Source organism: Marinobacter sp. F3R11, assembly GCF_003318275.1.
GTDB lineage: Bacteria > Pseudomonadota > Gammaproteobacteria > Pseudomonadales > Oleiphilaceae > Marinobacter.
The window spans coordinates 633,961-686,662 of the sequence record NZ_QOCH01000013.1; the positions used below are offsets into that span (position 1 = coordinate 633,961).

General features: G+C 54.1%; 40 protein-coding genes and 1 pseudogene (1 of these 41 cut by a window edge). 16 read left to right on the forward strand and 25 right to left on the reverse strand.

The features are described from left to right. The 5 genes from DS878_RS07815 to DS878_RS07835 all read right to left on the reverse strand — a co-directional run. Positions 1-1,077, reverse strand: partial view of an acetyl-CoA C-acyltransferase gene (locus DS878_RS07815; protein WP_113815381.1) — the 5' portion only. The gene continues 105 nt to the left of window position 1, outside the view; 1,077 of the gene's 1,182 nt are visible here — the first part of the coding sequence; its start codon is at positions 1,075-1,077; its stop codon lies off the left edge, out of view. Between the two features lie 18 nt (positions 1,078-1,095). Further along, on the reverse strand, positions 1,096-2,247 hold the full coding sequence (locus DS878_RS07820) for an acyl-CoA dehydrogenase family protein (RefSeq protein WP_113815382.1): 1,152 nt from the start codon (positions 2,245-2,247) through the stop codon (positions 1,096-1,098). Positions 2,248-2,272: 25 nt separating this feature from the next. Then, on the reverse strand, positions 2,273-3,034 hold the full coding sequence (locus tag DS878_RS07825) for an SDR family NAD(P)-dependent oxidoreductase (RefSeq protein WP_113815383.1): 762 nt from the start codon (positions 3,032-3,034) through the stop codon (positions 2,273-2,275). A gap of 108 nt (positions 3,035-3,142) precedes the next feature. Further along, complete coding sequence (gene bktB / locus DS878_RS07830; protein WP_113815384.1) at positions 3,143-4,330, reverse strand: beta-ketothiolase BktB; 1,188 nt, start codon at positions 4,328-4,330, stop codon at positions 3,143-3,145. 50 nt (positions 4,331-4,380) lie between these two features. Beyond that, on the reverse strand, positions 4,381-5,523 hold the full coding sequence (locus DS878_RS07835) for an acyl-CoA dehydrogenase family protein (RefSeq protein WP_113815385.1): 1,143 nt from the start codon (positions 5,521-5,523) through the stop codon (positions 4,381-4,383). 124 nt (positions 5,524-5,647) lie between these two features. Here DS878_RS07835 and DS878_RS07840 point away from each other — a divergent pair, with 124 nt between their 5' ends. The 12 genes and pseudogenes from DS878_RS07840 to DS878_RS07895 form a co-directional block, all read left to right on the forward strand. Next, positions 5,648-6,661: an AraC family transcriptional regulator gene (locus DS878_RS07840; RefSeq protein WP_113815386.1), complete on the forward strand. Its 1,014-nt coding sequence runs from the start codon at positions 5,648-5,650 to the stop codon at positions 6,659-6,661. A gap of 133 nt (positions 6,662-6,794) precedes the next feature. Further along, entirely contained in the window at positions 6,795-8,369 is a 1,575-nt protein-coding gene (locus DS878_RS07845) for a fatty acyl-CoA synthetase (RefSeq protein WP_113815387.1), read from the forward strand. A 237-nt stretch (positions 8,370-8,606) separates the two neighbouring features. Continuing rightward, complete coding sequence (locus DS878_RS07850) at positions 8,607-9,047, forward strand: MerR family transcriptional regulator (RefSeq protein WP_113815388.1); 441 nt, start codon at positions 8,607-8,609, stop codon at positions 9,045-9,047. A gap of 75 nt (positions 9,048-9,122) precedes the next feature. Next, complete coding sequence (locus tag DS878_RS07855; RefSeq protein WP_113815389.1) at positions 9,123-10,289, forward strand: isovaleryl-CoA dehydrogenase; 1,167 nt, start codon at positions 9,123-9,125, stop codon at positions 10,287-10,289. 206 nt (positions 10,290-10,495) lie between these two features. Further along, positions 10,496-12,103: a carboxyl transferase domain-containing protein gene (locus tag DS878_RS07860; RefSeq protein WP_113815390.1), complete on the forward strand. Its 1,608-nt coding sequence runs from the start codon at positions 10,496-10,498 to the stop codon at positions 12,101-12,103. 42 nt (positions 12,104-12,145) lie between these two features. Then, entirely contained in the window at positions 12,146-12,952 is an 807-nt protein-coding gene (locus DS878_RS07865; RefSeq protein ID WP_113815469.1) for an enoyl-CoA hydratase-related protein, read from the forward strand. A 1-nt stretch (position 12,953) separates the two neighbouring features. Further along, entirely contained in the window at positions 12,954-14,957 is a 2,004-nt protein-coding gene (locus DS878_RS07870; RefSeq protein ID WP_113815391.1) for an acetyl/propionyl/methylcrotonyl-CoA carboxylase subunit alpha, read from the forward strand. Further along, entirely contained in the window at positions 14,957-15,856 is a 900-nt protein-coding gene (locus DS878_RS07875; protein WP_113815392.1) for a hydroxymethylglutaryl-CoA lyase, read from the forward strand. The genes DS878_RS07870 and DS878_RS07875 overlap by 1 nt, the downstream gene beginning before the upstream one ends. Positions 15,857-15,865: 9 nt before the next feature. Next, positions 15,866-16,444 carry a peroxidase-related enzyme gene (locus DS878_RS07880; RefSeq protein WP_113815393.1) on the forward strand — a complete coding sequence of 193 codons (579 nt, stop codon included), beginning with the start codon at positions 15,866-15,868 and terminating at the stop codon, positions 16,442-16,444. 51 nt (positions 16,445-16,495) lie between these two features. Next, positions 16,496-18,181: an AMP-binding protein gene (locus DS878_RS07885; RefSeq protein WP_113815394.1), complete on the forward strand. Its 1,686-nt coding sequence runs from the start codon at positions 16,496-16,498 to the stop codon at positions 18,179-18,181. Positions 18,182-18,326: 145 nt separating this feature from the next. After that, positions 18,327-19,952 carry a phytoene desaturase family protein gene (locus DS878_RS07890; protein WP_113815395.1) on the forward strand — a complete coding sequence of 542 codons (1,626 nt, stop codon included), beginning with the start codon at positions 18,327-18,329 and terminating at the stop codon, positions 19,950-19,952. Positions 19,953-20,031: 79 nt separating this feature from the next. Then, positions 20,032-20,253, forward strand: a pseudogene (locus DS878_RS07895) (aspartate/glutamate racemase family protein); the annotation flags it as partial. Positions 20,254-20,322: 69 nt separating this feature from the next. Here DS878_RS07895 and DS878_RS07900 read toward each other — a convergent pair. The 14 genes from DS878_RS07900 to DS878_RS07965 form a co-directional block, all read right to left on the reverse strand. Continuing rightward, positions 20,323-21,939, reverse strand: a complete 1,617-nt coding sequence (locus DS878_RS07900; RefSeq protein ID WP_113815396.1) for a DUF4124 domain-containing protein — start codon at positions 21,937-21,939, stop codon at positions 20,323-20,325. A gap of 302 nt (positions 21,940-22,241) precedes the next feature. Then, a complete protein-coding gene (locus DS878_RS07905; RefSeq protein WP_113815397.1) occupies positions 22,242-23,237 on the reverse strand; it encodes a branched-chain amino acid ABC transporter permease in 996 nt (331 codons plus the stop codon). A 2-nt stretch (positions 23,238-23,239) separates the two neighbouring features. After that, entirely contained in the window at positions 23,240-24,127 is an 888-nt protein-coding gene (locus DS878_RS07910; RefSeq protein WP_113815398.1) for a branched-chain amino acid ABC transporter permease, read from the reverse strand. A gap of 113 nt (positions 24,128-24,240) precedes the next feature. Continuing rightward, on the reverse strand, positions 24,241-25,455 hold the full coding sequence (locus DS878_RS07915; protein WP_113815399.1) for an ABC transporter substrate-binding protein: 1,215 nt from the start codon (positions 25,453-25,455) through the stop codon (positions 24,241-24,243). Between the two features lie 80 nt (positions 25,456-25,535). Beyond that, on the reverse strand, positions 25,536-26,258 hold the full coding sequence (locus DS878_RS07920; protein ID WP_113815400.1) for an ABC transporter ATP-binding protein: 723 nt from the start codon (positions 26,256-26,258) through the stop codon (positions 25,536-25,538). Beyond that, positions 26,255-27,055 carry an ABC transporter ATP-binding protein gene (locus DS878_RS07925; protein ID WP_113815401.1) on the reverse strand — a complete coding sequence of 267 codons (801 nt, stop codon included), beginning with the start codon at positions 27,053-27,055 and terminating at the stop codon, positions 26,255-26,257. Before DS878_RS07925 ends, DS878_RS07920 begins: the two co-directional genes overlap by 4 nt. Before the next feature lie 77 nt (positions 27,056-27,132). Next, positions 27,133-27,561 carry a PaaI family thioesterase gene (locus DS878_RS07930; RefSeq protein ID WP_113815402.1) on the reverse strand — a complete coding sequence of 143 codons (429 nt, stop codon included), beginning with the start codon at positions 27,559-27,561 and terminating at the stop codon, positions 27,133-27,135. Continuing rightward, positions 27,558-29,207, reverse strand: a complete 1,650-nt coding sequence (locus DS878_RS07935) for an AMP-binding protein (RefSeq protein ID WP_113815403.1) — start codon at positions 29,205-29,207, stop codon at positions 27,558-27,560. The genes DS878_RS07930 and DS878_RS07935 overlap by 4 nt, the downstream gene beginning before the upstream one ends. Before the next feature lie 92 nt (positions 29,208-29,299). Continuing rightward, positions 29,300-30,343 carry a proline racemase family protein gene (locus tag DS878_RS07940; protein WP_113815404.1) on the reverse strand — a complete coding sequence of 348 codons (1,044 nt, stop codon included), beginning with the start codon at positions 30,341-30,343 and terminating at the stop codon, positions 29,300-29,302. Further along, a complete protein-coding gene (locus DS878_RS07945) occupies positions 30,340-31,485 on the reverse strand; it encodes a zinc-binding dehydrogenase (protein WP_113815405.1) in 1,146 nt (381 codons plus the stop codon). The genes DS878_RS07940 and DS878_RS07945 overlap by 4 nt, the downstream gene beginning before the upstream one ends. 115 nt (positions 31,486-31,600) lie before the next feature. Then, positions 31,601-32,713, reverse strand: coding sequence for an AI-2E family transporter (locus DS878_RS07950; protein ID WP_113815406.1), 1,113 nt, complete (start codon positions 32,711-32,713; stop codon positions 31,601-31,603). A 135-nt stretch (positions 32,714-32,848) separates the two neighbouring features. Next, positions 32,849-38,125, reverse strand: a complete 5,277-nt coding sequence (locus tag DS878_RS07955) for a DNA repair ATPase (protein WP_113815407.1) — start codon at positions 38,123-38,125, stop codon at positions 32,849-32,851. Between the two features lie 84 nt (positions 38,126-38,209). Beyond that, positions 38,210-40,213 (reverse strand): flotillin family protein, encoded by a 2,004-nt coding sequence (locus tag DS878_RS07960; RefSeq protein ID WP_113815408.1) that lies wholly within the window; start codon positions 40,211-40,213, stop codon positions 38,210-38,212. Positions 40,214-40,255: 42 nt separating this feature from the next. Continuing rightward, positions 40,256-40,882, reverse strand: a complete 627-nt coding sequence (locus DS878_RS07965) for a hypothetical protein (RefSeq protein WP_113815409.1) — start codon at positions 40,880-40,882, stop codon at positions 40,256-40,258. 203 nt (positions 40,883-41,085) lie between these two features. On the opposite strand from DS878_RS07965, the gene DS878_RS07970 reads away from it, so the two are divergent. The 4 genes from DS878_RS07970 to DS878_RS07985 all read left to right on the forward strand — a co-directional run bounded on the left by DS878_RS07970 (position 41,086) and on the right by DS878_RS07985 (position 43,734). Further along, positions 41,086-41,490 (forward strand): YjfI family protein, encoded by a 405-nt coding sequence (locus DS878_RS07970; protein ID WP_113815410.1) that lies wholly within the window; start codon positions 41,086-41,088, stop codon positions 41,488-41,490. A gap of 14 nt (positions 41,491-41,504) precedes the next feature. Continuing rightward, a complete protein-coding gene (locus DS878_RS07975; RefSeq protein ID WP_113815411.1) occupies positions 41,505-42,200 on the forward strand; it encodes a PspA/IM30 family protein in 696 nt (231 codons plus the stop codon). 45 nt (positions 42,201-42,245) lie between these two features. Continuing rightward, a complete protein-coding gene (locus DS878_RS07980; RefSeq protein ID WP_113815412.1) occupies positions 42,246-42,575 on the forward strand; it encodes a hypothetical protein in 330 nt (109 codons plus the stop codon). 64 nt (positions 42,576-42,639) lie between these two features. Beyond that, a complete protein-coding gene (locus tag DS878_RS07985; RefSeq protein ID WP_113815413.1) occupies positions 42,640-43,734 on the forward strand; it encodes a rhomboid family intramembrane serine protease in 1,095 nt (364 codons plus the stop codon). 27 nt (positions 43,735-43,761) lie between these two features. On the opposite strand, the gene DS878_RS07990 is transcribed toward DS878_RS07985, so the two are convergent. The 6 genes from DS878_RS07990 to DS878_RS08015 form a co-directional block, all read right to left on the reverse strand. Beyond that, positions 43,762-44,205 (reverse strand): DUF4124 domain-containing protein, encoded by a 444-nt coding sequence (locus tag DS878_RS07990; RefSeq protein WP_113815470.1) that lies wholly within the window; start codon positions 44,203-44,205, stop codon positions 43,762-43,764. A 149-nt stretch (positions 44,206-44,354) separates the two neighbouring features. Continuing rightward, the gene (locus DS878_RS07995) at positions 44,355-45,971 is read right to left on the reverse strand and encodes a hypothetical protein (RefSeq protein ID WP_113815414.1); all 1,617 of its coding nucleotides are present in this window, start codon (positions 45,969-45,971) and stop codon (positions 44,355-44,357) included. A gap of 355 nt (positions 45,972-46,326) precedes the next feature. Continuing rightward, positions 46,327-47,649, reverse strand: coding sequence for a hypothetical protein (locus DS878_RS08000; protein ID WP_113815415.1), 1,323 nt, complete (start codon positions 47,647-47,649; stop codon positions 46,327-46,329). 2 nt (positions 47,650-47,651) lie between these two features. Continuing rightward, complete coding sequence (locus DS878_RS08005) at positions 47,652-51,095, reverse strand: toxin VasX (RefSeq protein WP_113815416.1); 3,444 nt, start codon at positions 51,093-51,095, stop codon at positions 47,652-47,654. Further along, complete coding sequence (locus tag DS878_RS08010; RefSeq protein ID WP_187298756.1) at positions 51,088-52,017, reverse strand: DUF4123 domain-containing protein; 930 nt, start codon at positions 52,015-52,017, stop codon at positions 51,088-51,090. The genes DS878_RS08005 and DS878_RS08010 overlap by 8 nt, the downstream gene beginning before the upstream one ends. Next, the coding region (locus DS878_RS08015; protein WP_410003463.1) for a bacteriophage T4 gp5 trimerisation domain-containing protein at positions 52,010-52,702 on the reverse strand (693 nt) is incomplete at its 5' end. The genes DS878_RS08015 and DS878_RS08010, both read right to left, overlap by 8 nt.

The following is a 52,702-nucleotide window of genomic DNA, read 5'->3' on the forward strand; positions in this document are numbered from 1 at the left end:
CAGGATACGCGATCCGGAAGAACCGATAGGGTGGCCGAGCGCGCAGGCGCCACCGTATACATTAACCTTTTCAGCCGGAAGACTGAGCTCATTGATCGCCAGCAGGCTGACAACTGCAAAGGCCTCGTTGATCTCGAACAGATCCACATCGTCTTTGGTCCAGCCTGCCTTTTCCAGCACCTTTTCTATCGCGCCGATGGGAGCCAGTGTAAACTCCGCCGGCAAGCGGGCGTGTGTCGCATGCGCCACAATACGGGCCTGAGGCGTCAGGCCTCGGGCTTTGGCTTCGGCCGCAGAAGCCAGTACCAGAGCTGAGGCTCCGTCACTGATGGAGCTTGAGTTGGCTGCGGTTACCGTTCCTTCTTTAGCAAAAGCAGGTTTGAGCGTAGGGATTTTTTCCGGCCTTGCCTTACCCGGCTGTTCATCGGTATCGACCAAAGTTTCACCACCACGCCCAGCCACGGAGACTGGTGAAATTTCGGGCTTGAACCAGCCATTTTCTATCGCTGCCAGAGCTTTGTTCAGGGAGCCAATGGCAAACTCGTCCATCGCTTCCCGGGTGATTTTGTAGTCATCAGCCGAACGTTGTGCGAACACGCCCATCAAGCCGCCTTCGTAGGCATCTTCAAGGCCATCAAGGAACATACTGTCCATCACCTGACCATGGCCCATACGCATGCCGCCACGAGCCTTTGGCAACAGGTAAGGCGCCTGGCTCATATTTTCCATACCTCCGGCAACCATGATGCTATTGGTGCCCGCCTTGATCTGGTCATGAGCCAGCATCACTGCCTGCATACCTGAGCCACACATCTTGTTCACCGTAGTACATCCGGAGCTGTCGGGAATGCCTGCAGCGCGGGATGCCTGGCGGGCAGGAGCCTGCCCCAGTCCACCCGGCAACACACAACCCATAATCACTTCCTGAATGTCCGCAGGCTTAAGCCCACTGCGCTCTATCGCAGCCTTGATGGAAGATGCAGCCAGTTCAGGAGAACGCACAGAACTCAGGGCACCCATCATGGCACCCATGGGTGTCCGGGCAGATCCAGCAATTACAACGCTGTTGTCACTCATACTCAAACCTCAATAATGTCAGGCTCTGCCCAGAACAGAGCGGGCAATAATTTCTTTCATGACCTCGGATGTACCGCCATAGATTCGCTGAACCCGGGCATCGGTAAATGCACGGGATATGGGGTACTCAGTGGTGTAACCATAACCACCAAACAGTTGCAGGCATCCATCTGCCACACGGCACTGCATTTCAGTAGCGCTGTACTTCGCCATCGACGCTGTCGCTGCATCCAGTTCACCAGCTTCATACTGGTTGATACACTGGCTGACAAAGGCCTTGTTGACCTGGTAGTCGGTTTCCATACGGGCAATTTCAAACCGGGTGTTCTGTATCTGAGCCAGCTTCTGGCCGAACAGGACCCGCTCCTGGCTGTACGCTATGGTCAGATCCAGTGCGCCCCTGGCTGCTGCGACACCCAGGGCCCCGATAACCAGGCGCTCACGCGGCAATTCCTGCATAAGGTAGGCGAAGCCTTTGCCTTCCTCACCAACAAGTGCCGATGCAGGTACACGCATGTCCGAAAAGAACAGCTCAGAGGTATCGCCACTGTGCTGCCCTATTTTGTCCAGGTTCCGCCCTTTGCTGTAACCCGGCAGACTGGTGTCCACCAGAAACAGGCTGATGCCTTTTGCTCCGGCTGAAGGGTCGGTTTTGGCGGCAACAATCACCATATCGGCATGCTGGCCATTGGTGATAAAGGTTTTAGAACCGTTCAGGATATAGTCGTCGCCATCACGCACGGCGCTGGTGCGCATTGCCTGCAAATCACTACCGGCACCCGGCTCGGTCATCGCGATGGCACCGACCACCTCGCCAGATACCATTTTCGGCAGCCATTGCTGCTTCTGGGCTTCGTTACCCAGATGGCTGATATAGGGAGCAACAATGTCCGAATGCACCATCACATTGGTTGAAAGCGCACCAAACCCCATACGAGCCAGCTCCTCTCCGACAACCACAGAGTACTGGAAGGGTGCGCCACACCCACCGCAATCTTCCGGTATGTCCACGCACAACATGCCGGCATCACCGAGTGTGTTCCAGAGCTCACGCGGTACGAGACCAAACTTCTCCCAGGTCTCATAATGCGGTGCAACTTCCGTTTCCAGAGCCTTGATGACAGACTCCCGGAACAGCGAAAGTTCTTCCTGATCTATAGTGCTGGTCATTGCGCTCTCCTGCATGTCCCCGGGTTCATTTAGGCGCCATACGCAGGGCGCAGTCCAGCCGGATAGTTTCTCCGTTCAGGACGGGGTTTCGCACCATCTGATCCACCATCATGCCAAACTCTTCTGGCTTGCCCAGGCGTTTGGGGAATGGCAGTGTGGCGGCGAGGCTGTCCTGCACTTCCTGAGGCATACCGGACATCATTGGTGTCATGAACAGGCCAGGCGCAATGGTGTTTACCCGAATACCTTCGCGAGCCAGTTCCCGGGCCGACTGTATGGTAAGAGCAACCACACCGCCCTTGGACGAGCTGTATGCCGCCTGCCCGATTTGTCCTTCATATGCCGCTACCGAAGCCGTGTTGATTACAACTCCGCGTTCACCGTCCGCATTGGGTTCACGCTGTGCCATCTCGGCAGCTGCAAGCCTCAGAATATTGAAGGTTCCGATCAGGTTGACCTGAATTACCTTGCTAAAGCTCTCCAGCGGCATAACACCATCACGGCCGAGAATTTTGGCTGCCGGACCAATGCCCGCGCAGTTAACAGCAATGCCGCAAAGGCCATGGGCATTACTGGCCGCTGCCAGTGCGGCTTCCGCACTTTCAGACGAGCTCACATCACAGTGTACGAAGATGCCACCAATATCCGCTGCCACCTTCTCGCCCTGCTCTTTTTGCAGATCAAGGATGGCAACTTTGCAACCAGCTGCAGCCAGTGCCCGGGCTGCGCCTTCACCAAGCCCGGATGCACCACCCGTTACAATGGCCGGTACGTTTTTGAACTCCATCGTCTTTACCTCACATGATCCAGATCGACTGGATGGGAAAACAGATTAATCTTTACGTTAACGTAAACTTTACCCAATCCAGCCTGAAAAAGAAATCAGTCTGTCAGCTCAGCTGATGCGCTCAACAATCAACGCAATTCCCTGACCACCGCCAATACACATAGTGATCAGACCGTAGCGCCCGGACGTACGCTCAAGCTCCGCCAGCGTTTTGATGATAAGAATGGAACCGGTAGCACCCACCGGGTGGCCCATCGCAACCGCGCCGCCGTTCGGATTTACCTTGTCCGCAGGCAGGCCCAGCTCTCTGCTGACCGCCAGTGCCTGAGCCGCAAACGCTTCATTGGATTCGATCACATCCAGATCTGCCACACTGAGACCCGTTTTCTCAAGCACATTGCGCACTGCCGGGATCGGGCCCAGCCCCATTACATCGGGATCCACGCCTGCGAAGGCATACCCGACAATACGTCCACGAGCTTTAAGGCCCCGCTTTTCAGCTTCTGCCGCGCTGGTAAGAACCATGGCAGCAGCACCGTCGTTAATACCGGAAGCATTGCCCGGCGTGACAATGCCGTCTTTGGTAAAGGCAGGCTTCAGGCCAGCGAGGCTTTCAGTTGTAGTGCCGGGACGCACATGCTCATCCTGCTCGAAGACGAATTCCTTGCGGCCCTGCTTCACGGTCACAGGCACAATCTGTTCTTTAAAATAGCCACTTTCAATTGCTTGCGCGGCGCGGCGGTGGCTTTCTGCCGAGAACTCGTCAAGTTCTTCGCGGGTAATACCGTACTTTTCAGCAATGCGCTCAGCAGTCATACCCATGTGGCCGCTTCCGAACGGATCGCTTAGCGTACCCATCGTCATGTCGACGGCTTTGCCATCCCCCATTCGCAGACCCTTGCGTATATTGGGCAGTACGTAGGCACCCTGGCTCATGCTCTCGGCACCACCGGCGAGCGCAATCAGGCTGTCGCCCATAACAATCATTTGAGCGGCACAGATAACCGACTGTACCCCGGAACCACAGAGACGGTTCACGTTAAACGCAGCAGAGCTTTTCTGCAGACCCGCATTGAGGCCGATATGGCGCGCTACGTATGCATCAGCAGGGCCGGTCGGAATAATATGACCGAACACCGAATGGTCGATATCCTCTGCGGGTATACCGGAACGACTGATAGCCTCCTTCGCCGCAAAAGTTCCCAGCTCAGCCGGGCCCAGTGAACTCAGGCTGCCACCGAAGCCGCCAATGGCTGTGCGGGCACCGTCAAGAATGACAACATCAGTCAGTTTCATCGTTTTTTCCTTATCAGGTTGGTTCGCATCGAATCCGAAGAACGGATAATCTATTTGCCCAGCATAGAGCGGGCAATGACTTCTTTCATGATTTCGGACGTCCCGGCGTAGATTGTCTGCACCCGGGCATCCACAAAAAACCGCGACACAGGGTATTCCAGCGTATAGCCATAGCCTCCGAAGAGCTGCAAACATTCATTCGCTATATCGCACTGCATTTCAGTTAGCATCAGTTTCAGAATGGCAGCATCTGTCGGCCCCATTTCACCTTTGAGATATTTAGCAATGCACTGATTCAGGTAAGCCCTGGCCATCTCCAGCCGCGCCCGGGCCTCTGCAAGTTTGAACCGGGTATTCTGGAAATCAGCAATTCTCTGACCAAAGGCCTGGCGCTGCTGCACGTAATCAAGAGTGATTGCCAGCACACCCTCAGTGGCCCCTACTGCCTGGGCACCGACCCCCAGCCGTTCCCGGGGCAGCTCTTGCATGAGATAGGCAAACCCACGCCCTTCTTCGCCAAGCAGCGCATCATGCGGAACTACAAGATCCGAGAAAAACAGCTCGGCGGTATCACTGGCATGCTGGCCGATTTTACGAATTCCCTTACCCCGGGAAAAACCGGGCAGTCCAGTATCCACCAGGAACAAGGATACGCCTTTGGCGCCGGCATCAGGATCTGTTTTCGCACATACAATCACCAGCTCTGCCTGCAAACCGTTGGTGATAAACACTTTGGCGCCGTTGATCACATAACCTTCATCGGTACGCCGGGCTGTAGTGCGCATGGCGGCCAGATCACTGCCGGCCCCCGGCTCCGTCATAGCAATAGCACTGAGAATCCTGCCGCTGATCATATCCGGGAGATACCGCCGCTTCTGCTCTTCAGAGCCGAGATGCAGAATATAGGGCATTACAATATTGGCGTGGATATTGTAACCGGATGCCAGACCGCCAAACCCCTTGCGGGCCATCTCCTCAATTGCCAGTTGTGAGATTTCAAAACTCGCGGCGGCACCACCGTATTCTTCCGGCATATCAATACCGAGCATTCCCGCCTGCCCCAGGGTATGCCAGAGGGTACGAGGAATCGCAGCTTTTTCTTCCCACTCCTCATAAAAGGGCGCGATTTCCGTATCAAGAACCCGGTTAATCATAGAGTGAAAGAGCTCAGTATCTTCTTGGTGTCCGGACATGGGTAACTCCGCTTTTTTGTCTGATTTGTCAGGCAGCCGCCTATTTAAAGGGTTATCCTGTAAACCGGGAATGGCCGTTTAAGCCGAAAAAATTGACACATTACGCACCGGAATCACGGCAGACATGTCCAACTCGCAGCCCAAAGCCCATATAGCCAACCACTACCTCCAGGCCGCCATTCGCGGTGCAGAACGGCAGGGATTTCACCGCAAGGCGTTACTGGAAAGCGCCGGGATCCCTGCAGAATGGCTGAACAAACCCGAGCGCCTGATTACAGAAGAACAGTTCACCCACCTTATTAAAAGCGTATGGAGAGCAACTCACGACGAGTTCATGGGGCTGTCTACCAGGCGCTGTAAAAACGGCACTTTTGCACTGATGACCGATTACTGCCTTGGCTCTGCATCCCTTGGTGCCGTATTACGGAAAAGCGCCCGTTTTTTCGACATCGCCTGTGACAACGTCGATATTGGCCTTGAAGAAACCGAGCGCAACAACCTGGTTTTTTTTCGCCTGAGCCTTAAAGACGCGCGCCAGGATACGGACCACCTGCTACAGGAGTTCTTATTGCTTATGTGGCAAAGGTTCTCCTGCTGGCTCGTGGACCAGCAGATCCCCTTTGCGACCACACAGTTCAACTATTCAGCTCCTCCCCATGCTGCTGAATACCGTGCCATGTATCCGTCCGAACTGCAGTTTGACAGTGATGTTTGTGGTTTTCACCTTCATGAAAAATATCTGCAGCTACCCGTAACCCGGAGCGAATCCGAACTGGCCGAGTTCCTCAGGGAAGCGCCCGCCAATATCCTCCACCGCCCGGATCATGACGAAAGTTTGCGCAACCGGATTCGTGCCTTGCTGGCCCGGCAAAACCTCAGAGACATGCCGAGCCTGGAGGAACTCGCTCAACTCCTGCACATGACCCCCAGAAGTATCGGGCGCAAACTGCAGGAAGAAGGAACTTCCCTGCGCAAGATCAAAACGTCATTGCGACGAGAGTATGCAATAAAACTCATGAGCACTGAGAACCTCAGTGTTGCAGACGTCAGTGAGCGTGTTGGTTTTTCAGAAACCGCCTCGTTTTGCAGAGCCTTCAAGCGCTGGACCGGCACACCGCCCTCACAGTGGTCTGGATAGTCAGAGGACTAAAAACACCACACTGGCCGATTGGGTCAATTTTTTCGACCTGATTGATCATTCCCGCAAGGTTGGTTCCTCTGAGTTAATGCCCGCACGCATTAAATAACAACAGTAAAAAAGAGGTATCCGCATGAATAACTCCCGTACATCCGCATCTTCCTCCGTATCGGCGGATATCCAACGGGCCTTGCGCAACACCATTGGCGATGCCATTGCCCGCTCCGCGAGCACCCATGGCAACCGCACGGCGCTCGCTTTCGGCGATCGCACCTGGACCTTCTCAGAGATTCACGCAGCGTCTAACCGGCTAGCCCACCGACTGATCGGACTGGGGCTCGAAAAAGGCGACCGCGTTGGCGCCTACGGCAAAAACTCCGATGCTTACGTTCTGCTTTGGCTTGCCTGCACAAAGGCCGGGCTGATTCATGTGCCACTTAACTACGCCCTGATTGGCCATGAGCTTACCTATGCCCTTAACCAGTCTGGCTGCAAAGCATTGTTTTCCGACCTGGAATTACACCCACAGGTCGATGCCGTCCGGGAGGCAACGGAGGTTGCCATTTACGGCAGCATTCATGGCGGGAGCATGCCCGATGCACTTGGATTCGCCCTTGAAGCGGGTGACAACACTGCACCCGAACTGGAGATTTCCGATACAGATGTGGTTCAGATTCTCTATACCTCTGGCACGACTTCTGACCCCAAAGGCGCCATGCACACCCATCGCTCACTGATGACACATTATGGCGCCTGCCAATACCACCTGAACATCCGGGCCAGCGACAGGTCCCTGGCAGCTCTGCCCCTGTATCACTCAGCCCAGATGCATGTATTCACCATGCCGATGCTGCTGAGCGGTGGTTACAGCCGGATGATCAACACACCGACACCCGACGCGATTCTCGGACTACTCGCCAGCGAACAACTCAATGCTTTTTTCGCCCCACCGACTGTCTGGATTGCGCTGCTGAATCACCCACAGTTCAGCCCCGAAAAACTGCAACACATGGACAAACTCTACTATGGCGCATCCATCATGCCCGCCCAGGTAGTGAAAGAACTCGGCCAGAAACTGCCTGGCGCAGGCCTCTATAACTGTTATGGCCAAAGCGAAATCGCACCACTGGCAACTGTCCTCCTCCCGGACGAGCACGCAGACAGGCCGTCTTCTGCCGGCCGCCCGATGCAAACAGTTATGACCCGTATTATTGACCCTGTGACCGGCAAAGACTGCAAACCCGGAGACCAGGGTGAACTGGTGCACCGTTCACCACAACTGATGACAGGTTATTGGGCCAAGCCAGAGGCAACAGAAGAAGCCTTCAGGGACGGCTGGTTCCATTCCGGTGATCTGGGCTACCAGGACGAAGAGGGCTACATCTATATTGTTGACCGCATCAAAGATGTGGTGAACACCGGCGGTGTACTGGTTGCCAGCCGCGATGTGGAAGAAGCTCTTTATCAGCACGAATCCGTTGCGGAAGTTGCGGTTATCGGTGTGCCTGATGAAAAGTGGATTGAGGCCATTTGTGCCGTAGTGGTTTTAAAAGACGGCTACCCGGACGACCCGGAAGCCCTTATGAGCCATGCAAGATCCAATCTGGCGAGCTTCAAAGTGCCAAAGCACATCCACTTTGCAGCCGAACTGCCTAAAAACACTGCCGGCAAACTGTTAAAACGAAAGCTCCGGGAAGACCTTTCCTGAAACCATGTGAACACCCGGCTCAACCCCGCACTATCCGGGGTTGAGCCTGCCCCGTAACACCTCCAATACACATCTGAACGCCCTGCCCAACCCCTTTGCACTCTCTGATACAATTCATCGCAATCTGCCAGACACACTGACTTATTTCATTCATGAGCCAGAAACCAACAATTTCCCCTTTAAACAACTTTACGTTTACGTAAACTTCATCTAACCTTACTCAAAAAGGATATCGCCATGCTCGAAAAGAGAACGTTCAGTATCAGCGAGCTCTCCAATGAGTTCGATGTCACGACCCGCAGCATCCGCTTCTATGAGGATCAGGGTCTGTTAAAGCCTGCCCGACGCGGGCAGACCCGAATATTCAGCACCAAAGACAGAGTGCGACTGAAGCTGATCCTCCGGGGCAAACGCATGGGCTTCTCGCTGGCTGAAACGAAAGAACTTTTCGACCTTTGGGATGAGACCGCAACCGGTAACGAAAAACAGCTGTTAAAGATGCTGACCATACTGAGCAACAAGCGCGCTCAGATGGAACAACAGAAGAGCGACATAGCTATGGCAGAGATGGAAATCGACACGGCCGAAGCACGGTGCCGGGAAGCTCTGTCTGAACTGCAGAAAAAGAAAAAACAACAGGCTCCGGCCAATGACGAACCGAAAAGTGCTGCTGAATAGAACTGACAGCAACTGGCACCCGGCCCGGCAAGCCGTTTTAAAACACGTATCTGGCAGAACAAAAGGCAATCAAACATGAAATCACAATACTCAGAACTCAACTTCGGTCTTGGTGAAACCCTCGACATGCTGCGCGAGCAGGTTAACGGTTTTGCTGCCACCGAGATCGCCCCTCGCGCTGAAGAAATCGACCGTAGCAACGAATTCCCCATGGATTTATGGAAAAAGTTCGGCGATATGGGCCTGCTGGGTATTACTGTGGATGAAGCCTACGGTGGCTCCGGCATGGGCTATCTTGGTCATGTGATTGCTGTAGAGGAAATTAGCCGCGCATCAGCCTCGGTAGGCCTGTCGTACGGTGCTCACTCCAATCTTTGTGTAAACCAGATTCACCGCAACGGTACTGAGGAACAGAAGCAGAAATACCTGCCCAAACTCGTCAGCGGCGAGCACATCGGTGCTTTGGCCATGTCCGAGCCCAACGCCGGCTCCGACGTTGTTTCCATGAAGCTGAGCGCCAGAGACGCTGGCGACCACTATGTCCTCAACGGCAACAAAATGTGGATCACCAACGGCCCGGACGCCAACGTATACGTTATATACGCCAAAACCGACGTAAAAGCCGGTTCTAAAGGCATCACTGCATTCATCGTAGAGCGCGATTACGAAGGTTTCAGCAGGCATCAGAAACTCGACAAACTCGGCATGCGCGGCTCCAACACCTGCGAGCTGGTATTCCAGGATTGCAAAGTACCTAAGGAAAACGTTCTCGGACAAGTCGGCGGCGGCGCACGTGTACTCATGAGCGGCCTCGACTACGAACGCCTCGTACTCTCCGGCGGCCCGCTGGGCATCATGCAAGCAGCCATGGATATTGTGGTTCCCTACATACGCGAGCGACAGCAGTTTGGCAAGGCCATAGGTGAGTTCGAACTGGTACAGGGCAAAGTCGCCGACATGTATACCTGGATGAACACCGCCAAATCCTACGTTTACATGGTAGCCATGTCAGCAGACCGCGGCGAAACCACTCGCAAGGACTCCGCCGGCGCAATCCTCTACTCCGCCGAAATGGCCACCAAACTGGCCCTGGACGCCATCCAGTTGCTGGGCGGCAATGGTTACATCAACGATTACCCAACTGGCCGGCTGCTGCGTGACGCCAAGCTGTACGAAATCGGTGCGGGCACCTCCGAAATTCGCCGCATGCTGATCGGCCGGGAACTGTTCCTGAACAAATAAGTAGTGACTTCAAGCCAGACACCCGCCAGAACGCATTAGTTTTGGACGGCCAGCACCCAAGTATGACGAGGGGCTGGTGGGGTGTCGCTCCGGGAATGTTGCAGGCCAAGGATGGCCGGAAACAAGCGCACATGGATGTGCTCGTAGCGATTCCCGGAGCGACACCCCGCCAGACCTGACGCCCCGAACCTCGAGGCCCGGAAAACATGACGATACTCCAGAGCAAAATAAACCCAAGGTCTGAAGAGTTTCAGGCCAATCAGGCTTCCATGGAAGAAGCCGTCGCAGATCTACGGGAAAAAGTATCCACCATCCAGCAAGGTGGCGGCCCCTCCTACCAGGAACGCCACATTGCCCGGGGCAAACTTCTGCCGAGAGAGCGTATAAACCGCCTTCTTGATGACGGTTCACCATTCCTCGAAATCGGCCAGTTTGCTGCCTACAACGTCTACGATGAGGAAGTCCCTGCAGCTGGAGTCATCGCTGGCGTGGGCCGCGTGTCCGGCACCGAATGCATGATTATTGCCAACGACGCCACAGTAAAAGGTGGCAGCTACTATCCGCTGACCGTCAAAAAGCATCTTCGCGCCCAGGAAATCGCTCTGGAAAACCGCCTGCCCTGTATCTACCTTGTAGACTCCGGCGGTGCCAATCTGCCATTACAGGATGAAGTTTTCCCGGATCGTGACCATTTCGGCCGTATTTTTTACAACCAGGCCCGCATGTCTGCCGATGACATTCCGCAGATCGCAGTAGTAATGGGCCTATGCACCGCCGGAGGCGCCTATGTGCCAGCCATGGCAGACGAATCCATCATTGTACGTAACCAGGGCACCATCTTCCTGGCTGGCCCGCCGCTTGTAAAAGCAGCCACCGGCGAAGTTGTCACAGCTGAAGATCTCGGCGGTGCAGACGTGCACTGTAAAACCTCGGGCGTTGCTGACCACTATGCTGAAAACGATGCTCACGCACTGGAAATTGCGCGCCGCTGCATCTCAAACCTCAACCGGCGAAAACCGGTCGACGTTGAGATTCGTAAACCTAAACCTCCACTATACGATCCTCGCGAAGTTTACGGCATCGTTGGCACCGATCTGCGCAAACAGTTCGACATACGCGACGTGATTGCCCGGACGGTGGATGGTTCCGAATTTGACGAGTTCAAACGTTACTACGGCCAGACCCTTGTCACCGGTTTTGCGCATATCCATGGCTACCCCGTAGGCATCATCGCCAACAACGGCATCCTCTTCAGTGAATCAGCCCAGAAAGGCGCGCACTTCATCGAACTGTGCTGCCAGCGCAATATCCCACTGCTGTTCCTGCAGAACATCACCGGCTTTATGGTAGGCCAGAAGTACGAAGCTGAGGGCATCGCCAAACACGGCGCAAAAATGGTCATGGCTGTAGCCTGTGCCAATGTGCCCAAAATCACCGTACTCATCGGTGGCAGCTACGGCGCTGGCAACTATGGCATGTGTGGTCGTGCTTACAGCCCTGACTTCCTGTGGATGTGGCCCAATGCCCGTATCTCTGTCATGGGGGGAGAGCAGGCGGCTGGCGTATTGGCCCAGGTTCGCCGTGAAGGTATGGAGCGCAAAGGTCAGGAATGGAGCGCGGAGGAAGAAGCCGCGTTCAAAAAGCCAATCACCGACACCTACGAACACCAGGGCCACCCCTACTATGCCAGTGCCCGCTTGTGGGACGACGGTGTGATTGATCCGGCCCAGACCCGTGAAGTCATTGCGCTTAGCCTCTCCGCCACCCTCAACCGGCCGGCGAAGCCTACACGCTTCGGCGTGTTCAGGATGTAACCGGAGAGAATCACCATGACCAACAACAATGTAAAGCCAGATATGACAAACCAGGACTCGGCCGTTTTGCTCAGGCGCCGCGATGCCGGCGTGACCGAAATTGTGCTGAACCGGCCGGACAAACGGAACGCATTTGATGATGTGATCATTCAGCAGCTGATCACCGCTATCACGGAAACAGACACCGATAGCGAAACGAAGGTGGTCATCCTGCGCTCCGAAGGCAAGCATTTCTCTGCGGGAGCAGATCTCGGCTGGATGCGACGCATGGCAGACAACAGCCAGCAGGAGAACCTGGAAGATTCCCGACAGCTTGCCAGATTGATGGAATGCCTGAACAACCTCAGCAAGCCGGTCATAGGCCTTGTTCAGGGAGCAGCCTACGGCGGTGCCGTCGGCCTCGCAGCCTGCTGCGATATCGTCATCGCAACAGAAAAGGCCAGTTTCTGCCTCAGTGAAGTAAAACTGGGCCTGATTCCTGCCGTAATAAGCCCTTACGTTGTACGAGCGATTGGAGAGCGACAGGCCCGCCGCTTCTTTATTTCAGCGGAGGTGTTCACGGCCACGGATGCAGAGCGATTCGGCCTCGTGCATATCGTCTGTGCCGATGTTGAATCCATGAACGCACGCTGCAACGAAATGCTGCAGCAGCTTGCCCTGAATGGCCCGGAAGCCATGAAGGCAGCCAAAAACCTCGTGTTTGCTGTCAGCCACAAACCTATAGACAGCACTGTGATTGATGACACTGCGCACCGCATCGCTGATATCCGCGTCGGCAAAGAAGGTCAGGAGGGGCTCAGCGCCTTTCTGAACAAACGTCGCGCCAACTGGATTCCGGAGAGCAACTAACATGTTCAGCAAAATCCTCATTGCCAACCGGGGCGAAATCGCCTGCCGGGTTATCCAGACCGCACACCGAATGGGTATTCGCTGCGTCGCAGTTTATTCGGATGCAGACGCCAATGCCCATCACGTAACCATGGCAGACGAAGCCTTTCACATAGGCCCGGCTCCCAGCTCTGAAAGCTACCTGCGCGGTGACAAAATTATAGAAGTCGCAAAGCAGAGTGGCGCACAGGCAATCCACCCGGGTTACGGTTTTCTTTCTGAAAACACCGGCTTTGCAGAGGCCTGCGAAGCCAACGATCTGGTATTTATCGGTCCGCCCTCCTCTGCCATTGCCGCGATGGGTTCTAAATCAGCGGCCAAAGCCATTATGGAGAAAGCGGGCGTGCCCCTGGTACCCGGATACCATGGCGACGATCAGTCTCCGGAAACCCTGCGCGCAGAAGCAGAAAAATGCGGATTCCCTCTGCTTCTGAAAGCGGTCGCTGGTGGTGGCGGCAAAGGCATGCGCGTGGTTGAAAACATTGGCGAGTTTGACGACGCCCTCGCTGCTGCCAGGCGCGAAGCACAGAATGCGTTTGGTAATCCGGACATGCTGATTGAACGCTACCTGACCCAGCCGCGCCACGTAGAGATTCAGGTTTTCTGCGACCAGAGCGGCAAGGGTGTGTATCTGGCCGAACGCGATTGTTCGGTTCAGCGTCGTCACCAGAAAGTGCTGGAAGAAGCTCCGGCTCCGGGCCTGAGTGAAGAAACCCGCAAAGCCATGGGTGAGGCTGCGGTTAAAGCCGCCCAGGCCATAGATTATGTGGGCGCCGGCACCGTAGAGTTTCTCTACGATGTAGACGGTTCATTCTTCTTTATGGAAATGAATACCCGCCTGCAGGTAGAGCACCCGGTTACAGAAATGGTAACCGGCCAGGATCTGGTGGAATGGCAGCTGAAAGTGGCCTGGGGTGACCCTCTGCCGCTGGAGCAGTCTCAGGTAAAAACCCGTGGACATGCACTGGAAGCCCGTATTTATGCGGAAGACCCGGATCAGGATTTCCTGCCGGCCACCGGCAATCTGCGTTACCTGAGCACGCCCGATGAGAGCGCCCATGTGCGAGTGGACACCGGCGTGATCGAAGGCGATGAAATCAGCATTCACTACGACCCCATGATTGCCAAACTGATCGTGTGGGACGAAACCCGTGACCAGGCCATCAACCGCATGGTTCAGGCACTGGAGCATTACCGCATTGCCGGTGTCAAAACCAACATCCGGTTCCTCCATGCACTGGCCGATGCCCAGCCGTTCCGGGAAGCCGACCTGACCACAGGCTTTATCGACAGCCACCGTGACTTGCTGTTCCCGAAATCGAAGCTGGACATCGATAAGGCACTGGTGCTGGCAGCTGGCTTCGTGTTGGAAGAGCGCAAATCCACAGAATCCGTGAGTACCGATCCCTGGTCACCATTTGGCCGTCGCAACAGCTGGCGCCTGAACTCGGAATACGCTCAGCCTTTGCAGTTGCAGGTAGGTGAAGATATCCACGAACTGAAAATTCTCGAGCGGGATGACAACTATCAGGTATTCATAGATGGCGGCGTCTACTGCCTCACAGCAAGGCTTGATGACGACTACATGCAGGCGGTGGTCAATGGTCACCGGATCAGCATCCACGGCAACCTCCACAATGATCAGCTCGTACTCTTTTACGAGGGTGACACCTTCCAGTGCACTCTGTACCGGGAGAACTATATTTCCGAAGACCTGGCGCCAGAAGGCGGGCTGACCGCACCGATGAATGGCACTATTGTGGCGGTGCAGGCCAAACCAGGTGATGCAGTTGTCGCCGGTCAGTCGCTGGTAATCATGGAAGCCATGAAAATGGAGCACGCCATCAAAGCACCCGCAGACGGCGTTGTCACCGAGGTTTTCTTCTCGGAAGGCGAGCAGGTTTCCGAAGGCGCGGAACTGATCGCTATCGAGATTGCAGAAGCAAACACCGGGGAGGCAGTCTGATGGCCTTCCCGGAACAGGTACGACTGGTTGAGATGAGCCCTCGGGACGGCCTGCAGAATGAAGCCGGCCCGGTGATTGCCACCGATATCAAAACCGGATTGATTGACCGGCTGTCAGATTGCGGACTTACCCACATCGAATCCGCCAGCTTTGTGTCGCCCAAATGGGTGCCTCAAATGGGAGATGCGACTGAAGTCATGGCAGGCATTCATCGCAAACCAGGGGTGCGCTACTCAGTGCTTACGCCAAACCTCCGGGGGTTTAAGAGCGCCCTTGCAGCGGGCGTTGATGAAGTAGCAGTATTTGGCGCTGCATCCGAGTCCTTTAGCCAGAAGAACATCAACTGCTCCATTGCTGAAAGCCTGGAGCGCTTTCTGCCCGTAATGGAGGCTGCAAAGAAGCACAACATACCTGTGCGCGGCTATGTGTCCACCGTACTCGGATGCCCCTACGAGGGCGACATTGCACCGGAACAGGTGGCAAAAGTTGCAAAAGCCCTGGCCGACATGGGCTGCTATGAGATTTCACTGGGCGACACCATCGGCACAGGCACACCGCTGAAAGCCAAACGCATGCTGGAGGCAGTGGCAAGTCATGTACCCATGGATCGCCTGGCGGCGCATTTTCACGATACCTATGGTCAGGCACTGGCCAACCTTTATGCGGTACTGGAAGAAGGCATAGCGGTTATTGATGCATCTGTTGCCGGCCTGGGTGGTTGCCCCTATGCCAACGGTGCTTCCGGTAACGTGGCAACCGAAGATGTTCTTTACATGCTCAACGGCCTGGAAATCCGCACAGGTGTAGACCTGAATAAACTCGTCGCCACCGGCAAATGGATCACCGGCCAACTCAATCGACACAACGGCTCCAAAGTGGGCCAGGCCCTACAATCCTGAGGATGTGACATGACCAAAAATAAAAACGTCGTCGCACTGGATCTTCCGATTCCTGATATGAAAGACCTGCCAGATGATGCCAGAAGGTATTTTGAAATCTGCATCGAAAAACTGGGAATGGTTCCGAATGTTCTCACCGCTTTCAGCCAGAACCTGAAGCAACTGGATGGCTTCACGCGCTTCTACAACGAGTTAATGATGGGCGAGAGTGAGCTCAGCAAACTGGAACGGGAAATGGTTGCGGTTGTAGTCTCGTCAGAAAACAAATGCTTCTACTGCCTGGTGGCTCACGGAGCCGCTGTGCGAGTCCTGAGCGGCGACCCGATACTGGGTGAGCACCTGGTGATGAACTACAGGTCTGCCAGACTGGATAAGCGCCAGCGCGCAATGCTCGATTTCGCATCTATCCTTACCCGTTCCCCTGCAACGGTTGCAGAAACCGAAGTGCAGGCCCTTCGGGATGCAGGCTTCAGCGATCGCGGCATATGGGATCTCAGCAACGTGATCGGTTTCTATAATATGTCTAACCGCGTAGCGATCGCCAGTGACATGCGCCCCAATACTGAATACCACAGCCAGAGTCGTTGACAGGCTCGAAAACTCTCAGACCTCGATGACAAAAACAACCGGAGGCAAACAATGAATCAGACTCTTCCAAGCTACACCAGCGGTACCTCCAAAACACCGTTGCTGGGCATGACCATCGGCGAAATGCTAGACCGCACAGCCGACAAGTACCCCGACACCGAAGCCCTTGTGTGTCTGCATCAGGACATACGCTGGACCTACAAGGAATTCCTTGCCAAGGTCAACGAGGCGGCCCGGGCTTTTCTGGCCATTGGCGTCAAGCGCGGTGATCGTGTGGGCATCTGGGCACCCAACCGGTATGAATGGACGGTTACCCAGTTTGCCACCGCCAAGGTCGGGGCCATTCTCGTAAACATCAACCCGGCCTATGGCATGTATGAGCTGGAATACGCCATGAACCTGGCGGGTATAAGCGTACTGGTCACAGCCGACAGCTTTAAAGCGTCCAACTACCGACAGACTCTCTACGATCTGGCGCCTGAGCTGAAAGCAGGCACTCCCGGAAAGATCAAAGCTCAACAGCTTTCTGATCTGCGCGCAGTGATCAATCTGGATACTGAAAAGCACGCCGGCATGTGGAGCTGGGACGAGTTCACCGGCTTTGCGGGTGACGTCAGCCAAGACGAAGTAAACAAGGTACAGAGCCAACTGCAGTTTGATGATCCCATCAATATCCAGTTCACTTCGGGTACAACGGGAAACCCAAAAGGCGCCACCCTCACCCACCACAACATTCTGAATAACGGATTCTTTGTGGGTGAAAGTCAGGTTCTTACAGCGAAAGATCGCCTGGTCATTCCCGTGCCCCTGTATCACTGCTTCGGCATGGTTATGGGCAACCTGGGCTGCATTACTCACGGCTCCACCATGATCTACCCGGGAGAAGGCTTTGAACCGAAAGCGGTTCTGCAGGCTGTGCACCAGGAAAAGGCTACGGCGCTCTATGGTGTCCCCACCATGTTCATCGCAGAACTGGCCGAACCGGATTTCGGATCCTATGATCTTTCAACCCTTCGCACCGGCATCATGGCCGGGTCCATCTGCCCGGCGGAGGTGATGAAAAAGGTCAATGGCAAGATGAACATGAAAGAGGTTCAGATTGCCTATGGCATGACTGAAACCAGCCCGGTATCCACTCAGACCAGCTCCCTCGACCCCTTCGAGAAGCAAGTCACCACCGTGGGCCGCACGCAGCCTCACCTGGAAACAAAAATTGTCGACCCGGGAACCGGTAACGTGGTGCCCCGTGGCGAAATTGGTGAATTGTGCACCCGCGGCTATAGCGTGATGCTGAAATACTGGAACAACGAAGAAAAAACCCGCGAAGCCATAGATGACGCCGGCTGGATGCACACAGGCGACCTGGCAACCATGGACGAAGAAGGCTATGTTCAGATTGTCGGCCGAATCAAGGATATGGTAATTCGCGGTGGTGAAAACATCTATCCGAAAGAAATCGAGGAATTCCTCTACACCCACCCTTCTATCGAAGAAGTTCAGGTAACCGGTATTCCCGACGACAAGTTCGGTGAAGAACTGATCGCCTGGGTAAAACTGCGCCCGGATGCTGACCCGGTAGATGCTGATGACCTGGTAGCCTTCTGCAAGGGCAAGATTGCCCACTTCAAGATCCCCCGGAATTACAAATTCGTGGATGAGTTCCCGATGACGGTGACCGGCAAGATTCAGAAGTTCAAGATGCGGGAGATCTCCATTGAGGAAATGGGCCTGAAGTAAACCCTTGGCCTTTTCCCGTAAACTTTCATAGCCCTGGTGATGCCGGGGCTTTTTATTGTGCCTCTGCTAAAGTCCATAAAGCGGCAAGCAAATGCATTGAGCTATGGCTGGGCCGCCCCATATTGATCAAGGACACACTATCGCTATGAGCAGCCCCAAACCGAGTACCCTCCGTGTTGGCCGTCGCTATCGCGCCAACCGGCTTAACGGCCCTTACGATGCCATTATCATTGGCTCCGGCATTGGCGGTCTCACAGCTGCTGCCTGTATGAGCAAGATGGGCAAAAAGGTCCTGGTCCTTGAACAGCACTACACTGCAGGCGGCTTTACCCACAGCTACGACCGTAACGGCTATGAGTGGGACGTAGGTGTGCACTACATAGGCGACATGGGCTCAGACCAGACAATGGGCAAGCGCCTGTTTGACCACATTACCGATGGCCAGCTGCACTGGGCGCCCCTGGATGCCCATTACGACCGTATTTTCCTGGGCGACAGACACGTAGATCTGGTCGCCGGCCCGAAGGCCTTTCGTGCGGAACTGGTGAAAACCTTCCCGGAAGAAGAAAAGGCCATAGACACATATTTGGATTACCTGCGCCAGGTAGCCAAGGCCATGCCGGGAATTGTTCTGGGTAAGGTTCTGCCGGATATGGCTGCAGGCCCGCTGAGCATGCTCACCAAACGCCGCGCCCCCGATTTCCTGAACAAGCCTACCCGCGAGGTGCTGGAGAGCATTACCGGCAATCAGGAACTGATTGCTGTGCTTACCGGCCAGTGGGGAGATAACGGCCTGCCGCCTGCGGAGTCCAGCTTCATCATTCACTCACTGATTGCCCGCCATTACCTGCACGGTGGTTACTACCCTGTCGGTGGTGCTTCAGAAATGGCCAAGACAATCATCCCGGTAGTTCAGAAAAGCGGTGGCGAAGTTTTCACCTACGCCGACGTAACCGGCATTCTGATCGAGAAAGGCAAAGCTGTGGGCGTTCGCATGGCAGACGGCGCAGAGATTCGCTCGCCGCTGGTCATCAGCAACGCCGGAGTGTTCAATACCTTTAACAAACTGCTGCCCAAGGAGGCGCCGGACTGGGACTACTATCAGGACAAGCTGACTACCGTGAAGCGCTCCATGGCCAGTAACTGCCTGTATATCGGCCTGCAGGATACTGCTGAGAACCTCGGACTGCCAAAAACCAACTACTGGATCTACCCCGGAGCGGATTACGAAAAACAGATTCAGGACTTCATGGCCAACCCGGAGGCCAATGACATACCTCTGACCTATATTTCGTTCCCCTCCGCCAAAGACCCCGGCTTTACCGACCGCTACCCTGGCCGGGCCACCATCGAGATAGTGGCACCAGGACCCTTCGAATGGTACGAAAGCTGGGCCGACAAAACCTGGGGCAAGCGCGGTGAAGATTACGAGGCAAAAAAAGAAGAATACGCCCAACGTCTGTTGAAAAAACTATACGAGAAGTTTCCGCACCTTGAAGGCAAAGTAGACTATTACGAGTTATCTACTCCACTTTCCACGGATTACTTCTGCCGTTACAGCAAAGGGGAAATCTACGGCCTGGACCACACTCCGGACCGCTTCGAGCTGGACTGGCTGAAGCCCAAAACCCGCATCCCCGGCCTGTACCTCACAGGCCAGGACATCATGACCTGTGGTGTCGTCGGCGCAATGCTTGGTGGCTTACTGACAACGATTGCCGTCAGTGGTTTCAAGGGGCTTCCGCTTGCGAAGAAGATATTTGTGGGCTAATAAACAGGCGTAATCCCGGCGGTGCTGCTGAAACGCAGGCGCCGGAATCCATGCAAATCTGTTGCACAACCGGGGCCATATGAAAACCATCGGATTAATCGGCGGCATGAGCTGGGAATCTACCCAGACCTATTACCGCCTGATCAACCAGCAAGTCCGGGAACGCCTTGGCGGGCTTCACTCGGCCAGGATCCTGCTCTACAGCGTAGACTTTGCCGAGATTGAAGCGCTCCAGCACAAGGGGGACTGGAACGGTAGGGCAGAAATACTGACATTGGCAGCGCAAGCCGTCGAGCTGGCACTCAGATAGCCAGCTATGGTTACCCGCTGTATGGGCGCAGAGAAAGTGTCACACGGCATGTGCATGCTCTCAGCCAGAGCTCAGTGCCTGAAGCTGCTTATAAGCCTTCGCTGCGCCTTTGGTACCAAGTTCTACCGCACGTTTTGCATCTTTTTTCGCCGCGTCGAAATCCTGAAGATGATAGTAGGTTCCGGAGCGTTCAAGATATGCCCTGCCATCGTCAGGATTGTATGACAGGTAGCGCGCCCAGTAATCCAGGATGTCCTGAGTTTTACCCATCTTGAACAGTGCGTAATCCACGGCCTTGTAATAATCAAAGGTTGCAGGGCTCAAGCTTATTGCCTTATCAAGAGCCTCCCTGGCCTCCGCAAACTTATTGTTCGCGATTAATTGCTTGGCAAAATTAAATAGAGAAGCCGGGTCCCGTGCATCAACTTCCGTGCTGGCTGTGGTGTCCGGCTCAAAGAACTCAGAATCAGGATGGCGAGCAATAGACAACAAGCTCTGCCGTAGTCGCTCTGTCGGTTCATGATCAGGATCCAGAGCGCTTGCACGTTCAACATCTTTGAATGCCTGATCATAATGTTTCAATCCGGCGTATATGCGAGCACGAGTAAGAAAATAGCTACTGTTATCTTCTTCCAGAGCAATGGCCGTATTTGCATCCTTAAGGGCACGTTCAGGATTATTCAGGCGCCGGTAGGTTTTCGCCCGCAAATGAAACGTTCGCGCATCTCCATCCCGCTCTATTGCTATATCCAGCAACTCCAGGGCTTTTTCATACTCTCCATTGATATAGGACATGCGCCCCGCTTCATAAGCCGCATATTCAAGCAGCCGCCTGATATTCGGATTCCGGTTAGCCTGGGCCTGCGCGCTCTGGGCAAAGCCCAGCATTGAGATCACTGAGCCCCCCCACTTTGGATCCAGAGTTTCAAGATAGAATTTACGCGCGATATAGTTAGCCGGGTACCGGCCATTTGCAACCTCAAGTGCCTCCTGCGCCACTGCGTACTTCCCTTTAGCTTTCGCCGCATTGATCTTCAGACAATAAGCCCAAAGAGCCTGAGGCTCTATGGACAGCGCGCGCTCAACATCCGAGTTCGCAAGAGCCAGCCACAGATTCATGTGGTCAATATTTTCCTGAGGCGTTTTGTCGATATAGGCTCCGCCCCTGGCGTCCCAGGCACGGGAAATCCGGTAGCTTGCACGCGCAAGATAGGATGTATCGGTATCAGGGAAAAGGGACACCCAATCATCGAATATTGCCTCCCAATGGCTCTCGCTCAGCCAGAACGCCCGGTAAGCAGCCTGCAACTCAACGTCCTGACTGATATCGCTCTGGACAGTAACCTGCAGCTTTGAGAGCAGATCGTTAAGCTGGCTGAAGTTCCGGGCTTCCAGCATGCGCCTTATCTTCAGAGATTCGCTTGAGGCAGGATGATTGTAGTTCATCCGAGTCACTGCCACGCCTGGCTGCTGGGTTTCCGCATGAGTGGATTGGGGCCCGGGAGTTCGAGTTGGTTTTGCAGGCTCTATCTTCTTCACCGAGGACACTTTCTTTTGCGGTGGTCTGTCGCTGAAATGATGCCGACCAGCCTCATCAACCCATTGGTACACCTGCGCCTGGGCAAGTGAAGACACAGCAAGCATAAACAACAGACTACACTGCAAAATATTAGACACAAATACTCCTTGTCAGCTTCTTCCCCCGAGGTCTTGAACTGCCCCATTGGGTAATCGGTACCAGACTAACGCGTAAGCAGCAGATTCTAGTGGTACACGGTCACATATTGTTAACGTGGCCCACCCCTGACCTGCCTCACTGCTTCCGTAAATGCAGTGATAAGGGCATCGTCAGCCGTGTCATCCGCTCCATAGGCTGAAAACTGTATACGCAACCGGTAGAAATAAAGTTGCGGCCAGATATAAAAAAAGGCCACTCATGAAAGTGGCCCTTTGTTTTTTACCTGCCGGAACTTCCGGCACTACCCCATATTTTTCCTCACAAATCTCTGCACCTCGCCCACAATACCGCTGCGGAAGGCCAGCACTGTCAGTACAAAGATGCCACCGAGAATCGGGTCTACCCAGTCCCGGAGCGGGCCTTGTGCGAGCTGGTACTCGATATTGACCACAAACATTGCACCTATAACCGGCCCCAGCAATGTGCCCATGCCGCCCACCAGGGTCATGAGAATGACCTCACCGGACATATGCCAGTGTGCATCATTCAGGGACGCCAACTGGAAAACCACAGACTTCATGGAGCCGGCCAGTCCGGCAAGTGCAGCGGATATTACAAAAGCCAGAACCTTGTATCGATCCACTTTGTAGCCCAGAGATACAGCACGGGGCTCATTCTGTTTGATGGCTTTAAGTACCTGGCCATAAGGACTGCTTACAATGCGCTGAACAAGCAAGTAGCACCCAAGGAAGACCGCCAGCACGAAGTAATACATATTCAGGTTGTCTTCAAGATTGATCAGCCCGAACAGCTCACCTCGTGGAACGCCATGCATACCATCCTCGCCGCCGGTAAATGACGACTGCACGAAGAAGAAGAACACCAGCTGGGCTAGAGCCAGAGTAACCATGGCAAAGTAGATGCCCTGGCGACGGATCGACAGCAGAGCAAAGCCCAGCCCAAGCACTGTGGACACCAATGTTCCCGCAATGATGCCCATCTCCGTGGTGAGACCACTGAAGTTACTGAGCAGGTAACCGGTGGTATAACCGCCCGTGGCCAGAAACGCCGCGTGCCCGAAAGACAGCAAACCGGTGAACCCGAACAACAGGTTGAAGGCTACCGCAAACAGCGCGAAGCAAAGGATTTTCATCAGGAACACCGGATACATTACAAACGGTGCCAGCAGCAAAAGTACAAGCAGAACTCCGTTGAGCATCAGCTTTCTGCGATCCTCAGTTTTCTGCTGCTGCAGGATGGATTTATGAATATCAGACTGAATATCGGTCTGGCTCATGGTTATGCCTCCTTACCAAACAGGCCGTTGGGCCGGATCATCAGTACGATCACCATGACCAGGAAAATGACAGCCGACGACGCAGGCGGATAGAACGTCTTGGTAAGACCTTCCACAATACCCATCAGAATACCGGTAATGATGGCGCCACCTATGGAACCCATGCCACCGATTACCACCACAGCAAACACCACAATCAGTATGTGCGAGCCCATCACCGGGGTTACCGAGTAGATGGGTGCAGCGAGCACACCCGCAAACGCAGCCAGCATGACGCCAAAACCGTATGTAAGGCTCACCAGCAAAGGCACATTGATACCAAACCCCTGCATTAGCTGGGAATCTTCTGTACCAGCACGCAGGTAGGCACCCAGTTTGGTTTTCTCAATCATGAACCAGGTGCCAAAACACACTACAAGGGCAGCCACAATTACCCAGGCACGGTAGTACGGCATGAACATAAACCCGAGGTTTACACCGCCTTTGAACATATCAGGCATTGCATAGCGCAGGCCGGATACGCCATAAATATTGGTGAGAATGCCCTGCATGATCAGCGCGACGCCGAAAGTCAGGAGCAGGCTGTATATATGATCCTGCCCGGCAATGCGACGAAGAAGAAAATATTCAACAAGCACCCCGGCAATGCCCACCAGCAAAGGTGCCAGAAAGAGCGCCACCCAGTAGTTCACACCAAGAGTGTCGAACATGATGACCGTGGCCATGGCTCCGAGCATATACATGGCGCCATGGGCAAAGTTGATAATTTTAAGAAGACCAAAAATAACAGCCAGTCCGAGGCTCAAAAGCGCGTAAAAGGCACCGTTGATAATCCCGATCAGAAGCTGGCCAGACAGCACCGCCATGGGCACGCCGAAAATCATGGACATGTTGCTAACTCCAGAAGCAGCACAGACGTTGAATCAGTTTTTATTGTTGCGTAATGCCTTGAGTAGTGTCCTGAGCTCCCCGGCAACCGCCGAAGAGCTCAATTACCTACACCTTAGTTACTGCTGACCAGCTTGCACTTGCTGTCTGAAAGCGGACGAAATGCTTCATCAGCCGGAATGGTGCGCAGGATCTTGTACAGATCCCATTCGTTGCTGGATTCTTCCGGTGTTTTGACCTGTGCCAGGAACATGTCGTGCACCATGCGGCCATCTTCACGAATACGGCCATTTTTGGTAAACATGTCATTGATGGGTGTATCCATCATCTGTTTGCGCACAACCTGGGAATCATCAGAGCCCGTTGCTTCGATAGCATTCAGGTACTGAACCGCACTGGAGTAGATACCCGCGTGAACCATGGTTGGCCTTGCACCGGTTTCTTCCATGAAGCGATCAGCCCATTCCCGGGCATCTTCATTCATATCCCAGTACCAGCCAGTGGTCAGCTGGATACCCTGAGCAGTTTCAACACCCAGTGCGTGGACATCACTCAGGAACAGAAGCAGTGCTGCGAGCGTCTGGCCAGACTGGGTTAAACCAAATTCCGCAGCTGTTGTGATGGCGTTTGTGGTGTCTGCACCGGCGTTTGCCAAAGCAACAACGTCTGCACCGGAAGCCTGGGCCTGAAGAATGAATGAGGAGAAGTCAGGTGTCGGGAACGGATGGCGGATGCTGCCAATGATTTCCCCGCCATTGGACTCAACCATGCGGGTTACGTCTGCCTCCAGAGAGTGCCCGAACGCATAATCAGCCGTCAGCACGTACCAGGTTTTACCGCCTTCCTTGACTATCGCAGTAGGGGTACCGACAGAGAGCGGGTAGGTGTCGTAAGTGTAGTGAATATGGTTCGGAGTACAGTGCTCGTTGGTAATACTGGATGCGGCAGAGCCGTTAACCAAAGCAAGCTTGTTATGCTCTTCAATGACCTTGGTCGCAGCGATAGTTACAGAAGATGCAACAAGGCCAGCGACCATATCGACATTATCGTTTTCCAACCAGCGCCGTACAGTGCTGGAAGCCACATCCGGGCTGTTACGGTCATCAGCCGTGACAATTTCTATTTTTGCCCCTTTGACCGTGCCACCCACGTCGGCCACTGCCATTTCCAGAGCCTTGAGGCCGTTAGGGCCGGCCAGGTCGCGATAGGTACCGGACATATCGGCGAGGTAGCCGATTTTAACCGTGTTATTGGATATTTCCGCTTGGGCGCCACCCACCATCAAGGCTGATGCAACAGCTGAAGTCAGAAGCTTTTTCATCATTGTCATTATTGTTTCTCCGCTACTGTTTTGCGTTGGTTCGTGTTTTTGTTGCTCTTGTTTTACTTTTCACGTACGCCTATCCAGGTTCAGACACCCAAATAGCTATCCAGTACCGACTGCTTCGCATGCAGCTCTCCGGCACTGACTTCTTCCACTATCCGTCCATGCTCTACCACGTAATGTCGGTCGGCCAATGGTGCTGCAAAGTGGAAATTCTGCTCTACCAGAATGATGGTAAGCCCTTTGTTTTTAAGAGCTACGAGGACCTCACCCAGCTTTTCGACGATAACCGGCGCAAGCCCCTCAGTGATCTCGTCCAGCAACAGCATATTGGCGCCCGTACGAAGGATTCGCGCCAGCGCCAGCATCTGCTGCTCCCCTCCTGAAAGCTTGGTGCCCTGGCTGAAGCGACGTTCGTACAGGTTGGGAAACATGCTGTAGATTTCTTCCAGGCTCATGCCTCCGCTGCGCACTACTGGCGGCAAAGTAAGGTTTTCCTGAACACTGAGAGACGCAAAAATGCCACGATGCTCTGGGCAATACCCTACACCAAGCCTTGCAATGTTGTGGGGAGCACAAGACATGGTCTCTTCCCCATTGATCATGATCGAGCCTGTGCGACGGCCAACCATATTCATGATTGCCTTGAGCGTGGTACTTCTCCCGGCACCGTTACGGCCAAGAAGCGTAACCAGTTCACCCCGGTTAACGACCATTTCAATACCATGCAGAATATGGGACTCACCGTAAAACGCATGCAGCCCGGAAATGCGCAGCTGCTCGTACTCCTTTGCCGCATTCTGGCTCATTGGGCAGCCTCCGATTCAGTTTCGGTTGAAGCTCCGCGTTCACCACTGGAACCTGCCCCCATATACACCTCACGGACGCGGGGATCGGCAGAAACGGTTTCGTAATCGCCTTCTGTAAGCACGGCCCCCTGCGCCAGTACCGTTATCCGGTCACACAGTTTCGACACCACACTCAGGTTGTGCTCAACCATCAGCACAGTCCGGCCTTCAGCTGCCTTGCGCACCAGTTCCACCACTCGATCAACGTCCTCCGTGCCCATACCCTGGGTAGGCTCATCGAGCAGCAGAATTTCCGGCTCCATGGCCAGGGTAGTTGCCAGCTCAAGAGCTCGTTTACGGCCATAGGCCAACTCGACAGTGGTGGTATTTGCAAATTCAGTCAGACCAACAGACTCCAGAAGCTCCATAGCCCGGCCATTAAGCCTGTTGAGCGAGGCTCCGGATTTCCAGAAGCTGAACGAGCTGCCCTCAAAGCTCTGCAGCGCAACACGAATATTTTCCAGTGCTGTCATATGGGGAAAGACAGCGGAGATCTGAAATGAGCGAACCATGCCTTTGCGGGCAATAGACGCTGACTTTAAAGGCGTAATGTCTTCGCCTTTAAAAAGAATCTGTCCACGGGTCGGGATAAGGAATTTGGTGAGCAGGTTGAACACTGTGGTTTTACCTGCACCGTTGGGACCGATCAGAGCATGTATATGGCCTTTCTGAATCTTCAGATTCACGTCGTCAACCGCTACAAAGCCCTTGAACTCTTTAACAAGGTTTCGGGTCTCCAGCACGTACTGGTCACTCATGAGCCAATCTACCTTTTGTTATTGTTGTACGTTTGCACTTGCTTACAGATTAGATTGACGTTTACGTATACGTCAATCTAATTCTCATGTATTTTTTTTGGCGGTATTGAGTATGTCATCGTTGAGTGGGCAACAGGATCTTCTCCACCCTCGGAATAAATAAAGACTTCGCCCACCCCCATGGTGCGCCCCACTTTGAGCATGGTCGCTTTCGCCCTCAGAGGCGTATGGGCGGCAGGCTTGCGCAGAAAGTTAATATTCAGGTTTGTGGTCACCGCCAGCGGCACCAACCCTATTTTGCTTAACAGGGCAGCGTAGAGCGTGACATCTGCAAGCCCCATCATCACCGGGCCGGACACAGTTCCGCCCGGCCTGAGGTGCCCGTCATCCACGTCCAGGCTCATCTCGGCCCAGCCATCACCAAGCTTCCTCAGGCTGCCATAGGCGGCACCCTGGGGAAACTGCTCCTGAAGGAAGCTGTCCAGCTCCTCAAAAGTAATCTTCATGAACCAGGCTCTTCCTTTGCGCGGTTGCGCAACACAAAACGCTGAATCTTCCCACTGGGTGTTTTCGGGAGTTCATCCACAAACTCAATCTCCCGGGGGAAAGCATGAGTGGAGAGGCGCCGGCGCACCAGCTCCTGAAGCTCATCCCGCAACGCCTGATCATCAGCCGGCTGCTGATCTCCTTTAATAACAACGTAAGCCTTGATAATCGAACCACGCTTTTCATCCGGCTTGGCCACGACGCCGGACTCTGCCACAGCAGCGTGCTCCAGCAGCGTACTTTCCACATCGGCAGGACCAACCCGGTACCCGGCAGTGGTAATAATATCGTCATCACGACCGCTGAATGAGAAGCTGCCGTCACCGTGGCAGATCGCCATGTCGCCGGTAAGGTAATAACCGTTCACAAACGGATCTTTTTCACCCCAGGTATAGCCATCAAAGTGAAACAGCGGCGAAGCTTTAACATCCACTGCAATCTGCCCGACCTCGCCCTCGCCTACCTCTTCATTTTTCTCGTTCAGGGCAACCACCCGGTGACCTGGCGATGAGTAGCCCATGGATCCCTGGCGCACAGGGTGTGCAAGTGCGTGGAAGTTGCAGCAGGTCATACCGGTTTCAGTCTGCCCGTAGTGGTCCATAACCGGACAAAAATGACGATCCCTGATCCAGTTAACCACTTCCGGGTTCAGAGGCTCACCGGCACTGCTGGCAACGCGAAGCCCGAGGTTTTCGCCTTCCGGAAGAACGTGATCATTAGCTTTAAGCAAACGGTAAGCGGTAGGTGCGGCAGCAAGGTTGGTGATTTTGTACTTGCGGATCATGTCGTAGGTCGATTCCGGCGTAAACGCACCCGGATTGAAGTGGGTAGCGTGCCCCATCAGAAGCGGGCCCACCACCGCATAATAAAGGCCATAAGCCCAGCCGGGATCTGCAACATTCCAGAAGGTGTCTTCATCACGCAGATCAATGGCATACTTCATGTATACATAGAAAGCCATCAATGCACGCGCCGGCACGGCAACACCTTTTGACTTACCTACGGTACCGGAGGTGAACATCTGCAGGAACGGGTCAGTGCCCCTGATCATGACTGGTTCAAAGTCTGCGCTCTGTTCCGCAAGAGTGCGCCGGAAATCCGGGATAGCTGCCCCGGTTTTTTCAGCATCAACACAAAGCACCGGCGGACAATCTTTTACATCGGTGAGTTTGGGATAGTTTGCCGGATCTGTAACCACCAGCTTTGTTCCTGCGCGCTCGAGGCGATATTCAATAGCACCGGAACCAAATGCGGTAAACAGGGGCTGATAAACAGCACCGGCACGCAGTGCACCGGCTATAACAATGAGCAGCTCCGGCCCTCTGGGCAGCAGACCTGCAACCCTGTCGCCCTTACCAATTCCCAGCGATGTCAGGTAGTTGGCAAATCGCGCAGATTGCTCTTTCAGCTCTGCAAAGGTTAGTACGCCGTCACCACCGGCATCTTTTTCATAGTAAAGCGCGACTTTCTTCGGGTCGGCAGCCCACTTGTCACAAATCTCATGACAGACATTCAACCCACCATCCAGACTTCCATCCAGAATGTCCGCTTCAAGCGCAGCTGGATCGAAGTTTTTATAGACGTCTGCGTACTCCGGAAGGCTCATGATCAACTCCTGTTATTTTTATCATTGAATTCATAGGTGAAGATTTATCACAGCTTGCACTTTACGTAAAGGTAAACTTTAGCAAACAGAGCTCACGAAGAAGTGCGACTGCTGAGGATGTGATGAAGCCCATCACAGTCCACAAGTGAATCCTCACAATTGACCACAATGTCTGACCGGGCAATAACGTAGCCCTTCCCGGTGATGTTGTTTTTCACAACCTGATAATCCCCTTCCTGTTCTACGCCGGAGAACTCACCGATAAAACCGGTTTCCCGGAGTGACACGGTTTCAAGCCTGTCTCCCGGGCGGATAAGCCCTTCATAATTCATCAGCGCGAGGCGGGCCGAAGTGCCGGTACCTGTGGTGCTCCGGCATATCACTCCCGGGTGCACATAAGTTGCGGAGCGGGAGCGATAATTGTGTTCAGCTATGTGCTCCACCGGCCCCATGAAGTGCAGGAATGGCAAAGGGCCGACATCACCGAGTGTATAGTGGGAAAAGCCACGTTCTGCCTGAACCGCCTCGACAATAGCGTGGGCAGCGCATGCCAGCTCTCGCTCTTCGTCGAGAGTAAGACTGAACCCAAGAGATTTTGCTTCAACCAGAGCATAGAACCCACCGCTGTATGCCACGCTGTAGGTAACTGTGCCAAGGGATGGCACCTCGATTGTCGCCCGATGGGTGTGTATGTAGCTGGGGAGGCCTTCGCAGGTAATTGCCTCAACCACTCCGTTTTCAACCAGAGCCTCAATGCCAACCAGCCCCGCCGGAGACTCCAGAAGAAAACTCTGCCGCCCCTCCTTTTTCGGGACTATCCCTGATTCAAGCACCGCTGTCGCAGTACAGATGGTATTGGAGCCCGAATAGATCGGATATCCCATGACTTCCATTATGATGTACCCGGCTGCAGCACGGGGGTCGGATGGAGGCACCAGCAAATCCACTGACATTTCCGGGATTCCGTACGGCTCTTCCAGTAGCAGCTTTCTCAGGCCGTCTGCATCGTCACGCAGGTATTCCATCTGCGCACGCACACTGCCTCCGGGTAATGGGTCGATACCACCTGTCACAATGCGGCTGACATCGCCACCTGCGTGGGTGTCCATAAGCTGAATAGTCAATTCCTGCTTCATATACCCTTCTCCAGAGACCAGGAGGCTCCGTGCTCTTCCCATTGAGAATCCGGCACAATGACAATCTTGCCCAGATAATTGCTGCTACGATTCACAAAGTAACGCTCCGCCTGATGCAGCTGCGAAAGCCGGAAAGCGCCGTGAAGCACTGGTTTTAGCTGTCCGCCGCGAATCCATTCCACCAGCTGCTCCGCCTCCTCCCGGGTGCCATGGGAGACGCCAAAGATCTGTACCTGATACAGATAAATCCGTGTCCACAGGATTTCACTGATGTTTCCGCCACTGGCGCCAGCAATGCTAAGGCGTGGGTAGGTTTCGCGGGAGTTCATATCAAAGATCATGGCGTCAATGAACCGATCGGTCATATCACCACCCACCAGATCCATAACCGCATCAAGGGGCTTGCCCCCGGTCGCCGCTTTCACGCGCTCAACAAAGTTTTCCATATCAGACCGATCGATCACCGACTCTGCTCCCAACGCCTGGAGGGCTGCGGTTTTACCGGCTGTACTCAATGCATATGGGATGGCTCCCATAATACGGCAGAGCTGGATCAACGCCGTACCCACACCGCCGCTTGCGCCGGTAACCAGAACCTGCTCTCCGGCTTTTACATGGGACGATGTAAGCATATGCATAGCTGTCTGATAGGAGCACATCCCCATTGCCGCCAGCTGGGCATCATCCAGATCTTCATTTGAGACCACATGGAACTGATCTGATGGCAAAGCAACGTACTCTGCATAACCGCCATCAGCACCATGGCCGTAATAGTCAGGGGTCAGATTTATATCCCGGCGGTCGGTGGCATAAATATTGAAATCCAGCAGTCCTCGCTCTCCCACACGACTCCTATCAACACCATCGCCCACGGCCACAACGCGCCCGACAATGTCAGCGCCCTGAATGCGGGGGAAAATGAGAGTGGGCTTCCCCCCCATCTGAAATGAGGTGGTTTCGCCCTTTTGTGTGGGGTACAGCCCTTCTCTGGCCTTTCGGTCAGTATTGTTCTTGGCAGTAGCGGTTACCTGAACCAGAACCTCTCCCGGCGCCGGAGATGGCGTTGGCACGTCTCTATAGACAAGCTTGTCGATATTGCCATGGCCGGTAAGAAGCATGGCTTTCATAGTGTTCGGGATCATAAGGAAATGAATCTCCCTGACAGCGAATGTAAAACATCCAATCAGGATAGGTGACATTTCCACAAGTGTCAGAAAGTCTTGCCCGTGTCCGCGGCTCTATTCACTACAAGTCCCGCTATCGGGCAATCACTTTGTAGACCGGCCTGAGTTTGGGAATCTGCTTCAGAACGACCTGAATAACGGTCATCAGTGGCACCGCAAGCACTACACCCACCGGCCCCCAAAGCCAGCCCCAGAAGAAAATGGAAACAAATATAATGACCGGGTTAATCGCCATGCGAAAGCCGTGGATCCAGGGTTCGATAAAGAAACCCACCATGGTAGTCAGGGCAAGATAACCCACGGGTGCAATCGCCATCATCCACAAAGTGTCCAGGCTTACTGCAGAGACAACCGCCAGCAAAAGAATAGTGAGAATAACACCCAGATAAGGGATGAAACGCGCCAGACCTGCAACCAGGCCCCAGACAGCAGGATCGGGCAACCCGACCGCCCAGGCCATAAGCCCCGTTGCCACCCCGACAGAGGTGTTGCTGATACCCAGAACCCCCAGATACTGCGCAATCTGATGCTGGGAATCTCTGGTGATCCGGAGCACTGTCCTGCGATGACCTCTCGGCAACTGCCTGACAAAGTTACGCACCAGTCTGTCGCCGCTGACCAACAGGAAGTAAGTAAGTGCCATGGCGAGAGCGAGACCCGCCAGACCATCCCGGGCTTTGCTCATTAACTGAGCCCGCCAGGACTCAGCCTGCAGAACAACGGTGGTTGGCTCCTGACCTGTACTTTCACCACTTCCGTCCGAGAGGCCACTGACAGACTCCTCCACTTTCTGGGCGGATTCTGTCACCCTGCTGATCTGCCGTTTAAGCTCACTTTCGCCGACCAGCAAACGGGAAATGCCTTCGGGAGCCTTACCTGCCCACTCCAGCGCCGGTGTGGCAACCGCCATAGTGACACCTGCGATAGATGCAAGTAACAGCAACACCAGAATCAGCGAACTGACGACTCTGGGAATGTGCAGACCGGAACACATGCGCGAAGCCAGAGGCGACAACAGCAAGCTTGTCAGCAGCGCCAGCACCATCGGCAGAATGATCTGATGAGCCAGATACAAGGTATACAGCACACCCAGAATGAAAAGACCGTAGATAGGCGTGGAAAGATCGGTAAGTGTTTTTCCGGTTTTGGGACTGGGTTGTTGACTTGAATTCTGATCGTCATCCATGGGAAGTCCCTGGCCTGTCAGCCGGCAACGCTTACGAGCGCGACCAGCATCAGTTAATATGCCACCAATACTCTGACTGGCATGCGGTCAGACAGTGTACCTTTGGAAATGCAGGATCCTCCACTCTGGTTATATTTATTTCCTGACACCAATCGTCGTTGGATCCAGAGTTGCCAGCCTTTCTTCCAGCTCTCTGGTAACTTCTAAAACACGGCTCATTTCGCGCTGGGTTTTCAGATCCAGGCCCAGCTTGCCATCCATGAGCTTCAGCAATGGAACAATGGATTCCTCAAAGATTCGGGTAAACGCCTTGAGAGCCTCACCTACCTGGGGAGGGCTGTCCAGGTTTACCGTAACTTCCGGAGCCAGCTGTACAGACTGCAGGCCTTCGGCCAGACCGGTTTCCAGGGACCGGGACAATTCACCAATGGCTTTACCGAGATCAGGCTCCGAGTCACTCTTGCTCGCCAGACCAGCGACTAACTGCTGCCCCAGTTGCTGCATTTGCTCGGCAATCACACCGAGTTGGCGCACCACTTTCACGCCGGTTTCTTCATCCCCCCCGGCCTGTTGACGGCGGCGATACTCTTCGCAGATAGCCTGCCAGCGGGCGGCCTCAGCTTCAGTCAGGGTGCCACGCATTTGCTTGAGTTTAAGCAGGTTCTCTTCTGCCCCCTGGGTCAGCAGCTGGGATTCGCCCTGGTAGTGATCGTCAATCAGGGCATCCAGTTCTTTATCGCTCATAACCGGCGACAGTTTTTCCGCCAGCTTGTTCATGTTCCGGTAACTGCCCTGCAATTTGAAGGCAGGCTCAGTACGATAGGCGTCAGCCTGGGCACTGGAGGCAATGTACGCCTGGTTCACCCGCAAGACGGTTTCCCGAACACGCATCATTTTCTTCAGCAGAGAAACAATTTCATCCCGCTCAGCGGCACTGTAGTCATGCTCGAAATCGGAATCCGCCACGGTTTTACCTTCAGCCACATCCGCAAATCGGTAGAAGTCCGCCATACCCCGGGTCGCCAAGGGTGCCAGTACCCGGTTGGCGCTCAGGCTATTCTCTATATAAGACAACTCAAAAGCATGCTCCATGCCCGACAACACATCACCCAGGTTGTAGATATCCGCCCGGTTCGCCAGCATATCCGGCACTTTGAACATTTCGCCGCTTTCGGTATAGGGGTTACCTGCCATCACCACACAGAACCGTTTGCCACGCATGTCATACGTACTGGTTCGGCCACGCCATACGCCTTCAATACGCCGGGTGCCGTCACACAGGGAAATGAATTTCTGCAGGAATTCAGGGTGGGTATGCTGGATGTCATCCAGATACAACATCACGTTGTTGCCCATTTCCAAAGCGAGGTTAAGCTTGACCAGCTCCGCTTCGGCAGTGGAATGGGGGGCTTTTTCCGGGTCGAGCGAGGTGACATCGTGGCCTAAACTCGGGCAGTTGATCTTCATGAAGATCAGGCCCAGGCGATTGGCAACGTATTCCATCAAGGTGGTTTTACCGTAACCAGGTGGTGAGATCATCATCAGCAAGCCAGACTGATCAGTGCGGCGGTCCTCACCGGCAGTCCCCATCTGTTTGGCCAGGTTGTCGCCGATGATCGGCAGATAGCTCTCGCTGATCAGCTTATTGCGCACAAACGACGACAGTGGACGGGGCCGGTATTCCTCAAGACGTAACTGCTCGCGCCACTTTGCCAAAACCTTATGACGGACTTCCTGTAACTGTTGCCAACCGGGAATGATTTCCTGCTGGTGATAACGGAGGCGTTCATCGAACTCATCCAGTTGCAGACTCAGGGAACGCTCATTGATGCTCGCGTGCTGACCCAACAAACCCTCGACCTGAAACGCCAGTTCAACACTGCGCACCGCAGTAGAGATAGCGTCTCCGGCGTTGAGCACGGCCACCACTTCCGGCAGGTAATGCAGTAAATGCTGCTGATTGGCCTTGCCCATCCAGGCTTTTACCCAATGGCTGGTAATGCTCCAGCGCGCGGCAGGGTTACCGGCCACCACATTCAAGGCATTCTCATATTGGGAGAACTGATTATCCCGTTTCAGAGCTTCGGTAAAGTCTTCAGCCAGCTCTCCGGCATAACGGGTAATTTCAAAGGCTTCTGCTTCTTCCGCCAGCTGTAAAACCAGATACCGGGCTGCGGATTTCAGCAGAGTGCGTTCGGTACTGCCTTTTTCAGTTAACGTGAGCCCATGAATCTCTACAAATTCCGACAGTTTTGGCTCAAGCTCCTGTTCCAGGGCCTGCAGCAACTCATTGGACTGCATCATGCGGCTCAGTATGCCGGCCGACAAACAACGGGAGCGCAGCTGTCGGGCATGTATCTGCTGTTGACTCAGCTCTGCCCAGAACAGAATGGCCAGCGCCCGGGCATTCGGGCTGAAACGCAGTAATCCGGCATTCTGAATGGCGGGCCAGAGAGTGCTGACAAGCAATGCGGCATCGTGGTCATGGATGCCTTTTTCATAGCCTTCACGGTAACGAGGCGAGGCAAAATTACGAATATAACCCGTAAGTTCCTCAATATTAGCAACGTTCACGGGTAGATCAGGCGATTTCCGGAACTCTTCAATCACCAGTGCCGCCAGATACTCAGCCCGATATACCTTGTCGGACTCAGACGGCTGGCTCATATTCCAGTAGCCCCGCAGGCGATCCAGTTCCGGCTCATCCAGCCGTTCATAATACTGGGTGCCGGTCAGATGCAGCAGTACGTGGTCGTCCCTGGGAATCAGGGTGAGATCAAGATCTTGCTGGTTCACGCTGAATTTGTGCTTGCCAAGGCGAATAACCGCACCACCCTCTTCGAAGATGTCGGCCTTGTCCCGCACGCTTCGCAGAGCGGTATCCTGAGCGGCTTTCAGCTGACCAAGGCAATCGTCAGCTTCCATGGCTGCGCCCAACTCGCGCAGTTCTTTCGCCATACTACGCAGACGCGCCACCATGGCATCCGAGGCAAAGAAAGCGTGCAACTCCTCCGGGCTGGTAAAACGTTCGGTACGGCGGCTGACATTTTTCAGGATACGCTCCGCAGCATCCGTCAAAGTAGTTACTCGGCGCTGCTGTTGGTCCTGAAGTTGCTGGCGTCTGGCCTCAATGCTTTCGTGGGCATTCTCACGCTGTTCCAGAACGGCAGCAAGAAACTCATCGTACTCGCCAAACTGGCTTTCCAGCTCTTGCAGCTGATCCAGCATACGGGTCATCAAGCCATCACATTCCCGCACCTCAGTCAGCGCACTGACACCGTTCGCCAGGCTCTGTTCAAACAGCCGGATCCGGGCGGCAAACTGAGCCCGCGCCTCAGCACTGCCCTGCTCTTTCAGGCGAATTTCTGCTTCTGAACGCTGCTGATTGATACTGGCGTATATCCCCGAAATGTTATCGGTAATGGCCGTTTCCAACGCAGCATCATCGCCCGCCATAGAAGCCAGCATGCCCTGAATCATATCCAGGCCAGTGGTCAGCTCCCGGTAACGCTCCACAATTTTTTTCAGGGCATCCCGGCTTTCGGCTTCAGTCAGTGCGGCTTGCAATTCTGCCAGGGTATTGCGGTAACCCTCTAAAGCTTCGGGCGAAGCGAGGAAACGGAACGTTCGATCCGTCAGCCGCTCTTCCGCCTCCGCCAGTTCCTTTTCCAGGGCCTCTATGCGGTCTTTGTCAGCGTAGCGCCGATCGCTCAGCGTCCGCACCCTGCCCCGGTGTTCCCGCAGCCTGGCCAGATAACCCACAAACTGGTCTGGCGTTTTCCAGCTATCCGGTTTCAGGTCCCGCATCAGGGCACTCTGAACATCGGCCATTTCGCTGATAGCCGTTTCTGTCTGGGACCGGATACTCTGAACTTTTTCATATTCATCCAGCACCAGCTCGGCGGTATTACGAATAGTGGTCAGCTGCTCATGCAAGCCGGAGACCAGTGCTTCATCCTGCCTTGCCGTCAACCAGTAAAACTGGTCAAGAACACGGTCTATGGTACGGATCAGTGCCGTGAAATGCCGTTCGCTCGCACTCCTGGATTCCACCAGAGTAATGACCGTGTTCAGTTCGGCAATGCCTCGCACCAAATCAGGGTTACCGATACGGGCCAGTTCGGAATCATTGGCAACACTGGCCTGTGCGTGGAAACTCTCTGAAGTAAACGGTGTTTCCCAAACCTGCAGAGGGTGTACCAGAGCGGGCTCGCTAGCGGCATTAAATATGACCAGATGCCCGTTTTCAAAAAGCGCATACCCATGGCCGACCAACGGCACATCCGCTTGTTTACGGATCAGGTTGTAGCGGAACAGAATGACCTGCCCGGTGAGCTGCTCGAAAAATACATACAGCACATCCTCACCGTTAGGCGACCGCAATGAACGCTTGAGGCGGAAGTCTCCTTCCGGAATCTGGAAGGTTTTCAGCTCACCGGTGGTGAGGTAGTAGCCGGATGGGAAGATCAGGCCATGATTATCCGGTAGCGAGGCCACAGAACCCGCCATGCTATCCACCCGTTCAATTTTCCTCTGAGTACGGTTGAACAGGTAATAACGCCACAGTTTTTCATTGAAGGGCAGAATCCGGACCAGAAGAATCTCGCCCAGGTCCGCGTATTCAAAAGTGGCATCGTCCAGAGACTGGGAATCCGATTCTACCGGGTCTGCATAAATGCCTTCCCCGGTGGCGGTATTGTTTTCTACCTTGAAGGTAATATTACCCCGCAGGTTATCCACAAACAGGGTGTCGGCAATGTTCAGGTGTGGAGAACGACCCTGAACCTGCAAATCACGGCCAACGGTTTTCCAGGGAAAGCTGAAACGTTCAGGAAACGTAAGATCCCGCTCCCCCCGATTGTCGATATAGCGGCTGACATCGCCGCCCGGCGTCAGTTCCCAGCGGAAGATCCGCAGGTCATCCAGTTTGTCGCCGATGCGAAACGCCATCAGTAACATACCTTTGAGGATGACCAGCTGAGACAAGGTAGCGGTATTGTAGTATTGCTGCAGTTCCCGGAAGTCGGTGGCAAACCGGGCGTCCTTCAGGAAAGAACCCTCAATGCCAGCTTCCGTCATTTCAAAACCATCGTCACCATCGCTCAGGTGATACAGGCAAAAGACGTCATCTATTTCCAGGGTTTTACGCAACCCCAGTTGCAGGTTAAAGCCAAAAAGAAGCTTATCGCCGAGGCGCACCACATCACGGGCTATAGCGTTGTTTTCGGTTCTTACCCGGGCGCGCCCAAGCACATTCATGCCGGCACTGCCAAAAATCTCTTCGCGGGCCTGGTTCAGCCCGCTCACCTGCTCCCGAAGCTGTCCACCCTGCTCTTTCAGGCGGCGCTGAATGGTCTCAAAAGCAGAACCTTCCTGGACAATATTTTCAAGGCCGGTGCGATCAGTCGACATACCAAATTATCCTGAACTGAGGGAAAACCTGAACGAAAACAGGTATCACCAGCACCAATTCAGGCACTGGTGACACCTCTGGCTTTAAGCAGTTTCAGAGGAATTACCGGATTTTTCAGCAGCAACCCGCCCGGCAATGCCCGCCAGGGCCGATTGCAGCGATGGTGCTTTGTCCAGCACTCCCTGTACGCTCTTGCCATAACCCATTCCCTGGGCGAACTTCTCGAAGATACCGCCATCACCACCGATCATTTCAAACTTGGCATCCTTCAATGCGGCAGCCATTATCCGGCCATTTTCCAGAATGCCCGTCTGGTGAGCTTCAATCTTGGCCATTACTTCTTTCTCATGAACTTCCAGGTTCATACGGAATTCTTCAAAGTGACGGGCTTCTTCAGACATGCCATCGTAGGCTTTCAGCTTCTCAACCAAACCAGATGCCTCAGCCTTGGCCATAGCTTCGCGAGCGTCTGCTTTCGCCCGGCCCATGCGTTCCTCACCTTCGGCTTCTGCCAGCACCATAGCCTTGCGGGCATCGGCTTTAGCCAGACCCAGCTTCTCTTCCCCCATGGCTTCTGTTTCGAGGCGATGTTCGAGTACCCGGACTTCAGCCATACCAGCGTCTTCATCTGCCTTGGCGGTAGCAGTTTTAACCTCGGCGCGGGCCAGACCGTCAGCGCGAATAGCTGACGCCTGAGCTTCTCTAACCTGCGCTTCAGCGAGCCCGTCAGAGGCGGACATCGCCTGACGACCACGAGCCCGTTTTTCATCGGCAATAGCTTGTTTCTCAGCTGCATCCAACTCGGCCTGAGCCGTGACGCGAATCTGTTCAGCTTCCAGCTTGGAACGCTCGAAAGCCGCTTCTGCCGCCTTCACATCCTTCAACTTGAGTTCATCGGCATCGGCCTCAGCCCCAATCACTTTCGTGACCTTCAAGCGCTCTGCTTCAGAACGGTTGCGAACATCCTTGATGTTTTCTTCTTCTTCAGCCACGTTGCGCTCAACCGCAATCCGCTGGCTGGTAATATCAGCAATTTCCTTGCGCTCACCTTCAAGCGCTTTTTCCATACCAATCCGCTCAATTTCAACCGCACGCTCACGATTTACATCTTCCAGCTCGCGAGCCTGGCGAATTCGCACTTCTTCGATCTGCACCGCCCGCTCACGAGCTTTCATAGCCATTTCAATCTGACGCTGCTTGTTCTCTTCCGCAATAGCCAGCTCTTCATCAGTTTTTATACGAGCAGCTTCGGCACGGGCACGCTCCTGTTCACGCACCTGTTCGGTCTCGGAGGTTTCACGAGCCTGCAGCGTTTCTATTTCACGGCGCTGACGAGCCTCTGCGTCAGCCTGGCTGCGCTCCAGTTCCAGTGAAGCTTCACGGGCAGATACGTTCTTCCGCTGAATTTCCAGCTCTTGGTCACGCTCTAAGCGATTTGTCTCAACATTATGGAATGCCGTTATTTCAGTAATCCGCTTGATACCTTCAGAATCCAGAATGTTGTTCGGATCCAGAGACGTTTTTGGCGTCTGCTCCAGGTAATCAATAGCTACGTCTTCAAGGATATAGCCGTTAAGATCTTCACCAATGGTTTCAATGATGGAGTCACGGAAGTGTTGACGCTCTTCGAACAGCTGCATAAACTCCAGCTTTTTACCAACCGTTTTTAATGCTTCGCTGAATTTGGCGTTGAAAAGCTCATTTACCGCATCACGGTCAGAAGCACGCCCGACCCCTACAGATTTAGCCACCCTAAGTACGTCTTCCGCGGTTTCATTAACACGCAGGTAGAAGGCAACTGTAATATCAGCACGCAGATTGTCTTTACAGATCAGGCCTTCCTTGCCGGTGCGGTTCAGCTCCAGAGTGATGACCGAGATCTTCATGGTTTCGGCGCGATGAATAACCGGCAATACCATCGCACCAGTAAAATATACCTTCGGCGTAGGAGACAAATCGTTCACGATCAATGCCTGCCCCTGGTCTACCTTGCGATAGAACGCCTTGAACAGGGCAAGCACACCTAATATCAGCAATACCCCAACACCAACGGCTGTGAGTAACGGTATCATCCACGACAAATCCATCCAGAATTCTCCTAAGCTGGTTATAAAGGCATAAGCACTGGGTTATCCGGCAGAATCACCGGAATAAAATTCGGATTCCGGAACTACCCACCAGGCATTTTTATCCGGAATATGTTCAATAATGACTGCCCGTTGACGATGGGAGAGTGGTGAATGGCTACGGATCTGAAGGACAAGGTGAGCGCCATCAAGAATAGCCTCCCCGCGACCAGTGGACTCCGTAACCCCTGAAGAAATTACGACACAGGATGTACCAACAATCCGCTTTTGAAGCGGTGGCAGAAAAGCCCTGCGAAACAGAGGCCTCAGCGGACGTATCACAACAGACGTTGCCAGTACCCCGACCACAAAAGCCGCAAAAATAACGGCGACTCCGTATAACCAGTGCAGCAACCCGGGGGGAACAAGAGCCCCGAAAATCAGATCAATAAAATAGCTTGCCAGCCAGCCAAGCAGAAACAGAAGTGTGAGTACCAACGGCAGGGGTACACCCTGAAGCCCCAGAGTAACCATCAGGCCACTAAAGTCACCACTGGCATCGATATCGCCATCTGTATCTACATCACCCATACCCAGCAGCGATATCAGCCAATAGACGATGGCCACGCACAACAAGATGGAGAAAACCATCGTTGGAAAAGAAAAGGCTACAGAGAAGAATGTTTCCATACGTGCCCAGGCACCCGTTCCGATAAACCTATTAATTGACAGTTTGTGTCAAACGAGGATGTCGTTATAACGCATACAAACTATTTCTTGCAAATGTTTAATCGCAGGGTATAGACTCGAATCATTGACATAAAATGTCAAGTCCCATTAGAGGTTCGCCCGAGTCGGCCGAATCTGTTCAACGCCACAGGAAGGAGCTATTTGTGGATATTCAAACTCTCACCCTGGCTTTGGGTGACTCTACTCACGCTGGCCGAACCTTCGACGTCATGCCCATAGTTGGGGAAGAACCGGTACTTCAGGTTACAGTTTCCGGAGCAGAAGAAACGCCGGTATACGTTACCGTGACCGACACTCAGATTCTGTGCCTTGTGTATCTTTTTGATGAACAGGAGTTGAATCCGGAACGTTTGAGTGAGCTGCATGAAAACATGCTTCGCATCAGTGTACCCATGCCTCTGAGCGCACTTGGTAAAACTGGTGACCACTATGTGGCATACGGAGCTCTGAGCCCGACCTCCGGGGCTGCTGAAATCATGCAGGAACTGGTCACGCTGGCCGAGAATTCAATCGACCTGTTGCAGACATTTGAAGACTACCTGGCTTAAGTGAGGACTGAAACATGAGATCCGTACTGAATAAAATTCTGACTGCAATGCGTGGTGGTGTTAACGAGCTGGGCGAAGCTGTAGTAGATAGCCAAGGCAACCGCATTCTTGAACAAGAGCTCCGGGATTCCGAGCACGAACTGAAACAGGCCAAACAGGAGCTGGCCGCATTGATGGCTGAGTCAGCCTCTCTCGCCCGGCAAATCCGCTCGGAGCAGGATAGCGCCAGTAAACGCGAGCAGGATGCCCGCAAAGCCATCGCTGCCGGCCAGGAAGATCTGGCCAGAGAAGTAGCAGAACGCATTGTTGGCCATGAGCGCCGTGTAGCTGACCTGGCACAGACCCGGGAATTGCTGCAACAACGAATAGCCGGCCTGAAAGAGCGGGTTCAGCGGGCAGAGAAACAACTGGCCGATTATCGCCGTGAGCTCCAGGTAGTCAAAACCAACGAGCGGGTGCTTCGTACCACTGCCCAGATTGACACCAATATCAACAGCCAAAAATCGTCCCTGAGCACAGCCAGGGAAACTCTGGAACGCATTCGGGAGCGCCAGGCTCGCGAAGAAGACCGCCAGACAGCCAGCGCCACGCTCGAAAAAGAGCTGACTGGCGCCGACCTGGACGAGAAGCTTAAGGCCGCTGGCATTGATAGTGAGCAAGATGCGGTAAACAGCGTGCTGGCCCGTCTCAAAGACAGTCCCGCACAATAAATCCGGCGCCCCCTCCAGGGGGCGCCCAATTTTCAGGTTATGTCCATGGCAAGTAAACCGGACTGGTCAAAGGAGGAGAAAGCTGTCCAGGCAGTACAGATGGCCTTTGACCTCTCCAACGATATTCAAAGAGCTTTTCGGGTGTCTGCGGCAATGCAGGACATGACGACCTCCGACATGGTACGAAAAGTTCTTCAGCTACCGTACAGAAGAGGCAGAGCCCGCCCCCGGTTGACCATCACTCTTAAAGATGAAGACTTCGAACTACTTGCACGGAAATACGGTCTTGACCCGCAAGACAGAGCAACAATCCGCCAGAAGGTGTCAGAGGATTTACAGGGGTTCGCTCGCAACTATCTGACCGACTCTGAGTGATAACACACTCCAGCCTGCGCCAACGTTGATACTGAAAATGCGGTTTAATCAGGAATAGGATTTGATGCCCAGAACACGCACCACACATTGCCCTTCATGTGACACCGCTGGCCTCGTGGCCACAAGCAATCCCTCAATCCTGAACTGCAAGCACTGCCATGGTTTGTGGTTTGAAGACGGGTCGCTGAACCAGGCCATTGCACAACAGCATGATTTTATAGACCAGTACAACCACGAGCTTCATCTCGGCCCGGCCCTTCGCACCAGTGACCGCCTGTGCCGGCGCTGCCGGGTGCCAATGACCCATTATCAGCTGCTTGCACACTACGCCACCGAAATCGACTGCTGCCCCGACTGCGATGGTGTCTGGCTCGATAAGCATGAAGTGGATCAGGTGATGCTTTCGCCCAAACTGAAGCAGGCCTTAACAGACCTGAACCAGAAAGTGAGCTGGAAGTCCTGGCTATTTCAGTTCCTGACGGCGATGCCGGTGGAGTACAACATACGGCCCCACCGAACCCCTTGGGTTACACGAACTCTGGTTGTCCTGTGCGGTCTGATTTTCGGTGCAAGCCAGCTATCACCTGCGGCTAATGAATGGGTTTTCCTCAATCTTGCACTGAACTCAGATACACAAAGCCCCACCCACTTTGTTCTACAACTACTGACCTACCAGTTCGTACACGGTGGCCTGATGCATCTGGCCGGCAACATGTATTTCCTGTGGATTATCGGCGACAACCTGGAAGATGCCCTCGGACATACTGCATTCCTTGGGATTTACCTGTTTATGGGAGCGATGGCTGCATTAGCAGAACTGCTACTGTTCGACACCAGCCAGGGCCCTTTACTGCTGGTTGGCGCCAGTGGTTCGATTGCAGCCCTTTTCGGCCTTTACCTGATGTGGTTCCGACACGCCAGCCTCACTTTCATGATCATCATTTACCAGAAAAAGCTCGCACCGCAGTGGTACTTTCTGATCTGGAGTCTCATCAACCTGTTCGGGATGCTCACTGCACAGGGCGGCGTGGCCTGGGTGGCCCACCTCGGCGGATTCATGCTGGGGCTTTTACTTGGTTATTTGCTCAGAGATTACATATTCAGGAAAAACCCGTTGATAGCTATGCTGAATGAGCCGGAGGCTGTGGTGCAAAGGTGAAAACCTGCGATGCCAGCGAACGCAGACTCAAATGTCGCACTCACTCTGGACGTGCGCCCGGAATTCCTTGCGAATCTGCTCGTTTTCTTCATCATTTACATAAACGCGCTCGCCATCCTTGTTCAACCTGTATAGCCGAGACACCCTCTCAAGGTATTTCATACGTGCTACCAAATCCTCACACCTGGCTTCCCTCTCGGCGGCCAGAGCCTCTTGCTCGGCGCGGGCCTGTTTTTGAACCGCACGTTCCTTTTCACTCTGCTCGACAAACTCGCTCATCCGCTGCTTGCGCTCACTGACAGCCGCATCCACCGCTGGCCGTGCTTTTTCCAACTGCACCTCGCTGGAAACAGCATTCGCAGGTGGCCGGTCACCAAAGTGCGTCTGCCCGTTCTCATCAACCCAGCGATAGGCTTCGGCCTGGGCGACGGAAGCCACTAACAAAAGAAGGAGAACTATAAAGCCTTTCATCACTTGTAATCTCTGCATTGATAAATTTGCACATTTTAGCCAGTTACGAGGCTCATTGCGTAGGTATTGGATCACCCTTCCCGGCAAAATCCCGATCCCAAACGGGGATTGAACTAGCGCCATGGATGATTCGCCAGCCTCTGCTGGACTTAACCCAACATAAGAAAAAGCAATATCAAGAAGGCAATAAAGCCAAGACAAATTCCAATGACAGCGCCCGAATTGCCAGGATCTTTATCGAGTGCGGGCTTGCCCCGAGCCTGATCGCTCAGAAATACTTTAAAGTCCGAGATCAACTGAGTGTTGGAGGTTCGAACGCCGGTATACCAAGCATCCGGGAACTCAACCGCTTTCTTCGGTATAACGATAGGAACGCACATCGAACCAAAATGAACCATTCCATTCAACACCAGGCTGTCTCGACGCGGTATTCCACACGGAAGATCGGATGCCAGTACTTTCAGATCTTCCAGCACCTCAACAACATAGCCCTCGGGTACTTCGCCATGTATCAGTACAGGCACCTTGTGTGGTCCGCAGGGCATCGCAGCTAATAATGGGAACCGGATATCATTGACATCTGGATGGAAAATTTTGCCCAGATTGTCAGGACGAAAGGGCCTCACGCCTGCAAACTGACCGAAAACCAATGACACATGCGTGCCCAGTTCCCTCCCCTTCCAGAACAATATCCAGGCAATGGCCCGGACCATTTTCAAGCGCAAGCATTCCGGCACCGGATGCCGCCCCGGTGACTTGGGTAACCAGACCTCATCGGAATAGTCGGTCAGAGCCAACCCATCACCGCCTAGCCATAGGCACCAATCGGGATGATCCTCGAAGAGAATCCGAAATTTCCGGCCCTCAACACGATCCAACCCCTTATCTTCCGAGCCTTCTATTTCGGCAAAAACCTGCCCCTTGCTGACTTCCAGATGAAGCCGGTTTGAATCCGGCATAATCTCATTATTTAGCTCCCGCTCAAGGTCATAGAAAGAGGATAGTAAAGCATCATCAATCAACGAAGGATGGCGAACATATGTATCCGGAATAACGCCACCGCCCGCCTTTTCTTCACCCCCGGTCAACGGCGTAAAGTCATAGCACGGCCTCGCCCACCTATCGAAGAGCTCCATTTCACCTTTCGTCAACCGACTGCGCCTGCGTGCTTCCGGAAGCGAACTCTCCTGCCCAACGAAGATAAGGCTATTCCTGTCATCGTAAATCAGGAATTCATCGGCGACTTCGAGATCAGAGTGGCTGGAAACACGGCTGATTTTCCAATATTGAGATCTAACCTCAACTGAGCAACCTTCCCTGTTTTCACCCTGCAAAGAATAAAGTCGGGCCTGATACAGCCGCTCCTTTCCGCCCTCCACTGGCACTAGAGCAGTCATTCCAAACAGCTCCGTAAGCGACTGATTCATGATGATCTCGGCACCGATCCAGGTTAGCCAAGCCCCCAGCATGTATGCGTTTCTGGCAAGCTCTCTCAATGGTTCGGGCTTGATGAATACATCGGCTCCCTCAGGAATGACAAAGGTTTCCAAGGCTGTATGAATCTCGTTAGCGTCCGGGCTTGCCAGAAAGCTCTTACAACCCTCAACAGAATAAAGCATCGGCAACTCAAGCTCTTGGCGTTTTTTGATAAACACGGTGTAAAACACAACATCACCCCATTCCCGGATGAGCTTCAGGTGGTCACCGTTGTTCAGCGCCTTGGTAAACTCCGATAATGCAGGTACAGACAGATCTTCCTTGGTCATTTGGGGACAACATCCTTTTATTGCCTTGTTAACGATCTAGTTCCGAGCTCGATCCTGAGTCAGTAACATGTTCTGAAAATCACGAAATGCCCTCAACCCACGGATCATTGCCCCTCTCTGTTTTGGGATCCAAAGTTCCGTGGGAAAAGCGCATCTTTAGCACTCTCAATCTGGTGCTTCGCTCATGATGCATGGTCCAGTTATTACCACTTCTTATTAAGAAGTTTATGTTGATTGTCTTACTTGAATCGTTCGTATTCGAGCTAGCTCATATCCCGCCAGTATAAAGGAGCCCGCCCCTTCCTTTCGTCCCGGGTGGTCGGGACCAACTGGCAATATGCCTGTGGAGCAGTGATCAAGCCTGGTAACGACCACGCCCCCTTTTGCTCCGTTGTTTAGCCTCACGCCCGGCCTGCCACTCAGACACCGGCCCCATCCGGGTGAAGCGCAGGCCTCGCTCATAAGCACGGGTAAGTTGCTGATTCAGGCTCTGGAGAGCCTCGGATGGTTTGGCCCACTGATCCTGGGGCAGAGGCGCAGACCAGGCTTTCAGTTCTTCGGGCAGGCTCTTCAGGGCCAGGGTCTTGATGCGGCGTTCGGTGATGATGTGGGCCAAGTAGCGCTGGAAGAACCAGTCACCCACTTTCTTGCCCAGCCAGGGTAACAGGGACATGTCTTTGCGGGCCTGACGGCACTTGGCTTTGTAGTGGGCCAGGGTTTCATCATCCTTTGGATCCGGGCAGGCCTCGGGGCCGTTTTCCATAAACTGACGAATACACTCCCACTGGGCCAGGCCGGCGGTTTCGTGGCCCACGTTGATGCTGGCCGCCGCCAGGGCCGATTCCGGGTCGTCCGGTTTCGGAATCGCCAGGGTCAGAACTGTGTGTGTGGCCATCAGGCTGGGGCCCATGTTGTGTTTTGTCTCGATGTAGGCGACCAGTTTTTCCCAGGGGTGGATTTCGTAGATGAGTTTGGGATCGTGTTTTTTCTTCAGGCGGAGGGCGATGAAAAGGTAGGTGCCGACCACCAGAACCTCAACCATTAGAGCTATCAACAAGTAGCTCCGTACACGTTGAACGTATTCCTCTGGATTGTTTTCCAAGCCAATAGGCGCATACAGAACTGCAGCTATTGTGAATGCGATCAGGATATACGCAATTCCGGCAGTATTTTCTGTCCAAAAAGGTAGTTTGAACTCCTTTCCTTCGGTCCAGCGCGGTATGGCGATCTCCCGGCGCTGCCGGTTCAGCCTCACCGGAGGTGTTTCCTTCACCGCCTTGTTACCTAGGAAATGCATGTACAGGCCCCAAGGCAAAGAAATAAGAAGATTCCCGACAAGCATGAACAGTGGTGCTTCCCAATCCCAGTGACCAAACTGGTTCGGCCCTACTATGAACATAAAGCCAAAGCCTAAAAACCCAATGGATAACAGGCTCAGGCTCAAGAACATTAAGGAAAACTCTGCGCCAAACAACAGATTGCCATTCTGCAAATCCAGCCAAGCTTCATTTTTGCGCCGAATCCAGGCATTCACATCCACTGCCCGCTCCCCCGTAGCCACCGGGGCCGGACTCAGGGCCAGTAACTCACCCTCTTCGCTGGTGCGATGCACCCCAGGTTCCCAGCCCGGCTCAGAAGATGGGAAAACGGTTGAGGAATTCTCGTTGGCGTTTGTCATCGTCATAATTTCTTGGGTTCGCTTATCAGGGCATGGTATTTGATGATCAAGACGTTCAGACGATGGTCGGGCTTATCCAGCCTGTTTACCTGCTGCCACCTTTTGGCCTCGTTGGCTCCGACCATAGGTAAATCGCCCTGTTCGTGCAATATGAGCTTGTAGTGATACGCCTTATCAGCTTCCGGCAACCATTCCGAGGCATTGGCCGCCTTGTAGCGGAAGGCCAGGTAGAACCCATCTGCGGTCTCCAGGTCGGCTTCGGTCAGGGACAACTCCAACGCAACACCCGCTGCCCCCATGCTCTTTTTCGTGATCGCCTGCGCCCAATAATCGTGGTCAGGGTCCCACATGGTGCCTTCCTGCCTCAGTACCGCCCATTCCATGTTATCGGCGTCCAGTGCACTCAGCCCGGGTAATTCCAGCCGCAAGGCACAGTAGCTCGTCCGCCCGTCCAGAGCGGACTGTTCTGCTTTCACAGACAGGGTGGGCTGGTAAATGGCCCTGGCCAGTTCGTGGCGTTGCTGATCCGCGCCCCAGCCTTTGGCTTCCTTACCCCAGGCACCGTGTTCACACCAACGTTGCACGTCTGTACGTCTGAAATAGCTTTGTACCCAGTTGCCAAGGCAGACAAACGCAGTACCAATCCACAGGTAAACATTCAATCCCCGAAACAGGCCACCAGCCAATGACAGCATTCCTCGGTTGACCGATTTCCAGGTGATATCGGCTGAGGTTTTGCGAAGGACGTGGTAAATGCCAGCAGACCCAGTTCTGGCCATTCGCCAGCTACCAGCCCCAAGCAGGCTATCACCGGCCAGCGTAATGCCTGCTCCGGTTTTTACCCCAGCGCTATTATTCGCGTCAACGATCGCAAAGAACTGTTTTATTCCATCAGCACCTGCCGAGAAAAACCCAGCCCACGCCGCAATGGTGCCACCCCAAACATTCACCCGGGCCAACCGCGTCAATACTTCATCGGCCTGGGATATGGCCTGGTAGTAATAATTCAGGCGGGCACTGCCGACGATGGTCAACACACTGGCGGCCGCGCCGATTGTGCCCGTAGCTCCGGAAAACGCGTCTGCCCAGCTGCCATCCGGATCGTCATTTGTCAATTTTTTGATTGCATCCCATGTTCCAACGGCCCCAACCAATCCCATAAACGACACCAGACCCAGGCCTCCAATACGTTTCGGCAGATCCAGCGTATCCTGCCCGTGGATCATGCCCCGGCCATAATCCATCATGCGGGTAAGCCCACCCCGATCTCTCAGGCGTCTCAGCTCATCCACTTCCGCCTGCACAGCACGGCCGTATGCGGTGCGGGTCAAGCCGCCTATCAAGAGGGCCCCGCTGTGGTTTTCTCCCTCAACCGGAGACGTATCCATCAGTTGAAAGCCTCGTTCACGAAGCTGATTCGTCAGCTCTTTCTTTTGAGCACGGATGGCCCGGATCTGTTCGTCATACTCTCGCTTGTATCGGCGACGATCCCGGGTACTGGCCTCGCTATGCCGCTGCTGAAGGCGATTTTCATTGTCCAAAACCTCCTCACGCAATTTCGCTAGCCGTTCGATTTCCTTCACGAGGGATTCATGCCGGGTCAGGCTGTCGGCACCCGCAATCTCCAGATCAATCTGGTACAGCCTCTGGTTCTCGAAGATGTGGGCGCGCAGCCCGGGATCCATACGTTCGAACACTTGCTTCAGCCGCCCATGCAGATCGGCGGCATCCGCCGCCTGTACTAACTCGAACACCGCCAGTCGACCGGTAATGTTGAGCTGGGCCAGGTGATGACTGAGCTGTGCGGCAGCGCCCTCCGAAAGCGATGGAAATTGCAAATAAGGGCTCTGCTCAACCAGTTGAACCCATTCCTTGTATGCTGCAGGAGCGTGCCTGGCATCCATAATGGCTTTCAGGCCATCGATAACGTCTTTTAACGTGCCAGGGATAATCTCGGGCTTCAGGTCCAGCGAGATCAAATGCTGATGCCCAACCTCCTCAAAGTAGAATTGTTTCAGGAACGAAAAATCGCCCGAGGATTGTGCCCATTCTGTAAGAACCGCAATCAGCCCATTATCCACACCTAACAGAGCCATGTAACTGGCGTCGCTTTCCCGGTCATACAGGTGACCATGCAGGTAAAAGGTGGCCAATAATGACTGGATATCGGTGACGATCCGTCGTTTTTCCTCGGAGAATTTCGCAAGGTGCTGGTGAGCCTGTTCCAGATAGGCGTTCATGTCATCCAGCTTTACCAAATCTGCAATACCTTGCTCGCCACCGAAATCGGAGCCGTCAACAAGGTTGGATTGATAGTCTGCCATGGACTCAACGATATTCAGGACTTCGCGCTGTGACAGTCCCAGGTCCGTTGCCAGCGCGTCGGCGGCATCACGCATTTTGGTGACCCGCTCCCGATCCGCTGGCATGTAGCTGTAGGTGGTGGGGCCAGCTACTTTTCGAACACTTTGCTGATAGTCCGGGAAGTCTTCGATCAACTGCTTTAGCCGGGCATGTTGCTCGCGGCCGCTCTGAGCAACCTTCTCGAACAATGCCTTGGCATCTTCATCCTCAACCTGCTCCGAAAACGCGCGGGACAACTCGGCCACTCGTTCATCATCCAGGCGAATCAGATCGCTGATAAAACGCGCCGAATAGTATTTCGCGTCCTCGGCCTCCAGCCACGCGTTATGGTTGGTATCCACAATCGCCCAGGCATCCAGCAGGTCGCTGATATGGCCCATCAGGTCATCAACCACAAGGTACGCATGGTCCAGATCATAGGCGGGTAATCGATGGGCGAACGGCTCGGATCCTTTATCCAATGTGTTTTGGGCCCAATACCATGAGGGGAGATGAGCTTTCCCATCCATGGGCACGGTTTGGGCGTCCGGGTGGGTCAGCAGCGATTCCAGACTTGCCTTGCTCAACAACTGGGGCTTGCCGTTGATGGGGCAGTAACCCGATAAGCTCACTCGCTGCATCACCTCTCGGCGGTAATCTTCCCAGCGCATCAGCATGCTGCATTTTTTTGCGGTCAGCTGTGTGGACGAGAAAAAGACATCGATATGCCCACGGCGAGGTACCACGATGGCCGGTGTATCCGGGGTGCCGGTACGCTGATCCTGAGCGGCTTCGTCACCTTGCCATAAACGTTTGGTGACCGCGCCGCCGTCTTTGACTTCGTATTCATGCAGAATGTTCGAGGCATCGGAATGGAACAAGTACAGGTAGCCGTCCCGTATCTGCCGAATGCCAATCGGCTGAAATTCGAGATTAAACCCAGGCTTCAACGAAGGGTGTTCTGCAGCCTCATCGGCATAAGCGTATCGTACCGGAATCAACTGAATATCCGTTCTGGTTAGCGGGCAGGCACCTTGTCCGGTGGCACTCGCCAGACTCGCCCGGTCGGCAGCAGCAATGGGGCTCGTAACTTGTTTACCCATGGATAGGCTCTCCTTGCACTTGGGTTGCAGCCGAGGCCATAGCGATCATCGCTGCTTCTCTGGCCTGGGCTTCTGCGGCCGCTCCTGGCCACCGATAAAAAAGGGCGTGAATATCAGGGGTCTCTGTTTCCCATCGCGACAGCTCTCCCTGATAGCCGTACACGGTGCACCAATGGAGCAAGGCCTGTAGCGATTCATAGCCATTGGCCAACGCTTGCTCCATGATGGTCCGAAGGTCCTTGATCGCAACCGGTCTGATCTCTGACGCAGCTCTTTCCGGGAAATAGGTCTCAAGGTGCTGCATCAATTTGACCAGCGTGGTACGTAGATCCGTGGCCGTTAAACCGCTGAGGGTGAGTTCACCCAACTGGAATGGAGCGGTAATTTCTTTGTTGGTTCCAGCACCAGCCTCCGGCAACCATTCCGGGCGGGCCTGAACATGCCAGCCATCCCACAGGGCATCCGGGAGCGCCACCCCCGTGAACGGTTCCCAATATTCAGGCACCCCGCCATGACCAGAAGGTGCCAGCAATAACCTGGCAACCGTGGGGTCGGAGAACCGCAACATGACGTTGTGTCCCAGAGGGTGACACGCGGTGATGAACCGACGCAGGTGGTCGGCTACCAGCTCCAGTGGTTCGTTGCTGGCGATACCGTAGCCCCACTCGGTGATCTTCCCTTCCTGGAGCAGTCGTTCCAGCAACGGATGGCCCGGTTCAGTGCGTACCAACAACGGTGCAACATCGCGAATTGATGCCCATTCTGTACCATCAAACAGATTGCCGTAATCCGGGGCTTCGACAAGTTCGTACAGCCAGCGTTCCGTATTTTCGCGTTTGCTGCCATCGACAAGAACGTAGTCGCAATGAATATCCTGAGCCTGAGTACTGCTTGTTGAAGGCCCTTCGAAAACATCAAACATCGACCCCACCATCTCCCGATGCGTTCTCTTCCGCCTGACAAATGGAGGTCAAGGCTTTGCCTTCCCGCAACGCACGAATCTGAGCTTCCGGTTGCGCATCGGCCCGCTGCCCTACCTCCGCCAGTGCCACCGGCTCTACAACCCCACCCGCAGCCGTTACCAGCCCTGGCATCTCCGGCACCTGCACCTTCTGCCCACTGCCTTTCCCTGCTGCCCCACCAGCGTTCATCTTGATACTCGCGCCTCCCATGGCCACACCACTGGGATCGATCTTTACGAAGCTGCCACCGGCTTTCAGGGTGATTTCAGCACCTGCCTCTATAACAGCTTTCTGGCCGGCTTTAATGTGCAGTTCGGTTCCGGAGTCACTGAGCCAGGCGGTGCCGGCTTTCAGGTGCAGGGTGCCGGTTACGTTAAAACTATGATCCTTGCCGGTTTGTTCACGCTTTTCTCCATCGATGGTGTGGTGCGTACTGCCTTTCACATGGCTAAAGCTGCTGCTCCCAACGGTCAGATGACTGTCGTTCCTGATGACTTCCGTGCGGTTGTTTTCCGTTAGCAGGTCCAGGTCTTTCTGGGCATGGAGGTAGACCTGTTCTTTATCCGCTTCGTCTTCAAAACGCAGTTCGTTGCTGCCTTCGCCCTTGTGGGTTTTGGTTTTCAGGGTGGTGCGGGTTTTGTGTTC

Coding starts and splice junctions, on each gene's coding strand:
- DS878_RS07845 (WP_113815387.1), top strand. CDS start 6,795: ATGAATAACTCCCGTACATCCGCATCTTCCTCCGTATCGGCGGATATC.
- DS878_RS07820 (WP_113815382.1), bottom strand. CDS start 2,247: ATGACCAGCACTATAGATCAGGAAGAACTTTCGCTGTTCCGGGAGTCT.
- DS878_RS07925 (WP_113815401.1), bottom strand. CDS start 27,055: ATGAGTGACCAGTACGTGCTGGAGACCCGAAACCTTGTTAAAGAGTTC.
- DS878_RS07920 (WP_113815400.1), bottom strand. CDS start 26,258: ATGAGCCAGAATGCGGCAAAGGAGTACGAGCAGCTGCGCATTTCCGGG.
- DS878_RS07990 (WP_113815470.1), bottom strand. CDS start 44,205: ATGAAAGGCTTTATAGTTCTCCTTCTTTTGTTAGTGGCTTCCGTCGCC.
- DS878_RS07870 (WP_113815391.1), top strand. CDS start 12,954: ATGTTCAGCAAAATCCTCATTGCCAACCGGGGCGAAATCGCCTGCCGG.
- DS878_RS07860 (WP_113815390.1), top strand. CDS start 10,496: ATGACGATACTCCAGAGCAAAATAAACCCAAGGTCTGAAGAGTTTCAG.
- DS878_RS07980 (WP_113815412.1), top strand. CDS start 42,246: ATGGCAAGTAAACCGGACTGGTCAAAGGAGGAGAAAGCTGTCCAGGCA.
- DS878_RS08010 (WP_187298756.1), bottom strand. CDS start 52,017: ATGTTTGATGTTTTCGAAGGGCCTTCAACAAGCAGTACTCAGGCTCAG.
- DS878_RS07945 (WP_113815405.1), bottom strand. CDS start 31,485: ATGATCCCGAACACTATGAAAGCCATGCTTCTTACCGGCCATGGCAAT.
- DS878_RS07960 (WP_113815408.1), bottom strand. CDS start 40,213: ATGGATTTGTCGTGGATGATACCGTTACTCACAGCCGTTGGTGTTGGG.
- DS878_RS07955 (WP_113815407.1), bottom strand. CDS start 38,125: ATGTCGACTGATCGCACCGGCCTTGAAAATATTGTCCAGGAAGGTTCT.
- DS878_RS07910 (WP_113815398.1), bottom strand. CDS start 24,127: ATGTCCATGATTTTCGGCGTGCCCATGGCGGTGCTGTCTGGCCAGCTT.
- DS878_RS07865 (WP_113815469.1), top strand. CDS start 12,146: ATGACAAACCAGGACTCGGCCGTTTTGCTCAGGCGCCGCGATGCCGGC.
- DS878_RS07935 (WP_113815403.1), bottom strand. CDS start 29,207: ATGAGCCTTCCGGAGTACGCAGACGTCTATAAAAACTTCGATCCAGCT.
- DS878_RS07930 (WP_113815402.1), bottom strand. CDS start 27,561: ATGAAGATTACTTTTGAGGAGCTGGACAGCTTCCTTCAGGAGCAGTTT.
- DS878_RS07950 (WP_113815406.1), bottom strand. CDS start 32,713: ATGGATGACGATCAGAATTCAAGTCAACAACCCAGTCCCAAAACCGGA.
- DS878_RS07875 (WP_113815392.1), top strand. CDS start 14,957: ATGGCCTTCCCGGAACAGGTACGACTGGTTGAGATGAGCCCTCGGGAC.
- DS878_RS07880 (WP_113815393.1), top strand. CDS start 15,866: ATGACCAAAAATAAAAACGTCGTCGCACTGGATCTTCCGATTCCTGAT.
- bktB (WP_113815384.1), bottom strand. CDS start 4,330: ATGAAACTGACTGATGTTGTCATTCTTGACGGTGCCCGCACAGCCATT.
- DS878_RS07905 (WP_113815397.1), bottom strand. CDS start 23,237: ATGAGCCAGACCGATATTCAGTCTGATATTCATAAATCCATCCTGCAG.
- DS878_RS07965 (WP_113815409.1), bottom strand. CDS start 40,882: ATGGAAACATTCTTCTCTGTAGCCTTTTCTTTTCCAACGATGGTTTTC.
- DS878_RS07915 (WP_113815399.1), bottom strand. CDS start 25,455: ATGACAATGATGAAAAAGCTTCTGACTTCAGCTGTTGCATCAGCCTTG.
- DS878_RS07835 (WP_113815385.1), bottom strand. CDS start 5,523: ATGTCCGGACACCAAGAAGATACTGAGCTCTTTCACTCTATGATTAAC.
- DS878_RS08005 (WP_113815416.1), bottom strand. CDS start 51,095: ATGGGTAAACAAGTTACGAGCCCCATTGCTGCTGCCGACCGGGCGAGT.
- DS878_RS07985 (WP_113815413.1), top strand. CDS start 42,640: ATGCCCAGAACACGCACCACACATTGCCCTTCATGTGACACCGCTGGC.
- DS878_RS07995 (WP_113815414.1), bottom strand. CDS start 45,971: ATGACCAAGGAAGATCTGTCTGTACCTGCATTATCGGAGTTTACCAAG.
- DS878_RS07885 (WP_113815394.1), top strand. CDS start 16,496: ATGAATCAGACTCTTCCAAGCTACACCAGCGGTACCTCCAAAACACCG.
- DS878_RS07855 (WP_113815389.1), top strand. CDS start 9,123: ATGAAATCACAATACTCAGAACTCAACTTCGGTCTTGGTGAAACCCTC.
- DS878_RS08000 (WP_113815415.1), bottom strand. CDS start 47,649: ATGACAAACGCCAACGAGAATTCCTCAACCGTTTTCCCATCTTCTGAG.
- DS878_RS07890 (WP_113815395.1), top strand. CDS start 18,327: ATGAGCAGCCCCAAACCGAGTACCCTCCGTGTTGGCCGTCGCTATCGC.
- DS878_RS07940 (WP_113815404.1), bottom strand. CDS start 30,343: ATGAAGCAGGAATTGACTATTCAGCTTATGGACACCCACGCAGGTGGC.
- DS878_RS07840 (WP_113815386.1), top strand. CDS start 5,648: ATGTCCAACTCGCAGCCCAAAGCCCATATAGCCAACCACTACCTCCAG.
- DS878_RS07825 (WP_113815383.1), bottom strand. CDS start 3,034: ATGGAGTTCAAAAACGTACCGGCCATTGTAACGGGTGGTGCATCCGGG.
- DS878_RS07850 (WP_113815388.1), top strand. CDS start 8,607: ATGCTCGAAAAGAGAACGTTCAGTATCAGCGAGCTCTCCAATGAGTTC.
- DS878_RS07975 (WP_113815411.1), top strand. CDS start 41,505: ATGAGATCCGTACTGAATAAAATTCTGACTGCAATGCGTGGTGGTGTT.